The sequence below is a fragment of the Chitinimonas prasina genome, from assembly GCF_030160395.1.
GTDB lineage: Bacteria > Pseudomonadota > Gammaproteobacteria > Burkholderiales > Chitinimonadaceae > Chitinimonas > Chitinimonas prasina.
In genome coordinates this window covers 341,146-396,448 of the sequence record NZ_BSOG01000003.1, presented here as the reverse complement: position 1 = coordinate 396,448, position 55,303 = coordinate 341,146, and the positions used below count along the sequence as shown (strand labels likewise).

The 55,303-nt window shown below is 61.7% G+C and carries 57 protein-coding genes; 28 read left to right on the top strand and 29 right to left on the bottom strand.

Annotated features, from left to right (window positions below; translation table 11 throughout):
- The 6 genes from QQK16_RS15060 to QQK16_RS15035 form a co-directional block, all read left to right on the top strand.
- On the top strand, positions 1-293 hold a 293-nt coding region (locus tag QQK16_RS15060), incomplete at its 5' end, for a hypothetical protein (protein ID WP_284197295.1).
- An 82-nt stretch (positions 294-375) separates the two neighbouring features.
- Positions 376-633 (top strand): glutaredoxin 3, encoded by a 258-nt coding sequence (grxC, locus tag QQK16_RS15055; RefSeq protein WP_284197294.1) that lies wholly within the window; start codon positions 376-378, stop codon positions 631-633.
- A gap of 82 nt (positions 634-715) precedes the next feature.
- The gene (secB, locus tag QQK16_RS15050) at positions 716-1,177 is read left to right on the top strand and encodes a protein-export chaperone SecB (RefSeq protein ID WP_284197293.1); all 462 of its coding nucleotides are present in this window, start codon (positions 716-718) and stop codon (positions 1,175-1,177) included.
- The gene (locus tag QQK16_RS15045; protein ID WP_284197292.1) at positions 1,155-1,607 is read left to right on the top strand and encodes an SH3 domain-containing protein; all 453 of its coding nucleotides are present in this window, start codon (positions 1,155-1,157) and stop codon (positions 1,605-1,607) included. Before secB ends, QQK16_RS15045 begins: the two co-directional genes overlap by 23 nt.
- Entirely contained in the window at positions 1,604-2,593 is a 990-nt protein-coding gene (locus QQK16_RS15040) for an NAD(P)H-dependent glycerol-3-phosphate dehydrogenase (protein ID WP_284197291.1), read from the top strand. The genes QQK16_RS15045 and QQK16_RS15040 overlap by 4 nt, the downstream gene beginning before the upstream one ends.
- Positions 2,594-2,712: 119 nt before the next feature.
- Positions 2,713-3,075 (top strand): GFA family protein, encoded by a 363-nt coding sequence (locus QQK16_RS15035; RefSeq protein ID WP_308447048.1) that lies wholly within the window; start codon positions 2,713-2,715, stop codon positions 3,073-3,075.
- A gap of 96 nt (positions 3,076-3,171) precedes the next feature.
- On the opposite strand, the gene bioH is transcribed toward QQK16_RS15035, so the two are convergent.
- Positions 3,172-3,936, bottom strand: coding sequence for a pimeloyl-ACP methyl ester esterase BioH (gene bioH / locus QQK16_RS15030; RefSeq protein WP_284197289.1), 765 nt, complete (start codon positions 3,934-3,936; stop codon positions 3,172-3,174).
- A 2-nt stretch (positions 3,937-3,938) separates the two neighbouring features.
- Positions 3,939-5,102 (bottom strand): 8-amino-7-oxononanoate synthase, encoded by a 1,164-nt coding sequence (bioF, locus tag QQK16_RS15025; protein WP_284197288.1) that lies wholly within the window; start codon positions 5,100-5,102, stop codon positions 3,939-3,941.
- Positions 5,103-5,196: 94 nt separating this feature from the next.
- Here bioF and QQK16_RS15020 point away from each other — a divergent pair, with 94 nt between their 5' ends.
- Complete coding sequence (locus QQK16_RS15020) at positions 5,197-5,703, top strand: RDD family protein (RefSeq protein ID WP_284197287.1); 507 nt, start codon at positions 5,197-5,199, stop codon at positions 5,701-5,703.
- 21 nt (positions 5,704-5,724) lie between these two features.
- Positions 5,725-6,270, top strand: a complete 546-nt coding sequence (gene rfbC / locus QQK16_RS15015; protein WP_284197286.1) for a dTDP-4-dehydrorhamnose 3,5-epimerase — start codon at positions 5,725-5,727, stop codon at positions 6,268-6,270.
- Positions 6,271-6,513: 243 nt separating this feature from the next.
- Here the strand turns inward: rfbC and QQK16_RS15010 are convergent, their stop codons facing one another.
- From QQK16_RS15010 to QQK16_RS15000, 3 genes are all read right to left on the bottom strand, one after another.
- Entirely contained in the window at positions 6,514-6,924 is a 411-nt protein-coding gene (locus QQK16_RS15010; protein ID WP_284197285.1) for an MAPEG family protein, read from the bottom strand.
- 28 nt (positions 6,925-6,952) lie between these two features.
- The gene (locus tag QQK16_RS15005) at positions 6,953-9,658 is read right to left on the bottom strand and encodes a bifunctional acetate--CoA ligase family protein/GNAT family N-acetyltransferase (RefSeq protein WP_284197284.1); all 2,706 of its coding nucleotides are present in this window, start codon (positions 9,656-9,658) and stop codon (positions 6,953-6,955) included.
- Between the two features lie 154 nt (positions 9,659-9,812).
- Positions 9,813-10,019 carry a heavy-metal-associated domain-containing protein gene (locus QQK16_RS15000; RefSeq protein WP_284197283.1) on the bottom strand — a complete coding sequence of 69 codons (207 nt, stop codon included), beginning with the start codon at positions 10,017-10,019 and terminating at the stop codon, positions 9,813-9,815.
- Positions 10,020-10,195: 176 nt separating this feature from the next.
- Here QQK16_RS15000 and ppa point away from each other — a divergent pair, with 176 nt between their 5' ends.
- The 3 genes from ppa (at position 10,196) to QQK16_RS14985 (ending at position 14,215) form a co-directional block, all read left to right on the top strand.
- Positions 10,196-10,720: an inorganic diphosphatase gene (ppa, locus tag QQK16_RS14995; protein WP_284197282.1), complete on the top strand. Its 525-nt coding sequence runs from the start codon at positions 10,196-10,198 to the stop codon at positions 10,718-10,720.
- Between the two features lie 322 nt (positions 10,721-11,042).
- Positions 11,043-13,052, top strand: a complete 2,010-nt coding sequence (locus QQK16_RS14990; protein ID WP_284197281.1) for a M13 family metallopeptidase — start codon at positions 11,043-11,045, stop codon at positions 13,050-13,052.
- A 128-nt stretch (positions 13,053-13,180) separates the two neighbouring features.
- Positions 13,181-14,215 (top strand): NADP(H)-dependent aldo-keto reductase, encoded by a 1,035-nt coding sequence (locus QQK16_RS14985; protein WP_284197280.1) that lies wholly within the window; start codon positions 13,181-13,183, stop codon positions 14,213-14,215.
- A gap of 509 nt (positions 14,216-14,724) precedes the next feature.
- Here the strand turns inward: QQK16_RS14985 and QQK16_RS14980 are convergent.
- From QQK16_RS14980 to coaD, 9 genes are all read right to left on the bottom strand, one after another.
- Entirely contained in the window at positions 14,725-15,450 is a 726-nt protein-coding gene (locus QQK16_RS14980; protein ID WP_284197279.1) for a substrate-binding periplasmic protein, read from the bottom strand.
- A complete protein-coding gene (locus QQK16_RS14975; protein WP_284197278.1) occupies positions 15,447-16,112 on the bottom strand; it encodes a TonB family protein in 666 nt (221 codons plus the stop codon). The genes QQK16_RS14980 and QQK16_RS14975 overlap by 4 nt, the downstream gene beginning before the upstream one ends.
- Before the next feature lie 17 nt (positions 16,113-16,129).
- Positions 16,130-16,867 (bottom strand): DsbC family protein, encoded by a 738-nt coding sequence (locus QQK16_RS14970; RefSeq protein WP_284197277.1) that lies wholly within the window; start codon positions 16,865-16,867, stop codon positions 16,130-16,132.
- Positions 16,868-16,896: 29 nt separating this feature from the next.
- The gene (locus tag QQK16_RS14965) at positions 16,897-18,051 is read right to left on the bottom strand and encodes a UbiH/UbiF family hydroxylase (RefSeq protein WP_284197276.1); all 1,155 of its coding nucleotides are present in this window, start codon (positions 18,049-18,051) and stop codon (positions 16,897-16,899) included.
- Positions 18,048-19,211, bottom strand: coding sequence for an FAD-dependent monooxygenase (locus QQK16_RS14960; RefSeq protein WP_284197275.1), 1,164 nt, complete (start codon positions 19,209-19,211; stop codon positions 18,048-18,050). Before QQK16_RS14960 ends, QQK16_RS14965 begins: the two co-directional genes overlap by 4 nt.
- The gene (gene nudK, locus QQK16_RS14955; protein ID WP_284197274.1) at positions 19,211-19,798 is read right to left on the bottom strand and encodes a GDP-mannose pyrophosphatase NudK; all 588 of its coding nucleotides are present in this window, start codon (positions 19,796-19,798) and stop codon (positions 19,211-19,213) included. Before nudK ends, QQK16_RS14960 begins: the two co-directional genes overlap by 1 nt.
- Before the next feature lie 7 nt (positions 19,799-19,805).
- A complete protein-coding gene (locus tag QQK16_RS14950; protein ID WP_284197273.1) occupies positions 19,806-21,143 on the bottom strand; it encodes an aminopeptidase P N-terminal domain-containing protein in 1,338 nt (445 codons plus the stop codon).
- 449 nt (positions 21,144-21,592) lie between these two features.
- Positions 21,593-22,528 carry a class I SAM-dependent methyltransferase gene (locus QQK16_RS14945; RefSeq protein ID WP_284197272.1) on the bottom strand — a complete coding sequence of 312 codons (936 nt, stop codon included), beginning with the start codon at positions 22,526-22,528 and terminating at the stop codon, positions 21,593-21,595.
- Between the two features lie 171 nt (positions 22,529-22,699).
- Entirely contained in the window at positions 22,700-23,194 is a 495-nt protein-coding gene (coaD, locus tag QQK16_RS14940) for a pantetheine-phosphate adenylyltransferase (RefSeq protein WP_284197271.1), read from the bottom strand.
- Positions 23,195-23,569: 375 nt separating this feature from the next.
- Between coaD and QQK16_RS14935 the strand changes: the two genes are divergently transcribed.
- On the top strand, positions 23,570-24,697 hold the full coding sequence (locus tag QQK16_RS14935; protein WP_284197270.1) for an ABC transporter substrate-binding protein: 1,128 nt from the start codon (positions 23,570-23,572) through the stop codon (positions 24,695-24,697).
- A 220-nt stretch (positions 24,698-24,917) separates the two neighbouring features.
- Here the strand turns inward: QQK16_RS14935 and QQK16_RS14930 are convergent, their stop codons facing one another.
- The 6 genes from QQK16_RS14930 to murB all read right to left on the bottom strand — a co-directional run bounded on the left by QQK16_RS14930 (position 24,918) and on the right by murB (position 30,475).
- Entirely contained in the window at positions 24,918-25,919 is a 1,002-nt protein-coding gene (locus tag QQK16_RS14930; protein WP_284197269.1) for a peptide ABC transporter ATP-binding protein, read from the bottom strand.
- Positions 25,912-26,883, bottom strand: a complete 972-nt coding sequence (locus QQK16_RS14925; RefSeq protein WP_284197268.1) for an ABC transporter ATP-binding protein — start codon at positions 26,881-26,883, stop codon at positions 25,912-25,914. The genes QQK16_RS14930 and QQK16_RS14925 overlap by 8 nt, the downstream gene beginning before the upstream one ends.
- Before the next feature lie 9 nt (positions 26,884-26,892).
- Positions 26,893-27,798 (bottom strand): ABC transporter permease subunit, encoded by a 906-nt coding sequence (locus QQK16_RS14920; RefSeq protein ID WP_284197267.1) that lies wholly within the window; start codon positions 27,796-27,798, stop codon positions 26,893-26,895.
- 10 nt (positions 27,799-27,808) lie between these two features.
- Positions 27,809-28,819, bottom strand: a complete 1,011-nt coding sequence (locus QQK16_RS14915; RefSeq protein WP_284197266.1) for an ABC transporter permease subunit — start codon at positions 28,817-28,819, stop codon at positions 27,809-27,811.
- Between the two features lie 88 nt (positions 28,820-28,907).
- Complete coding sequence (locus QQK16_RS14910) at positions 28,908-29,474, bottom strand: toxin (RefSeq protein ID WP_284197265.1); 567 nt, start codon at positions 29,472-29,474, stop codon at positions 28,908-28,910.
- A 2-nt stretch (positions 29,475-29,476) separates the two neighbouring features.
- Positions 29,477-30,475 (bottom strand): UDP-N-acetylmuramate dehydrogenase, encoded by a 999-nt coding sequence (gene murB / locus QQK16_RS14905; RefSeq protein ID WP_284197264.1) that lies wholly within the window; start codon positions 30,473-30,475, stop codon positions 29,477-29,479.
- A gap of 269 nt (positions 30,476-30,744) precedes the next feature.
- On the opposite strand from murB, the gene QQK16_RS14900 reads away from it, so the two are divergent.
- The 6 genes from QQK16_RS14900 to QQK16_RS14875 all read left to right on the top strand — a co-directional run bounded on the left by QQK16_RS14900 (position 30,745) and on the right by QQK16_RS14875 (position 35,179).
- Positions 30,745-31,479 carry a substrate-binding periplasmic protein gene (locus QQK16_RS14900; protein ID WP_284197263.1) on the top strand — a complete coding sequence of 245 codons (735 nt, stop codon included), beginning with the start codon at positions 30,745-30,747 and terminating at the stop codon, positions 31,477-31,479.
- Entirely contained in the window at positions 31,476-32,471 is a 996-nt protein-coding gene (locus QQK16_RS14895) for a 2-hydroxyacid dehydrogenase (protein WP_284197262.1), read from the top strand. The genes QQK16_RS14900 and QQK16_RS14895 overlap by 4 nt, the downstream gene beginning before the upstream one ends.
- Positions 32,472-32,758: 287 nt before the next feature.
- A complete protein-coding gene (locus tag QQK16_RS14890) occupies positions 32,759-33,031 on the top strand; it encodes a BufA1 family periplasmic bufferin-type metallophore (protein WP_284197261.1) in 273 nt (90 codons plus the stop codon).
- Positions 33,032-33,111: 80 nt separating this feature from the next.
- Complete coding sequence (gene bufB, locus QQK16_RS14885) at positions 33,112-33,942, top strand: MNIO family bufferin maturase (RefSeq protein WP_284197260.1); 831 nt, start codon at positions 33,112-33,114, stop codon at positions 33,940-33,942.
- Complete coding sequence (locus QQK16_RS14880) at positions 33,939-34,697, top strand: HvfC/BufC N-terminal domain-containing protein (protein WP_284197259.1); 759 nt, start codon at positions 33,939-33,941, stop codon at positions 34,695-34,697. The genes bufB and QQK16_RS14880 overlap by 4 nt, the downstream gene beginning before the upstream one ends.
- Entirely contained in the window at positions 34,694-35,179 is a 486-nt protein-coding gene (locus QQK16_RS14875) for a DoxX family protein (RefSeq protein WP_284197258.1), read from the top strand. Before QQK16_RS14880 ends, QQK16_RS14875 begins: the two co-directional genes overlap by 4 nt.
- Positions 35,180-35,229: 50 nt before the next feature.
- On the opposite strand, the gene QQK16_RS14870 is transcribed toward QQK16_RS14875, so the two are convergent.
- The 4 genes from QQK16_RS14870 to QQK16_RS14855 form a co-directional block, all read right to left on the bottom strand.
- The gene (locus QQK16_RS14870; RefSeq protein WP_284197257.1) at positions 35,230-35,829 is read right to left on the bottom strand and encodes a hypothetical protein; all 600 of its coding nucleotides are present in this window, start codon (positions 35,827-35,829) and stop codon (positions 35,230-35,232) included.
- Positions 35,774-38,533, bottom strand: coding sequence for a phosphoenolpyruvate carboxylase (ppc, locus tag QQK16_RS14865; RefSeq protein WP_284197256.1), 2,760 nt, complete (start codon positions 38,531-38,533; stop codon positions 35,774-35,776). The genes QQK16_RS14870 and ppc overlap by 56 nt, the downstream gene beginning before the upstream one ends.
- Before the next feature lie 229 nt (positions 38,534-38,762).
- Positions 38,763-38,900 (bottom strand): hypothetical protein, encoded by a 138-nt coding sequence (locus QQK16_RS14860; protein ID WP_284197255.1) that lies wholly within the window; start codon positions 38,898-38,900, stop codon positions 38,763-38,765.
- Positions 38,901-38,926: 26 nt separating this feature from the next.
- A protein-coding gene (locus QQK16_RS14855; RefSeq protein ID WP_284197254.1) for an IS3 family transposase occupies positions 38,927-40,035 on the bottom strand; the annotation gives its coding sequence in 2 pieces (ribosomal slippage) (positions 38,927-39,786 and positions 39,786-40,035; 1,110 coding nt in all).
- A 332-nt stretch (positions 40,036-40,367) separates the two neighbouring features.
- Between QQK16_RS14855 and rfaQ the strand changes: the two genes are divergently transcribed.
- The 4 genes from rfaQ to QQK16_RS14835 all read left to right on the top strand — a co-directional run bounded on the left by rfaQ (position 40,368) and on the right by QQK16_RS14835 (position 44,866).
- On the top strand, positions 40,368-41,537 hold the full coding sequence (gene rfaQ, locus QQK16_RS14850; protein ID WP_439954238.1) for a putative lipopolysaccharide heptosyltransferase III: 1,170 nt from the start codon (positions 40,368-40,370) through the stop codon (positions 41,535-41,537).
- A gap of 327 nt (positions 41,538-41,864) precedes the next feature.
- Positions 41,865-43,052: an O-antigen ligase family protein gene (locus QQK16_RS14845; protein WP_284197252.1), complete on the top strand. Its 1,188-nt coding sequence runs from the start codon at positions 41,865-41,867 to the stop codon at positions 43,050-43,052.
- 6 nt (positions 43,053-43,058) lie between these two features.
- Positions 43,059-43,868 (top strand): glycosyltransferase family 2 protein, encoded by an 810-nt coding sequence (locus QQK16_RS14840; protein WP_284197251.1) that lies wholly within the window; start codon positions 43,059-43,061, stop codon positions 43,866-43,868.
- Complete coding sequence (locus tag QQK16_RS14835; protein WP_284197250.1) at positions 43,868-44,866, top strand: glycosyltransferase family 2 protein; 999 nt, start codon at positions 43,868-43,870, stop codon at positions 44,864-44,866. Before QQK16_RS14840 ends, QQK16_RS14835 begins: the two co-directional genes overlap by 1 nt.
- Positions 44,867-45,022: 156 nt before the next feature.
- On the opposite strand, the gene QQK16_RS14830 is transcribed toward QQK16_RS14835, so the two are convergent.
- The 3 genes from QQK16_RS14830 to QQK16_RS14820 all read right to left on the bottom strand — a co-directional run bounded on the left by QQK16_RS14830 (position 45,023) and on the right by QQK16_RS14820 (position 47,089).
- Entirely contained in the window at positions 45,023-45,364 is a 342-nt protein-coding gene (locus QQK16_RS14830) for a hypothetical protein (RefSeq protein WP_284197249.1), read from the bottom strand.
- Between the two features lie 184 nt (positions 45,365-45,548).
- Positions 45,549-45,938 carry a DUF2170 family protein gene (locus tag QQK16_RS14825; protein WP_284197248.1) on the bottom strand — a complete coding sequence of 130 codons (390 nt, stop codon included), beginning with the start codon at positions 45,936-45,938 and terminating at the stop codon, positions 45,549-45,551.
- Positions 45,939-46,132: 194 nt separating this feature from the next.
- Positions 46,133-47,089, bottom strand: a complete 957-nt coding sequence (locus QQK16_RS14820) for a GGDEF domain-containing protein (protein ID WP_284197247.1) — start codon at positions 47,087-47,089, stop codon at positions 46,133-46,135.
- 69 nt (positions 47,090-47,158) lie between these two features.
- On the opposite strand from QQK16_RS14820, the gene mpl reads away from it, so the two are divergent.
- From mpl to QQK16_RS14800, 4 genes are all read left to right on the top strand, one after another.
- Complete coding sequence (gene mpl / locus QQK16_RS14815; RefSeq protein ID WP_284197246.1) at positions 47,159-48,547, top strand: UDP-N-acetylmuramate:L-alanyl-gamma-D-glutamyl-meso-diaminopimelate ligase; 1,389 nt, start codon at positions 47,159-47,161, stop codon at positions 48,545-48,547.
- 2 nt (positions 48,548-48,549) lie between these two features.
- Positions 48,550-49,062: a Crp/Fnr family transcriptional regulator gene (locus QQK16_RS14810; RefSeq protein WP_284197245.1), complete on the top strand. Its 513-nt coding sequence runs from the start codon at positions 48,550-48,552 to the stop codon at positions 49,060-49,062.
- A 46-nt stretch (positions 49,063-49,108) separates the two neighbouring features.
- On the top strand, positions 49,109-49,648 hold the full coding sequence (locus QQK16_RS14805; protein ID WP_284197244.1) for a DUF1697 domain-containing protein: 540 nt from the start codon (positions 49,109-49,111) through the stop codon (positions 49,646-49,648).
- Positions 49,649-49,974: 326 nt separating this feature from the next.
- Positions 49,975-51,702, top strand: coding sequence for an ABC-F family ATP-binding cassette domain-containing protein (locus QQK16_RS14800; RefSeq protein ID WP_284197243.1), 1,728 nt, complete (start codon positions 49,975-49,977; stop codon positions 51,700-51,702).
- A gap of 198 nt (positions 51,703-51,900) precedes the next feature.
- Here QQK16_RS14800 and QQK16_RS14795 read toward each other — a convergent pair whose 3' ends face one another.
- Both QQK16_RS14795 and QQK16_RS14790 read right to left on the bottom strand, forming a co-directional pair.
- Complete coding sequence (locus tag QQK16_RS14795; protein WP_284197242.1) at positions 51,901-52,344, bottom strand: hypothetical protein; 444 nt, start codon at positions 52,342-52,344, stop codon at positions 51,901-51,903.
- A 725-nt stretch (positions 52,345-53,069) separates the two neighbouring features.
- Positions 53,070-54,137: an MBL fold metallo-hydrolase gene (locus QQK16_RS14790; RefSeq protein ID WP_284197241.1), complete on the bottom strand. Its 1,068-nt coding sequence runs from the start codon at positions 54,135-54,137 to the stop codon at positions 53,070-53,072.
- Positions 54,138-54,263: 126 nt separating this feature from the next.
- Here QQK16_RS14790 and QQK16_RS14785 point away from each other — a divergent pair, with 126 nt between their 5' ends.
- Both QQK16_RS14785 and QQK16_RS14780 read left to right on the top strand, forming a co-directional pair.
- On the top strand, positions 54,264-54,890 hold the full coding sequence (locus tag QQK16_RS14785; protein ID WP_284197240.1) for a TetR/AcrR family transcriptional regulator: 627 nt from the start codon (positions 54,264-54,266) through the stop codon (positions 54,888-54,890).
- 3 nt (positions 54,891-54,893) lie between these two features.
- Positions 54,894-55,226, top strand: coding sequence for a DMT family transporter (locus QQK16_RS14780; RefSeq protein WP_284197239.1), 333 nt, complete (start codon positions 54,894-54,896; stop codon positions 55,224-55,226).
- Positions 55,227-55,303 lie beyond the last annotated feature (77 nt).

The following is a 55,303-nucleotide window of genomic DNA, read 5'->3' as shown; positions in this document are numbered from 1 at the left end:
AACTATACGCACCCTCCCCGAACACGTCAACACCTCCTCCGCAAAATTCCGCTACTTTCCGCACCAACACGCCTAAGTCGCTGATCTGTAATATCTCCGCAACACCCTCTTTTTATCGCTTCACAGCCAAAACCCGCGCTAACTCGTACGCAGCGGAACATCACGCCCTGCAGAAAAACCGAGAAAACCCAAAAAACCATGCAAAACGCCCCGCAAGCGGGGCGTTCGGGGGTGTGGTGATCGAAATTTACTATATAAGCTTAGTGAACGCGCGAATAGCATGGGCCACTTGAAAATCACAAGCCCCGCCCACAACTTAAGCAGCAGAGAGGCTGCAACTGCGCAGCCAACCCGAACATACCGTCAGGAAAACGTATGCCTACCATCACCATGTACAGCACAGGCGTCTGCCCCTATTGCATACGTGCCGAACAGCTACTCAAGAGCAAGGGCGTTGCCATCGACGAGAAGGTACGTGTGGACCTCGATCCCGCCCGCCGCGATGAAATGATGTTACGCACCGGTCGCCGCACCGTGCCACAGATCTATATCGACGACTTCCACGTAGGGGGCTACGACGACTTAGCCGCACTGGATCACGCCGGCAAGCTCGACACCCTGCTTGGTCGCTAAACATGGCATATGCTGTCTGAATCTGCGATGATTCGCCCGCCATTTCTTATCAACAGTTCAATCGTTTTCAGCAGGAGTCGCCATGAGCGATCAGCAAGCACAACCCGTTTTCTCCATCGAAAAACTCTTCGTCAAAGACCTGTCGCTGGAAGTCCCCCACGCACCGCAGATTTACCTCGAAGCCAATCAGCCTGAAATCGAAATGCAGCTGCATACCGAGAGCAAGGCTATCGACGAAGGCTATTACGAGAACATGCTCACCGTCACCGTGACGGCTCGCGTGGGCGAGAAGACGGTATTCCTGGCCGAAGTGGCCCAAGGCGGTATCTTCCAGGTGCGCAACATCCCCAATGAAGATCTCGAGCCCATCCTCGGTATCGCCTGCCCTAACATCCTTTTCCCGTATGTGCGCGAAGTGGTGTCGGATCTGATCAACCGTGCCGGCTTCCCGCCCGTCATCCTGGCACCCATCAATTTCGAACAGCTGTACAGCCAGCGTCAAGCTCAGGCAGCCAGCCAAGATGCGCCCGCAACTGTTCAGTAAGTATCTGGCAGCCAGCCTTGCTGGCCTGGCCGCCCTCTCCGCCACCGCGCTGGAGTTCCGCTCGGTGGCGGAACACGGCGCGGTTTTTTATGATGCCCCCTCGCTCCAGGCCAAGAAGCTGTTCGTCGCCAGCAAAGGCTTGCCGGTGGAAGTGCTGGTCGACAATAAGGACTGGCTAAGGGTGCGCGATCAGTCGGGTACGCTGGCCTGGGTGGCCAAAGCCACGCTCAGCGCCAAGCGCAATGTCGTCATCGCGGTAAACCGGGCCGAGATACATGGTGCCGCCGACCTCAAGTCTCCCCTGTTGTTCGTCGCCGACAAGAGCGTCATTTTCGAACTGCTCGAGACCGGCAAGACGGGCTGGGTCAAGGTCAGGCATCGCGACGGCGCGCAAGGCTATATCCGTATAGAAGAGGTCTGGGGCCTATGAAACTTACCGTATTGGGCGCTGGTGCCTGGGGTACCGCGCTGGCCATGAGCTTTGCCGAGCGGCATCAGGTCACCCTATGGGCCCGCAATGCCGAGCAAATTGCACAGATGCAGCAGGCCGGCGAGAACAGCCGCTACCTGCCCGGCCAACGCTTCCCCGCCGGCCTGGCCCTGGAATCAGACCTGCCGCGTGCGCTGGCAGGCACCGAGCTGGTCTTGATCGTCACCCCGACCGCCGGCCTGCGGCCCTCGCTGCGCGCCCTCACGGCACTGGGCAACCAGGCGCCCGTACTATGGGCCTGCAAAGGTCTGGAGGCCGACACCCAGCAACCGGCCCATGAAGTCGCCGATGCCGAACTGCCACCCTCGGTGCCGCGCGGCATACTCACCGGCCCGAGCTTCGCCCAGGAAGTGGCCGCCGGCCTGCCCGCCGCGCTGACCCTGGCCTCGGAGGACGAAGTCTTCGCCGGCAGCATGGCGGCCTCCCTCAATTCCAGCAAGCTGCGCATCTATTCCAGCACCGATATCATCGGCGCCGAGATAGGCGGCGCGGTCAAGAACATTATGGCCATTGCAGCCGGGGTCAGCGATGGCCTGAAGCTGGGCCACAACGCCCGGGCTGCCTTGCTGACGCGCGGCCTGGCCGAAATCACCCGCTTTGGCGTGGCACTGGGCGCCCGTCCGGAAACCTTTACCGGCCTGTCCGGCCTGGGCGACTTGATACTCACCTGTACCGGCGACCTATCGCGCAACCGCAAAGTGGGCCTGTTGCTGGCCGAAGGCAAACCACTGGCCGAGATCATCCAGAACCTGGGGCATGTGGCCGAAGGCGTCAATACCGCCCAGGCGGTGCAGCAGCAAGCCTTGCGCCAGCAGGTCGAGATGCCAATTACCGCGGCTGTCTGCCGCATGCTGTTCGACGGCCTACCCGCCGCAGAAGCCATTGCCGGCCTCATGGGCCGTGGCGTCAAAAAGGAAGCTGCCTGAGCATGCCCTGACCGCGTCAGCCAAGCAGCATCCCGCGTGCCATCAAGCGTACAACAGCAGCGCTAAGGCTGACGCGGCAGCCTGCCGCAGCAATTTCCAGCTCAGAAAGCCCACTAGACATGCCATCCCACCTGCTTCAAACTTACCGTGGCGCATGCCACTGTGGCGCAGTCCAATTCGAAGTCGAGACAGACTTCCCTGAACTGACGATGTGCGACTGCTCCATTTGCAAGAAGAAGAACGCACTCATGGTCAAGGTGCACGAGCGCAGCTTCAAACTCCTTGCCGGCGACGACTCGCTCACCGAGTATCAGTTCCACACCAAGACAGCACGACACTTCTTCTGCAAGGTCTGCGGTATCTATCCCTTCCACCGCAAGCGCGTCACCCCCGACCATCTTGGCATCAACGTTCACTGCCTTGAGGGCTTCAACCCTGAGGGCATACCCGTTCGCCAGGCAGTCGGCGCCGCCATGTCATAAGCAGCCCAAGCATCCTGAGGCGTCCATCCGCCACCCGGTGTCACTCCCCCGGGCAATCTGCTAGCGCAGCCGCCGATGACGCCCTCAACGGGTACTTTATAAGGCCGCCAGAAACCGCCGCTGCGCCGCCACGAATTCGCCTTCGTGCGAAATAAAGGGCGCGTGCCCGGCTCCCTGATGCAGCACCAGCTCCCCCTGCATTGCCTGCGCCAACCAACGGCCAGCCTCTGGCGGCGTCATGCGGTCACGCTCACCAAACTGCAGCAGAACCGGGCACTGCACCTCGGCCATGCGTGGGCGCAGATCAGCCTGCTGCAATATGCCCAAGCCGGCCATCAGCGCCGCCCGCTGCGGTGCCGGCCGCGCCGCCAGGCTGGCTTGCAGGGCCCGCAGCACACTGCGGCCATCCTGGCTGCCCATCACCTGCAGCGCCAGGAACATATCCAGGGTAGCCGCATAGTCGCGCGCCAGACTGTCGGCAAACGCCGTCAATGTCTCGGCGGGCGTTGCACTGGTCCAGTCCGGCCGCTGCATGAAACAGGGCGAGGAGGCGCACAGCGTCAACGAGCGTACCTTGTGGGGCGAGCGCAGCGCCCATTCCGTCCCGACGGCGCCCCCCAGCGACCAGCCCAGCACATGCACCGGCAAGGGGAAGGCCTCATCCAGCGCCGACGCCAGGGCCGGCAAGTCGTAGGGATGCACCATGTCGCTGGCGCCACAGCCGGGCAGATCGACGATATGCACGCAGAAATCCGCCGCCAGTTGCTCGGCAGTCCGCTGCCACACCGCACCATGTATGCCCCAGCCGTGTATCAAAACCAGATCCGCCCCCTGGCCCAGGGTTTCCATATACAAAGACATGCCTAATTACCATCCAGTTCAAGCAAGGCGGCAAGCAGGGCCGCCACATCCGTCGTCTCATGCGCAGCAGATAGCGTCACCCGCAGCCGGGCGGTTGCCACCGTAGGCGGGCGTATCGCCGCCACCCAGATACCGCGCTCCCATAGCTGCTGCGATAGCCGCAATGCCTGCTCGCTGTTCGACACCACGATGGGCTGTATGGCGCTTTCCGACGGCAGCAACGCATAGCGGCTAGTTCGCAGACCCTCGCGCAGTTGGGCGATATGCGCTTGCAGGCGCTCACGCCGCCAACCCTCTGCCGCCATGACCGACAGCGAGGCACAGGCGGCCTGTGCAATGGCCGCCGGTGCAGCCGTCGTATAGATCGCCGTATGGGCCTTATTGATCAGCCACTCGATGACCGCCGTCTCGGCGGCCACCAAGGCCCCGGCCACGCCCGCCGCCTTGCCCAGGGTGGCCAGATAGATAAGCCGCGGGGAGCGCAGCCCCCAGTGCGCCAAGCTGCCACGGCCCCCACCCAGCACACCAAAGCCATGGGCGTCATCTACATACAGCCAGGCGTCGTAGCGCTCTGCCAGCGCTAGCAAGGCAGGCAAGGGCGCCATATCGCCATCCATGCTGTAGACCGCATCCACGGCGATCAGCTTGCGCCGCGCCGTGCTTGCCGCCAGCAAGTGCTCCAATGCCGCCAGGTCGTTGTGGGCAAAACGGCGAAAATCTGCCCTGCTCAATACACAGGCGTCGTTGAGCGAGGCGTGGTTGAGCTTGTCGGCAAACACCGCATCACCCCGACCCATCAGCGCCGTGATCACCCCAAGATTGGCCATATAGCCTGTCGCAAACCCGAGTGCCACCGGCAAACCCAGCCAGGCCGCAAACCGCTGTTCCAGCTGCTCATGCGGCAGCTGGTGGCCGCAAACCAGGTGCGATGCGCCGCTGCCTACGCCATAGGCCTCCACCCCCGCCTGCACGGCCACCCGCAAGCGCACATCATTGGCGAGGCCCAGATAGTCGTTGCCACAGAAATTGAGCAGGTGCTTGCCGTCCACCTCCAGGCGGGCTGCCTGCGGCGAGCTCACCACACGGCGACGGCGACGCAGATGGCCCGCGTCCAGCGCAAGCAATCCCGCCTCCAGCTCATCCAGCATAGTGAATCGATCAGTCATGGCTGGCATTTTATACCGCCGTTGCCACACACCACGGCAGCTCTGTTATCTTTCTGCCTCATCAAAAAGACTTGCCCATCTTCAGGAGGCACACATGTCCGACCCAAACATCAATCCCTACGCCAGCCAGACCGTCAACCTGGACGACGATCCCCGTACCGGTGAACTCGCCAGTCGCTGGACACGGTTATGGGCTGCACTGATTGATGCGCTGATCAATATGGCCTATGCCATCCCCCTGGCTTTTGCCTTTGGCACCATGCAGCTGGCCATGAAGGGGCAAACACCCTCGTTCGGCACCACCTTGATGCTGGCAGGCCTGGGCTTTCTGTGTTTTGTCGCCATCCATGGCTACCTGCTGCATACCAAAGGCCAGACAGTGGGCAAGAGCCTGCTGGGCATACGTATCGTCAGCACCAGCGACCAGCCTGTGCCCCTGGCCCAGCTGCTGCTGCGCCGCTACCTGCCCATCTCGGTTGTGGCCATCATTCCGGTAGTGGGCGGCATTCTCACGGTCATCGACGTGCTGTTCATCTTCCGCGATGACAAGCGCTGCATACACGACATGATTGCCGACACCAAGGTTGTCAACGCCGCCTAAACCAATATATCGAGCACCCGCATGCAAGCCATACGCACAGCCCTACCTGATGTCGTCATCCTGGAGCCCAAGGTCTTCGGCGATGAACGCGGTTTCTTCTACGAGAGCTTCAACGCCCGGCTGTTCCGCGAGCTGACCGGCAGCGATGTCGAGTTCGTGCAGGACAATCACTCGAAATCAGTCCGAGGTGTGTTGCGCGGCCTGCATTACCAGTTGCAGCAAGCCCAGGGCAAACTGGTTCGGGTTGCGTCTGGCGAAGTACTGGATGTCGCAGTGGACATACGCAAGTCCTCCCCTACCTTCGGGCAGTGGGTGGGCGTGCGCCTGTCGGCCGAAAACAAGCGCCAACTCTGGGTGCCTGCAGGCTTTGCCCACGGTTTCGTGGTCTTGAGCGAGACCGCCGAGTTTCTCTACAAAACCACCGACTACTACGCCCCTGCGCATGAGCGCTGCATCGCCTGGAACGACCCGGCACTGGCCATAGACTGGGAGTTCGACGGCGAGCCGCAATTGTCCGGCAAGGATCAGCAGGGCAAACTCCTGGCCGACGCCGACCTGTTCGACTAAGCGCCATTGAGCACGACAAGCCCAGCCCGCCCCAGGCGAGCTGGGCGCCGTCGTCACCACCCCTGCTCATCACTGCAATGGCCAAACGGAGCGCCACAGTCCACGCTAAGTACCGCTTCAGCGCCTGCGATGAACCTGCATCGCTGAAAAGCTGAAGCCCACTCAAAAAGACGGCGCGCGCCAGAGGCTACCAGGCGCAAGCTCAGGCATCCCACAGCATTGCCGTGGGTCCATGGCAGATGCTCAGAGTTTCATCAGCAACTGCAGCAGCCACATCGCCAGTATGGCCAGCTGCCCCAGGAAACAACCCAGCCTAAGCCACACTTGCCAGGCCCGCGTACCACTCAGGTGTACCAGCGACTGGCTCACCCGCAGCCCCAGCAGCAGAGGCGCCGCCGCATCAGTGACGGCAGTCTGGCCGGTGGCAATGGCATACAGCAGCACGGTGGCCACCAAGGGCAGGTTCTCGATGCAGTTGCCATGCACCCGCACGATACGCTCGGCCAGATCCCCCAGGCCCTTGTTGTCGGCAGTAAAGCCGTTCACCGCCCGCTCTCCCCGCAGCAGGAACAAGGCCCGGTGATTGATCAACAACAGCACCATCAGCACACACCAGCCGGCGTAGCCCAGCAAGGCCACCGCAGTGGGATTCATACCTACTCCTTCATCTATTGCGTCACGGTTAAAGCGCCTTCACCACCCATTTGAGGGTTGCGTCATCGGGGTGGGGGCGTATATCAAAACCCAGTTTCTTCATCAAACCCAGCATGGCCGTGTTGGACCCCAGGATATCGCCCTCTATCGACGACAAACCAGTATCACGGGCTGCCTTGAATAGCGCCTCCATCAATTGAACGCCCAGGCCCTTGCCCTGCCAACGATCGGCAATGGACACCGCAAACTCGCAACTGGCGGCATCGGGGTTGGCGGTATAGCGGGCCACACCGGCGATGCGCTCACTGCCATCCTCCGTTACGGTGGCCGCCACTGCCATCTCGCGCGCGTAATCGAGCTGGGTAAAACGCACCAGCATGCCGGGCGACAATTGCTTCAGCGTGCTCATGAAACGGTTGAAGCGGCTCTCATCCGATAGTTCCACCCTTACAAAATACTGCAGCTCATCCGCATCTTCCGGCCGCACTGGGCGGAGCACACAGGCCATGCCGTCCTTCAACTGGCCGTGGGTGATCAGATGTGCCGGGTAGGGGTGCACCGCCATATGGCTATAACGGCGGAAGCCCGGCGGCAATGCCGCCACGACTATGCTGGCATCCACGGCAACCGCCCCGTGTTCATCCACCACGACCGGGTTCAGATCCAGCTCCACCATCTCCGGCAGCTCACACACCATCTCGGACAAACGCAGCAGTATCTGCTTGACCGATTCGACATCGGCCGCCGGATGGTTGCGGAACGGCCCCAACGCCCTGGCCACCTTGGTGCGCTTGATCAGGTTGCCGGCAATCATGTCATTGAGCGGTGGCAAGGTCACCGCCACATCCTCGAATACATCCACCGTCAGGCCGCCAGAGCCAAAGGCAATGATGGGCCCGAACACCGCATCACGCGCCACCCCCAGCATCAACTCCCGGCCATGGCGCTTGCCATGCATCTTCTGCACCACCAGCCCATGCACGCTGTCCGCCGGCAAGCGCTGCCGGGCGTAGGCCAGCATGGCCTCGGCATTATCGGCCACCTGCTCCAGCGAATTGAGATTGAGCAGCACGCCGTCGATATCGCTTTTATGTATCAGGTTGTCGGCATCGATCTTCAAGGCCACCGGCAAGCCGATACGGGCAGCAGCCGCCACCGCCTCCTCCGGCGTCGCCGCTGGCAGGGTGGGGGGATGGGGAATATGGAATGCATCGAGCACCACCAGCGACTCCGCCGTGGTCAACAGGCTGCGTCCAGCCGCCAGGGCACCCGCTATTACCTGCCTGGCCTGGGCCACATGGGGCTCGCTACGGCTGCTGAGCGGGCCGGGGGTCTGCAGGCTCAGCTCCTGTATGTAATTCCAGGCCGCCAGGCTGGCAAACGCCTCCACCGCATGCTCGGGCGAGAAGAAATACGCCATATGGGCCCGATCCAGCAACTTGCGGGACAAGGCGATCTTCTTGTCCCCCAGCCAGACCAGCATCAATAGCTTGTCGGTCTTGCGCCGCAGCGCGATCATCCGCTCCGCCGTGGCAAGATGATCCGTCCCCGCCTGCGGGGTCAGCACCACGAGTACGCCATCCACATTCGGGTCAGCCAGACAGGCCTCGGCAGCCACCAGAAAGCGCTCTGGCGGCGCATCGCCCAGAATATCCACCGGGTTATCGTGATTGCCTATGGGCGGCAGCGTTTGATCCAGGTAGGCCACCGTGGCTGCATCCAGCCTGGGCATCTCCACCCCCAGCTCGCGCGCTCTGTCCACCGCCATACGACCGGCGCCATAGCCATTGGAAATCACCGCCAGCCGGCGGCCGCGCGTGCGGTAGTTGGCCGCCAGCATGCGGATGGCGATGCTCATGTGCACCATGGTGGGCACCCGCAACACGCCTACCCGGCGCAATGCGGCATCAAACGCATCGTCCCGCCCTATCAGCCGGTAAGAATGCGTACGGGCGGCATGGTCTGTTGGGTTGGGGTCACGTCCCACCTTGAGGCAGACCACCGGCTTCTGTCGTGCAGCGGCACGCAGCGCGCTCATAAAGCCACGGGCCTCGCCTACATCCTCCAGGTACAGCAAAATGCCCCGTGTCTGGGAGTCCTGCGACAGAAAGTCCAGTATCTCGCCAAAGTTCACATCCGCCGCCGCCCCCATGGAGACCACGGCCGAGAAGCCCACCTCATGGGCTTCGGCCCAATCCAGAATGGCACTGGCCACCGAGCTGGACTGCGACACCAGGGCCAGATTGCCCGGCTTCACATGCCCCTGGTAGTTGGCAGCAATCAGCCCCTGCGATGGCCGCATCATGCCCAGCAGGTTGGGGCCCAAGAGGCGCACACCGTATTGCCGCGCCATGGCCACCGCCTCTTCCAGCAGGGCGCGATTGCTGGAATCCACCGCCACAAAATCGCGCGACAGCACCAGCGCCATCTTCACCCCACGCTCGCCGCACTCCCGCATCAACCCCGGCAGGGTGCGGGCCGACGTGGTGATGACAGCCAGGTCTATCTCATCGACCGGCACCGCCGCGATGCGGTCGTACACCCGCTCGCCAAACACCGCGCCATGCCGCAGGTTCACACCAAACAGAGCGCCCTTGAAGGGTGCATCGAGCAGGTTGCGGAACACGCGGGCACCAACCGAATCCGTGGTTTCGGATGCACCGATCACCACGATATTGTTCGGCTGGAACAGCGGGCTGAGGTAATGCGCCTTCATTGCGGTCCAGCGCTCCATGGAGCCATCCCATCTCGTGTGGTTGTAGCGGGCAATTACAGTGTAGCCGCTGCCCAGGCAAGGCTAGTGACGCTATCGCCGCCCAGCATGTAGCCCAGGCATACCGCAAAGGCCCTGAACCTGCCTGCAGCCCCGTCCTCGCTACAGACGGGCATCAGGCCGGCACATCAAAGCCCGCAGCCTCTATGGCAGCGCGTATTGCAGCCACCGTGGCCTGCTGTGGCTCGAATACTACGGTCGCTTCTGCCTCCGCCAGGCGCACCTGTACGGCACTCACGCCAGCCACCGCCTTGACGGCGCGTTCCACCGCCGCCACGCAACCACCGCAGCTCATGCCTTCCACCTTGAATACCTGTTCCATCACTTGCTCCTTTGCCTATCGCTACGGACTTGACCTGAGTACCAAGCCTATCACCACGCCGTCCCCTGCCATAGTGCAGCAATCTTCCGCGCACGTTGTGGTCAACAGAGCCGATACCGGGCGGGTATAATCCTTCCGCTAATTAAATCTCTCCTGCATTGAACCAAGGACAAACCATGAATCTCGACCGCGTATCTGCTGGCAAGGACGTACCGAACGACTTCAACGTCGTCATCGAAATCCCCGCCAACGCTGCCCCCATCAAGTACGAACTGGACAAGGAAACCGGCGCCATGTTCGTAGACCGTTTCATGGGCACCGCCATGTTCTACCCATGCAACTATGGCTACGTACCGCAGACCCTCAGCGAGGATGGCGACCCGGTTGATGTCCTGGTTGTCACCCCCTTCCCCCTCAGCCTGGGCGTGGTGGTGCGCTGCCGTCCGCTGGGCGTGCTGAAGATGGAAGACGAGGCCGGTATCGATGCCAAGCTGATCGCCGTACCGGTGGACAAGCTCTGCCCCATGTACAAGGAGATCAAGTCCACCAGCGACCTGCCCCCGCTGCTGCTGGAACAGATCCGCCACTTCTTCGAGCACTACAAGGACCTCGAAAAGGGCAAGTGGGTCAAGGTGACCGGCTGGGACGGCATCGAAGCCGCCCAGAAGGAACTGGTCGACGGCGTAGCGCGCTACAAATAAGCCTGCTCAGTCACTTCCCGTAACGGCCGCCACAAGCGGCCGTTTTTCATTTCCATTCATCCCCTTGATCGACAGCTCGTCGCATCGCGCTGGCCCCCGCCCTTTCCTCTCTGGCATAACAGCCCGCGAAGAACCCAAGTCACTGATGGGCTGAACGGAACAGGCGTCAAGGAAACCCAGGCGCGGGACGTCAGTAAAGCCTGTGCCAACAGGCTCTCCCTGGCTGAACTCATACTCCGCCCTCCCGCTACGCTGGCGCTGGGTAGCCCACGAGCTGGCTTCGGCTTTTCAACAACAAAAAGCTCACCATAGGGGACAACACATGCAACTGACCCGCCTCACCTGCGCACTCGCGCTGGCACTGCCACTCAGCGCCCTAGGTGCACCCAAATCCGGCATAGACCTGAGCAACTTCGATACCAGCATACGCATACAGGACAATCTCTATGCTGCGGTCAATGGCGGCTGGGAGAAAAAGACCGAGATCCCGGCCGACCGCACCAGCTGGGGCGCCTTCCAGCAGTTGCGTGATCAGTCCGAGCAGCAAGTACGCGGCATCATCGAAGCCGCCGCCAAACAGGATGATGCCAACGCACGCCAGATCGCCGCGCTGTATGGCAGCTTCATGGATCAAGCCATGGTAGAGCAGTTGGGCAACAAGCCACTCAAGCCACTGCTTGAGCAGATAGCCGCCATCAACGACCAGGCTGGCCTGTTGACCGCGCTGGGACTATGGCAAAGCCGGGGCGTACGCCTGCCGCTGCGTATCAGCGTCGATCAAGACAGCAAGGACGCCACCCGCTACCTGCTGGATATCCGCCAGGGCGGGCTAGGCCTGCCCGATCGCGACTATTACAGCGAGCCAGATGCGCGTATGGCCGCAGCGCGTGCCGCCTACAAGACCTACCTGCAGACCCTGCTCATGCTGGATGGCGAAACAGCCCAGGACGCCAGCGCCAAGGCCGACGCAGTGATTGCCCTGGAGGGCAGGCTGGCACAAGCCCAGTGGAGCAAGGTCGACAATCGCGATCCCGAGAAAACCTACAACAAGCTTGACCGTGCCGGGCTCAAAGCCCTGGCGCCGCAGCTGGATTGGGACGCCTTCCTGGCCGCAGCGGGAGCGGCTCAGGCCACCGAAGCCAACATCAGCCAGCCGGGCTACATCAGCACCCTGGCCAAGCAGCTGCACAACGAGCCGCTGCCACTATGGCGGGACTACCTGCGTATACGGGTGCTGGATGGCTACGCCCCCTATCTGTCCAGCCCGTTTGCCGACGCCAGCTTCAACTACCACGACCACGCGATAGCCGGCGCCAAACAGCCACGACCACGCTGGAGACGTGGCGTAGAAATAGTGGAAAAGAATCTGGGGGAAGCCGTGGGCCAGCTCTATGTGGCGCAATACTTTCCGCCCCAGGCCAAGCAAAAGATGCAAACCCTGGTGGACAACCTGCTCAAGGCCTATGGCCAGAGCATAGACAAGCTGGAATGGATGAGCCCCGCCACCAAGCAGGCGGCCCAGGCCAAGCTAGCCAACTACACGGTCAAGATCGGCTACCCCAAGCGCTGGCGCGACTACAGCGGCCTGACCATCAAGCACGATGACCTGCTGGGCAATGTGCTGCGTGGCCACCAGTTTGACTATGCCCGCGAACTCGCCCACCTGGGCCAGCCCATAGACCGCGAGGAATGGGGCATGACGCCCCAGACGGTAAACGCCTATTACAACGCCTCCCTCAATGAAATCGTGTTCCCGGCGGCCATCCTGCAGGCCCCGTTCTTTGACGCCGAGGCTGACGATGCCGTCAACTACGGCGGCATAGGCGCGGTCATTGGCCATGAGATCAGTCACGGTTTTGACGATGAAGGCAGCATGTTCAACGGCCAAGGCAACCTGCAGAACTGGTGGCAGGCCAGCGACAAGGCCGCCTTTGGCAAGCTGGCAGAGCGCATGGTGGCGCAATACAGCCAGTACCAGCCCATAGCCGGCCGCTACGTCAACGGCAAACTGACGCTGGGCGAGAACATCGCCGATCTCTCCGGCCTGCAGATTGCCCACAAGGCCTATCTGCTCAGCCTGGACGGCAAGCCGGCACCTACGCTGGACGGCTATACCGGCGAGCAGCGCTTCTTTATCGGTTTTGCCCAGGTCTGGCGTAGCAAGACCCGCGAAGCCCGACTCCTGCAACAACTGACAACAGGCCCGCATTCGCCCGCCACGCTGCGCCCCATCGGCGCCGCCGTCAACAGCGATGCCTTTATGGAAGCCTTCAACGTCAAGCAGGGCGACGGCATGTTCAAACCCACCAGCGAGCGCATACGCATCTGGTAGGACACCAACGCTTCTTGGGGCCGCGCGAGCGGCCTTTTTTTGTTGGTCATGCCGCCTCCTTGTCCCACGCCCCACAAGCCGCTGCCCTTGCGCTATTCTGTGCTCCCCATCCGACACGGAAGACAGCCATGCGCTACCAGCCACTGGGCAGCAGCCAACTCCAGGTCAGTGCCCTCTGCCTGGGCACCATGACCTTTGGTGAACAGAACACCGAGGCCGAGGCGCACGCCCAGCTGGACCTGGCCTATGAGCGCGGCATCAATTTCATTGATGTGGCCGAGATGTACCCTGTCCCCGCCCGGGCAGAAACCCAGGGGCTGAGCGAACGCTACCTCGGCACCTGGCTGGCACGGCAACCGCGCGACAAGCTGATCATTGCCACCAAGGTGGCCGGCCCTGGCCGAGGGCTGCAATGGCTGCGCTCCCCCTTGCGTTGCGATGGCCCGCAGATTCAACAGGCCGTAGAGGCCAGTCTTCAGCGCCTGCGTACCGATTACATCGATCTTTACCAGTTGCACTGGCCTGCCCGTAGCGTCCCACTGTTTGGGGCCAGCCAGTACGAACCGGCCGATGAGCGCCACCAGCCCAGCCTGCACGAGCAACTGACTGCGCTGGGACGGCTGGTGGAGCAGGGCAAGGTACGCTATGTCGGCCTCTCCAACGAAACGCCTTGGGGTGTCTGCCAGTTCATCAAGCTGGCAGAGCAGCACGGCCTGCCCCGCGTCGCCAGCGTACAGAATGCTTTCAGCCTGGTGAACCGCAGCTTCGAGCAGGGCCTGGCCGAAGTCTGCCATCGCGAGCATGTGGGGCTGCTGGCCTATAGTGCGCTGGCCTTCGGCCACCTGAGCGGCAAATACCTGGATGACCCGCAGGCCGCCGGCCGTATCACCCGCTTTCCCGCTTTTGGCCAGCGCTATGGCAAGGAACAGCTCCCGCCTGCCATCGCCGCCTACGTCGCGCTGGCCCGAGAGCACGGTCTCAAGCCCGCCCAGATGGCCCTGGCCTGGGCGCAGCACCGCTGGTATGTCAGCAGCACCATCATAGGCGCGACCCAGTTGGGGCAGTTGGCCGAAAACCTCGACAGCACCGAACTGGTGTTGCCGCAGGCAGTGCTGGACGGAATAGAAGCTATCCACCGGCGCTACCCCAATCCAGCCCCTTAGAGCCTGTTCAAGATCATTGCGCCGTAAATTGCTGCGGCTCCTCGCGATACAGGGGGTTGGCCACTGTCACTGCCTGGAAATCCGGCGCCAGCAAGCTACGCGCCTGCTGGAATGCACTTACCGATTAGCGGCCCAGATCTGCCACATTACACAGAACAATGCAGCGCTCGGCCAGCGTGACCGCGAAACTGTGATACCGGATATATAGGCTGGGAGTAGAACGCCTTGACCCCGTTTTGCTCGCCCGTGTTGGTCAGAGCATCGATTCCGCCCTCCGCCAGCATCTGGTGCAGGCGCTCCTGCAGGGCAAAAATGGTTTGCACCGTCGAACCCGCCCCCCGCACCACTGCCACCACGATTTCAAACTCCAGGTCGGCATTGTCGATCTCGGAGATATATAGGAACTAAGCCCACCACCAGTGTCTCAGCACTGGCTGTGGGCCGACCCGGCAGCACCAAGCCGACAAGCAGCAGCAACAATCGCGTGATGGACTCCCCTCGCAGCCCCTTCAATAGTTGTCGTACTTTTTCTCAATGGCGAGGTATTCCCCGCTCTTGCGCAGCGCATCCAACCCCGCATCAAAGCGATCGCGCTGCTCGGCCAGCCTGAAGGCCACCTGGTAAGGCGTGGGGGGAAACAAAGTAAACCAGCTGACCGGTTGACGGGTATCCACCACGCCCGATACTTCGCGATTGAAGTATTGAATGATGCGTCTGTCACCCACTACCACATCGATGCGGCCCGAATACAGCAGGCGATTGCGGGCAATTTGTTGAGCTTCTTCCCGATACTGGGGATTGTTGGACGCCATGGCCTGGAACTCCGTGCCCAACAGGGTGCGAGCGCGCTGGAAGGCGCTGACCGAATAACCCCCAAGATCCGCAATGCTGCGCAGATTGAGCTTGCGTGAGGCCAGAGCAACCGCCACATTGTGGTATTCAATATACGGTTTAGAGTAATGGGCCGGCACGCCACTGCGGGTATTGGTCGTGGCAATGGCATCGATCTGGCTCATCTCCTGCATGCGATGCAGCCGTTCCATCGGTGCGAAGAAGGGTTCCACCTCGAAACCTGCCGCCATGGCAGCCTGCACCACGATATCGTATTCCAGCCCGCGTTTTTCCTGCTCAAAGATGTATGGTGGCTTATGGGTCCCAAAGCCTATGCGCAATTTCTCCGCCGCGCAGGTGCACGACAGTAGGAACAGGCTGACAAGTAGCAAATGACGGATCACGGCTTGGGCGGCTCTTTAACCTCAATCATTTCTTTATAGCGCAAGGGCGTGGCATCGCAGCGGCCAAAACAGACTTCAATCTGCTTCAGATTGCGCACCCGCCGCCCCTCCAGCATGGCGGGCCGCCATACCGCCCGACGAAATGCACCGATGGCCAGGTTGTTGAGTATCTCGTCCGCCGTGGATTCCACCACCTCGACACGGTCGGTCACACCAAACTCATCGACATAAACCGCCACCTTCACCCGCCCATCCAGTTTGGCGTGTCCCATGTCCAAGGGCGTATCGACCCGCACTTCCACCAACGATTCCGCCGCGACATCCACCTCCTCGCTGGTGTACCAGGTGGTATCGCTAGTGCCGCCAAACACCGCTATGGCGCTGGGCAAGGATGACACCAAGGCTACCTCGACCGGCTCGGCGGCAGGCGTGGGTGGCGCTACCGGCGCCGCAGGCTGTGGTTCAGCCATACCGGGCTGCGTCGGCAAGGGCGCCGGCGGGGCGGGCTGAGGCGCCACCCTGGCCGGCTTGGGCTGCAGTGTTACAACCAGTGCCCGGGCTTGGCGCCCCAGCCCTGTTACTGCTTCCGCCCCCAGCAGCGACAACAAGCTTGCATGCACCAGCGCTGAACCCGCCAAGGCATAGAGGAGTCGTCGCTGCATGGGCACGGCAATACGGCTTACTTGGTCTTCTTGGCCGACAGCTTGGCTTCAAACTCTTCCAGCGGGATGGCGCCCGATACCAGCTCGCCGCTCTCGAACACCATGGCAGGCGTACCATTGATGCCCAGCTTGTCCGCCAGCGCCACCGTGTCGGCCACCGGGTTAGGACAGCTATCGCTACCCTCGGGCAGCTTTCCTTCGAACATCCAGCCTTGCCAGGCCTTCTGCCGGTCTGCCGCACACCAGATCAGTGCCGACTTGCGGGCCGCATCGGGATGCAGCTGGGCCAAGGGGTAGAGGAAGGTGTAGACCGTCACATTGTCCAGCTTGGCAATGGTTTCGCGCTCTATCTTCTTGCAGAAAGGGCAGTCGGGGTCGGAGAACACCGCCACCTTGCGCGCACCCGTACCGCGTACCAGCTTGAGCGCCTTATCCAACGGCAGGCTGGCAAAATCCACCCGCGTCAGCTCCTTCATGCGGCTTTCGGTCAGGCTGACCTTGTTCTTCACGTCCACCAGGTCGCCGACCAGGATGAAGTCGCCACGGTTGTCGGTGTAGATGATCTGGCGACCTTCCATCACCACTTCGTAAATACCCTTGAGCGGCGTGGTGCGCACACTCTCAATCGGCCGATTGGGGAATTTCTTCTGGATGTCGGCCTTGAGGTTAGCAGGCGCATCGCCAGCTGCATTGGCACACGCTGCCAGCGACAAACCCACCAGCGCTGCGAATAACCGTTTGTTGAAAGCAATCATGTGATGTCCTGCGTTGGGTGTAAAAAAGATTAACGAAAAGCCTGCCGCATCAGGGTCCGCTTGAGCGGCCCCAATGCATCGGTCAGTTGCAGGCCCATATTGCGCACACAGCCCAGAACAGGGTCTGTGCTGGCAAACAGCTTTTGCAGGCCGTCACAAACTGTCTGCATCAGTAGCACTTCTTCGGCACGGCTGCGGGCGTAGCTCTGTAGCAGCATGGCATCGCCAGGGTCACGCCCCGGCTTGGCGTTGAGCAGATCCGCCAACACCCTGGCATCGCCAAACCCCAAATTAACGCCCTGCCCAGCCAGGGGATGCACCGTATGGGCAGCATCCCCCACCAAGGCCAGTCGTCTACCTATGCTGCGCTCGGCACGGCCCAGGCTGAGGGGAAACCCCGCCGCAGGGCACAAGGGCGCCAATACGCCCAGACCATGCCCACCAGCAGCCGCAACCCGGGCGGCCAGCAGTTCAGGCGCCATGCCCAGCAACTCGGTCGCGTGCTGATTGCCGGTGGACCAAACCATGGAGATACGGTTGCCCGGCAAGGGCAGCCAAGCCAGTATCCCATCATGACCGAACCATTGCCGGGCAATATCACCATGTGGTCGCTGGCAGCTGAAATTGGCCACCACACCTTGTTGCTCATAGGGCTGGCGGGCAAAGGCGATACCTGCCTGCTCGCGCAGCCAAGAATAAGCGCCGTCGGCTGCCACGGCCAGACGAGCCTGAATGCTGGCCCCATCCGCCAAGGTCAGGCTGACGTGGTCCGCATCAAATTGCACAGCATGGAGGCTGGCCGGCGCCAATAGTTCCACTCGGCCTTGCAAGGCCTGCCATAGCAGTGCTTGCAGACCCCGATTCTCTACTGTTGCAGCCAGCTGTTCGCTGGCCAGCTCCAGCGCATCGAAATGAATACTCCCCCCTGCATCGCCCCGCACGTCCATTTCGCGTATGCAGCCGGCGCGCAAGGGCGGCCAGGCGCCAAGACCCGCCAGAAATGCCTGGCTGCCGGGGCTGATGGCAAAGATGCGATTGTCCCAATCCTGCGGCAAGGCAGCTGGCAGCGGCGGCAGGGCTCTCTCCAGCAAGGCCACTCGCCACTGTCCAGCCAGTGCCAGGGCCAAACTGGCGCCGACCAGGCCGCCGCCCACGATCACGATATCGAATTCGCCCTGATTCATGCTGTACCAAACACCATGCGTTGCGCAAAGCCACGCCGCAGCGGCTGAAGATTGTCCAGCGCCAGCAGGCCTGCAGCCCGTAGATGCCGCACCGGCAACGATTCCAGGCCAAACAGCCGTATCAGCCCGTCGGTAAAGCCCACGGTCGCCAGGCTGTCGCGCTGCCGCAGGGCAGCAAAGCGGGCCAGCATGTCCGCATCCCCCAGCGCGGGCTGCGGCGTCGCCGCGATCACCCTGGCCAGGGTGATCGCGTCACGCAAGCCCAGGTTGAAGCCCTGGCCCGCTACCGGGTGCAGGGTCTGAGCCGCATTGCCCACCACAGCGATACGCCGGCCATGGTGCGCATCCGCCCACTTCAGCCGCAGCGGAAACGCAGCCCGTGTCCCCACGCGCGTCAGCAGGCCGGCCCGATCGCCCATGCGGTCCTGCAAGGCAGCCAGAAACGCGGCATCAGGCAATCCCAGCACTGCCAAGGGGTCGTGAGCGGGCCGCGTCCAGACCAAGGCGTAATGATCCTGCTTGGGCAGCATGGCAATCGGGCCGTCCAGCGCAAAACGCTCGAACGCCTGGCCACGGTGCGGTGTATCGGACCAGACATCAGCCACCACAGCCTGCTGCTGGTAATCATGTTCGGACTGGCCTATGCCGCTGCCAGCCAGCAACTTCCCACCTTCGGCCAGCACGGCCAGGCGGGTTGTTAGCAGACGCTCCTGCCCGCCCTGGCTGACGGTGACCACGGCATAGCCATCCAGCGACTTCAGGCCACTCACCTGCGCGCCCGTCAGGTAATGCACACCACCGGCCTGTTCGGCCAGCCTGACGTGTATAGCCATGGCCAGGTCAGCATAGGGCAGCACATAGCCCAGCGCCGGTAAGCCCAGGTCTGCATCGCTGAGCTTGACCCGACCAAAAGCCTGCTGCTGCGAGACATGCACGGTATGTATTGGCGTTGCGGCCGCCTGGGGCCAGACACCCAGGCCCGCCAGGGTCTGCCGGCTGGCATGGGCCACCGCCAGGGCGCGGCTGTCCTGCGCGGGCTGCTGGCGTGCCTCCAGCACACCGATCTGCCAGCCACGGTGGGCCAGCAACAGCGCCAAGGCGCCCCCCACCGGCCCGCCGCCAACGATGATCAGATCCAGATGATCGGGGAAATCGCGCATCAGCGCCCCACCCCCAATAAATCATGCAACTGGGCATACTGCAGCAGCATGATGGTTTTGCCATCACGTATGGCACCGCTGGCCACGGCGGCGACAGCCTCGGTAAACGACCACTCCAACACTTCGATATCCTCGCCTTCCTGCTCCAGCCCGCCACCTTCAGCCTGCCTGTCGGCCGGCTGATACTCGGCTACAAAAAAGTGCAGTATCTCGGTCACCGAGCCTGGCGACATATAGGCCTCGAACACCTTTTGCACCTGCCCCACCCGGTAGCCGGTTTCCTCGGCCACCTCGCGGCGTATGCAATCGGCCGGGCTATCGGCATCCAGCAAGCCGGCGCAGGCCTCCACCAGCATGCCGTCAGTGTTGCCGTTGACCCAGGTTGGCAAGCGGAACTGTCGGGTCAACACCACGGTGCCCTGAGCCCGGTTATAGAGCAGGATGACCGCACCATTGCCACGGTCGTATACCTCGCGGCTCTGCTCCTGCACCTCGCCATCACGGCGCGTCAGCCTGTAGCGGTAACGATGCAGCAGATACCAGTTGTCCGACAACAACTGCTTCTCAATGATCTCTACCCGGCTCACGGCAGGCTTACCCGGCTTGACGAGCCATGGTGGCTTCGATGTCCGCCACGGTCTTGGGCGTCAGCGCCGTCAGGTTCTCATGGCCATCGCGGGTCACCACCAGGTCGTCCTCAATGCGCACACCGATATGCAGAAACGCCTCGGGTACCTCGACATAGTGGGACGGCGAATCCGGCAGCAAGGGGCGGAAGTACAGGCCAGGCTCCACCGTCAGCGCCATACCGGCCTCCAGCGAACGCCAGTGCCCGTCGATCTTGTACTCGCCGACATCATGCACATCCAGCCCCAGCCAATGGCCGGTGCCATGCATATAGAACTGTTTGTAGGCTTCGCTCTCTATCAGGCCGTCCACCGTACCCTTGAAAATACCCAGATCCAGCAGGCCCTGCGTCAGAGTGCGGACCGATGCATCATGGTAGGCAATGCGGCTAGCACCAGGGCGCACCTGCTCGAAGCTGGCTTCCATGGCGGCCAGCACCAGTTGGTAGATGTCCTTTTGCGGCCCGCTGAACCTGCCGCTGACCGGGAAGGTGCGGGTAATGTCGGCGGCGTAGCCATGCAGCTCGCAGCCGGCGTCTATCAGCAGCAAATCGCCGTCATGCATGCGGCGGTTGTTCTCGTGGTAGTGCAAGCAGGTGGCATTGGCACCGCTGGCCACGATGCTGCCATAGGCCGGATAGCGCGAGCCGTTCTTGTAGAAGTGGTACAGCAACTCGGCCTCCACTTCGTATTCGAACTGGCCGGCGCGGGTAGTCTGCATGGCCCGTATATGTGCCTCGGACGAAATGCGTCCGGCCTCACGCATGATGGCCACTTCGCTATCGTCCTTGAACAGCCGCATCTCGGCCACGGCGGCACGTACATCTACAAACTCAATCGGTGCCGGCTTGCCGTTGCGGGCCCGCGCCTGCACCTGCTGAACCAGCCCCATGATCCGGCGATCCCACTGCTCGTCAAAGCCGATGGGGAAGTACAGCCGTGGCTGGCCGGCGATCAACTCGATCAGCTTGGCATCGAGCTGATCGATGGCATAGGCCTCATCAAAGCCAAACTGCTCACGGGCCGCTGCCGGGCCATAAAGAAAACCCTCCCAGATTTCGCGCAGCTCGTTCTTGGGCTGGCAGAACAGGGTGGATTTCGCTTGCTCGCCCAGCTGCATCACCAGCACGGCTTCCGGCTCATGAAAGCCGGTCAGATAATAGAAGCTGCTGTCGTAGCGGAAGTGGTAGTCGGTATCGTTGCTGCGATTGCGCACGCGCGCCGTCGGCAGTATCACCAGCCCCTCGGGCAGGCGCTCGCTCAGGCTGGCACGACGACCACGATGACGTTCAACATTGATCTGCATGGTATGCATTCCGGATGGGTGCCTCTCTCATCATGGGAGAGGGGCTGGATAGACGCACGATTATAGCCGCATCCGCCTGGGCTACGCCCCGGTGCGATGGGTGTAAGAGCCTGTTCAATGTCTTTTCGTCGTGTCGCTGAGCTGGAAAATGGCCAAGCACAAGGCGTGGCGCGCAGGCAATAACAAGTTATTGCCAAGCGGCACAACGCAGTGAGTGGCCGTTTTTCCAGATCAGCCCTTCGGGTTCGCAGCCTTGCCGGCGAACGGCAGCGTTGCAAGCCGCTGACGGTACCCGTACCGCTGCGCGTCTTGCGCCTTGCCCTTCATCCGGCAAGGCTGCGAGCCCAGCGGGCCGCGACACGGCGAAAAGACATTGAACAGGCTCTTAGATCTGACCAGACGGATGGCTATCGGTTGCGACAGGTGGCAGATCTTTCAAGCCGCCAGCGCTATGCATCGAAGCGAAAGCATTGGTGGATCTTGCGATTGCGAAAATCCTCAGGCACCGACTGCGCCGAGATATCGCGGCATAGCGGCTGCAGCCCAGCATCCAGCTCGAACCCGCGCAGATTGTTGGAGAAGTACAGCACGCCACCGGGCATCAGCAGCTTGCGGCACTGCTGCACCAGCTTCACATGGTCGCGCTGCACATCCAGGATATCCAGCATCTTGGCAGAATTGGAGAAACTGGGCGGATCCATCACGATCAGGTCGAATAGTTGCCCCTCATCCATGGCGTCTTCCAGATAGCGGAACACATCCGCACGCACCAACTTGTGCCGGACAGGATCCAACCCGTTCAATTCGAAGTTGCGGCGGGCCCACTCCAGATAGGTATTGGACAAATCCACCGTCACCGAGTCAGTGGCGCCGCCCGTGGCCGCATAGACGGTAAAGCTGCCGGTATAGGCAAACAGGTTCAAAAAGCGCTTGCCTGCCGCCTCCTCCCCCACCCGCTTGCGCGTGGGCCGGTGATCCAGAAACAGTCCTGTATCCTGGTACTCGTCCAGGTTCACCCAGAAGCGCCGACCCTGCTCGCTGACCACGAAATCCTCACTGTGGTGGCCGGTGCGGCTGTACTGGAACTCCCCCTTCTGCCGCCGGCGCAGCTTGAAGGCCACGGTCCTGGTTTCCATGCCCAGCACCTGGGCCACGCAGGCCTTGACCTCAGCCACCCAGGCCGCATGCTCCTCATCGGTCTGCTGCCAGCCGGTATCGTACTCAGCAATATGGGCGCGACTGCCATAGATATCGACGGCGACCGGGTACTGGGGAATATCCCGGTCATAGATGCGGTAGGCCTCGGTATGCTGGCGCTTGGCCCACTTGGCAAAGTGCTTGTGGCTCTTGGCAAGGCGGTTCTGGAAATCCTGCAGGGCAGACATGGCTAGACTCGAATAAAGAAGTGACAAGCCGGCGAATCAGCACTCGCCGGCTCTAAGAGCCTGTTTACGATTTTCACACCAAGGGCGAAAAAATCGTAAACAGGCTCTTAATAAGTATGAAGATGAAATATATGCAGCGCCCGCCAGGGGCGCTTGCACCCAGGCAACTGGCTAGCCCTTGAGCGTCATCTCAATAAAACGCCTATGCACCGGCGCAGGCACATACTGCCTGAGCACCGACTCCCAGCCCACCGGTCCCACCAGGCCCTTGATCATGGTGGAACTGACTTCGGCAATCTCACGGGGTGGCATCAGGAACACGGTGTCGATATCCGGCACCAGATCACTGTTCACATAGCGCATGGTGCGCTCGAACTCGTAATCGCTGGCAGTGCGTATGCCACGCAGGATGAAATTGGCGCCAACCGACTGGGCGTAGTTCACCAGAAACTGGTTCTCGAAGCTGACCACCCTGAGCTTGGGCAGGTGAGTGGTGCATTCGCGCAGCATGGCTTCGCGCTCTTCCACCGTAAAGGTGCTGCGCTTGTCCGGGTTCACCCCGATGGCCACGATCATCTCATCGAACAGCTCGTAGCCCTGCTCTATCATCCACAAGTGCCCGTTGGTCACCGGGTCGAAGCTGCCTGCGTAGACCGCGCGTTTCATCGTAAGGGCATTCCTGTTCACTGGGCCGATCATTCTAGAGCCTGCGCCGAACTATTTCACCTGCCCATTTGAGGCATTGCCAGCCGCTATTATTCCAATGCGGCCAACAGGCCAAACAACATATGACATCCGGCAAAAAACCGCCCCACGCCAAGGCACCGGAACATGTCGCGCGCATAGCCTTTTGCTGCGTTTCTTGCCACACCGCCTAGCAGACCACTTTCCTGTTACAACAAGTGCTTACGCCATCCTCCACGGCAATTTTCCAACAGCGCTAATACCATTAGCGCATCACGATACGACCATATTGAACGCACAGGGGAATCAGGCGCAAACTCAGCCCGGCATTGACCAAGATAAAAGGGAGAAAACCTTATGCGCGCAGTAACACAGGGTATCCTGCTGGCCCTTTGCCTGATAGGTAGCGCGGCACAAGCCGCCATTGTCGTCGGCCAGAGCGCACCGCTCACCGGTGTAGCAGGCGAATATGGCCGCCACCTTTCCGAGGGTGCGAAAGCCTACTTTCTTTCCCTGAACAGGCAATCCGGTGGCATCAACGGCGAGCAGGTCAAGCATATCGTCTATGACGACGGCTTTGACGCCAAGCGCACGCTGGACAATACGCGCAAACTGATAGATCAGGACAAGGCCGTAGCGCTTATGGGTTACTTCGGCGCCGATGGGACCTATGAGTTGCTGCGACGCAGCTGGCTGGACCAGGCCGGCATCCCGCTGGTGGGTCTCACCAGCGGCGCAAGCTCGGTACGCGATGCCGCCTCGCCCTATATCTTCAACACCCGTGCAGGTCAGCAGGACGAGGTCATAAAGCTGGTCACCCAGATGAAGCGCCTGGGCATAGACCGCTTTGGTGTGCTTTACCAGGACGATGCCTTTGGCCGCGATGGCCTCAAGGTCGCCCAGGCCGAGGCCAAGAAGGCCGGATTAAGCATCGTAGCCACCGGCAGCTACAAGGCCAACACCCTGACGGTGGAGAGCGCTGCCAAGAAGCTGGCCGAGGCCAACCCGCCCGCCATCCTGATGATCTCCATCACCAAGCCCACCGGCGCCTTTATCAAGGCTTTCCGTGGCTTGGGCGGCGGCGCCATCCTTTATCACACCTCCACCGTCGATTTCGACGAACTGGTACGTGAAGTCGGCGCCGAGCTGGCTCACGGCCTGGCCATCGCCCAGGTCTATCCCTATCCTTGGGACAACCAGAACAAGCTGATACGCGAGTACCGCACCGCCATGGCCGAATACGCCTCAGCCAAAACCCCCATCAGCTATGCCTCGCTGGAAGGCTTCATCATGGCCAAGCTGGTAGCAGAAGCCATAGGCCGTGCCGGCCCAAGCCCCAGCCGCAGCCGGGTGTTCCAGGCACTGTCCAACCTGGGCGAGGTCAACTATGGCGGCTTCCGCATAGGCTACAGCCCGACCGACCGTGCCGGATCGCGCTTTGTCGAGCTGACCATCATCAACCAGAAGGGTGAGTTGTCGCGGTAGTTATGCCGCCAGCCAAATAGTGGTAGCCCCGCGCATAGCCATACACGCACCACAAGCAAACGGCCACCCTTGGGTGGCCGTTTGCTTGTGGTGCGACTATCTGGCTTGGCGCCTGCAATGGACTTAAAGCGTTGAAAAACCAAAGCCCATTCACAACCGTAACGAACGCCAGGATTACCCTGGCACCTGTCCAGCCATGTCTTGAGTTCCCAACAGGCTCTTAAGCGGCAATCTCTTCAATCCGGTGGCAAGCCACCAGGCGATCATCGATAGGCCGCAACAAGGGCACTTCCTGCTGGCAGCGCTCGACCGCGTACGGGCAGCGCTTGTGGAAAGCACAACCCGACGGCGGATTCAGCGGGCTGGGCAACTCACCGGTGATCTTGATCTTGAGCCGTCGGTCTTCCTCGCGTATGGCTGGAGTCGCACTCATCAGTGCCTGGGTATAGGGATGCAAGGGCCGGGCGTAGATGGTGTTCTTGCTGCCATATTCCACAGCAGCGCCCAGATACATCACCATCAGGTCGTCGGCCACGTGCTCCACCACGCTGAGGTTGTGCGAGATAAACACATAACCGGCGCCGAATTCCTCCTGCAGATCCATGAACAGGTTCAGTATCTGCGCCTGTATGGAGACATCGAGTGCCGATACCGGCTCATCCGCCACCACGATGCGCGGATTCAGGATCATGGCGCGGGCAATGGCGATACGCTGGCGCTGGCCACCCGAGAACATATGCGGATAGCGACGTACATGCTCGGGACGCAGGCCGACCTTCTGCACGATGGCGTCTATCTTCTCCTTGCGCTCGGCCGAGCTCAGGCTGGTGTTGATATACAGCGGCTCATCCAGCGTGGCGGCAATGGTCTTGCGGGGGTTCAGCGAGGCATAGGGGTTCTGGAACACCATCTGCACCTTGGCACGCATGGCTTTCACCGTAGCGTGGTTGGCCTGGGCCACATTGACCCCCTCAATGCTGAGCACGCCCGAGGTAGCCGGTTCGATCATGGTGAGCTGGCGCGCCAGTGTGGACTTGCCACAGCCCGACTCACCCACCACAGCCAGCGTCTTGCGCGGCTGCAGGGTAAACGACACGCCATTGAGCGCCTTGACCGTGGCCTGGCCCTTCATGAAACCACGGCTGACCTGGTAGTGCCGGGTCAGGTCCTGTGCCACCAGCAGATCGCTCTGGTTCGGCGGGAGATTGTCCAGATTAGCCATGAGTCGATTCCCCTTCGGCATTCAGCGAGTAGTAGCAGCGCACGCCATCCAGCAAGGCGGGCCGCTCCTGGCTGCATTTATCCTGTGCATAGCGGCAGCGCGGCGACAGCAGGCAGCCCTTAGGCCGGTCATAGTGACCAGGCACGATGCCGGGCAGGGCCGACAAGCGGCGGGCGCCCTTGGAGTGTTCGGGTATGGCTTCCAGCAGGGCCTGGGTGTAGGGATGCCGGGGGGCGCGGAACAAATCCGCCACCGGCGCCTGCTCCACCACCTGGCCGGCATACATCACGCAGATGCGCTTGGCCATCTCGGCAATCACGGCCAGATCATGGGTAATCATGATCAGCCCCATATTGTGTTCCTTCTGCAGCCGCTCCAGCAGATCCATGATCTGCGCCTGGATGGTGACATCCAGAGCAGTGGTCGGCTCATCGGCAATCAGTAGCTTGGGATTGCAGGCAATCGCCACGGCGATCATCACGCGCTGGTTCATGCCGCCGGAAAGCTGGTGCGGATAGGCACCCAGGCGGCTCTTGGCGGCTGGTATCTCCACCAGCTCCAGCAACTCCAGCGCCCGCTTCTCCAGCGCAGCACCACGCAACCCCATATGCACCTTGAGCGATTCCTTGATCTGGAAACCCACGGTATACGATGGATTGAGGCTGGTCAGCGCATCCTGGAAGATCATGGAGATGTCCTTGCCCACGATCTTGCGGCGCTGAGCCGGCTTGAGCTTGAGCAGGTCATGGCCATCAAACACCAGTTCGTCTGCCGTCACCCGGCCAGGCGCATCGATCAGGCCCATCAGGGCCATCATGGTGACCGATTTGCCAGAGCCTGACTCCCCGACGATGCCAACCAGCTCACCACGGTCAATATCAAAGTCCAGGCCGTCCACGGCCGGAAACGGATGCGCCAGCGAGCCGAACTCCACGCGCAGGTTGCGGATTTTTAGCAAGCTCATGACCGCTCCTTAGGCTGCACGCTTGAGTTTGGGGTCCAGCGCATCGCGCAGGCCGTCACCCATCAGGTTGATCGACAGCACGGTCACCAGTATGGTCACGCCAGGCATGGTCACCACCCAGGGTGCCCGCTCGATATAATCACGCGCGGCAGACAGCATGGTGCCCCACTCCGGTGTGGGTGGTTGCACGCCCAGGCCCAGAAAGCCCAGCGCAGCGGTTTCCAGGATGGCAGACGAAAAGCCCAGGGTGGCATTGACGATGATGGGCGCCATGCAGTTGGGCAGCACCGTCAGGAACATCAGACGCAGCGCGCCGGCACCCGCCACACGGCTGGCTGTCACGTATTCCTTGTTGATCTCGGCCATGGCGGCCGCCCGCGTCAATCGGGTATAGCTGGGCAGGGTGCCGATGGCGATGGCGATCATGGTATTGATCAGGCCAGGCCCCAGGATGGTGATGATGCAGATGGCCAGCAGGATGCCGGGCAAGGCCAGCATCACATCCATCACGCGCATGATGACCGTACCAGCCCCCTTGGGGAAGAACGCCGCCAGCAAGCCCAGCACCATGCCGGGTATCAATGACATCAGCACCGACATGAAGGCAATGAACAGCGAAATGCGGGCACCGTGGATCAGGCGGGAAAGAATGTCACGGCCCAGCTCATCCGTACCCAGCAGAAAGGTAGACATCCCACCTTCGGCCCAGGACGGCGGCGTCAGCATATGGTCGCGGTATTGCTCGACCGGGTCATGCGGCGCAATCCAGCCAGCAAATACACCGCAGAAAATCACGCAGAGGAAGATGAACAAGGCCACCACGGCGCCCTTGTTGTGCGAGAAGCTCTGCCAGAACTCCTTCAGCGGGGACGGGTAGCTGGGTACCACATCGGCGATTTGGACTTGAGTCGTCATGTTCGCTCCCTTACTTGGCCGAACGGATACGCGGGTTGACCACGCCGTAGAGGATGTCCACGAACAGGTTGACCACGATAAAGATGGTGGCCGAAACCAGGATGCCTGCCTGTACCACCGGGTAGTCACGGCGGGAGATGGAATCCACCAGCCATTTGCCTATGCCGGGCCAGGAGTAGATGGTCTCGGTCAGTACCGCACCGCCCAGCAGGGAACCCACCTGCAGGCCGATCACGGTAATCACCGGTATCAGGGCATTACGCAGCGCATGCACCACCACCACGCGGGTGGGTGCCAGGCCCTTGGCGCGGGCAGTACGGATATAGTCCTCACGCAGCACTTCCAGCATGGAGGAGCGGGTCATACGGGCTATCACCGCCAGCGGGATGGTGCCCAGCACGATGGTAGGCAGTATCAGATGCATGGCGGCTGACTTGAATGCCCCCTCCTCGCCCGACAACCAGCTGTCTATCAGCAGGAAGCCAGTGCGCTGAGCAATGTCGAACTCGATGTCTATGCGGCCTGAAACCGGCGTCCAGCCCAGGGTTACCGAGAAGTACATGATCAGGATCAAGCCCCACCAGAAGATGGGCATGGAGAATCCCGTCATGGACACCCCCATCACCCCATGGTCGAACACCGACCCGCGCTTGAGACCCGCGATCATGCCAGCAGGCAAGCCCACCAGCACGGCAAACAGCAGGGCGCAGATAGCCAACTCGACGGTAGCGGGAAAGAGCGTCAGGAATTCCTTGGTGACCGGCTCGCGGGTCACCAGCGAAATGCCCAGGTCGCCCTGGGCCAGATCCTTGATATAGCGGAAGTACTGGATGTGCAGGGGCTGATCCAGCCCCAGGCGCTGCATGGCCGCCGCGTGCATGACCGGATCGAGCTTGCGCTCGCCCACCATGACCTCGATCGGGTCGCCTGGAATCATGCGTATCAAGGCAAAGGCAACCAGGGTAATACCGATAAAGGTCGGTATGACAGTTGCCAGTTTCCTGAGGATGAAGGAAAACATGTACTTACCTCCGAGACACCAGGGTGGATAACCCTGATCGGGGGGTGGAAAAGCGCGCGATGTTACGCGCGACTAACGCCAGCGGCAATTACCGCTCCTGCATGCCTACGCTGCATGGTGTTTGCGCCACAGCTACGGAAAACCCGTCTAGCCAAATCTGCAATTGCCGAGGTGAATCAAAGCGCTGTATCTGCACACCCTGCTTAGCCAACCCGGCCAGTACTAGTGGTAGTTCGCGGCGGCGGCGCCAGTAGGTCTGCAGAAACCACAACAAGATGGAATCCCGGCTCAAGGTCTTGCCCAGCAGCTCCTGGTTGCCCGCCCATAAACGCTCCCGGCGGCTTACCCTGCGCAAAGTGCGTCCCAGCAATTGCCACAGATTGCGGAAAAAGCCGTAGTCCAGCCAGATCACCAGTTGCAGATGTGGCGCGTACAGATCACGCACGGCCGAATAATTGCCATCCACCACCCAGGCCGGCGCCGCCACTGCTGCAGCGACCCGCTCGCGGAACACCGTCGGTGCGGCCGGCTGCCAGTCGGCCTCCCAGTGCAGCGCATCGAGTTCGATATGCTGTAGCCCCAAGCGCGCGCAAAGCTGGTGCGCCAGCGTGGTCTTGCCCGCACCCGTCGTCGCCGTCACCCAGATGCGTTGCACGGCTACCACCACACCGGCTCGGGCTGCAGCTGCACACCAAAGCGTTCCGCCACATCGGCCTGCACCTGCTGCATCAGCCGCCGCACATCATCTGCCGTGGCGCCGCCATGGTTGACCAGCACCAGGGCCTGCTTCTCGTACATGCCCACCGCCCCCAACTGCCGGCCCTTCCAGCCTGCCTGTTCGATCAGCCAGCCCGCCGCCAGCTTGGACCTGCCCTCGGCATGGGGATACACCGGCAGGCCTGGGTAGGCTGCCCGCAAGGCATCGGCCTGCGCTGCAGGCACGATGGGGTTGTGGAAGAAACTCCCAGCATTACCTATCACAGCCGGGTCGGGCAGTTTGCTCTGGCGGGCAGCCATCACAGCCGCCGCCACTGCCTGCGGGGTAATGGCCTCGCCGGCCAGTCTGCTGCGCAAATCCCCGTAGTCCAGCCGTGGCTGCCACTGCTTGGGCAGCTTGAACAATACGTCGGTAATTAGCCAGCGACCGGCCTCGGCCTGCTTGAACACGCTGTCACGGTAACCAAAGGCACACTGCTCAGGGGTAAACACCGTGGTAGCGCCATCTGCCAGGCTCAACGCGGTCAGGGCATGGAAATGGTCTTTCAACTCCACCCCATAGGCCCCGATATTCTGTATGGGGGCTGCCCCCACCGTACCCGGTATCAGGGACAGATTCTCCAGCCCCGGCCAACCCTGAGCCAGGGTCCACTGGACAAAGTCATGCCAATTCTCGCCCGCCGCTGCGGCCACATACCAGGCCGTTTCATCCTCACCCAGCAACTGCCGGCCCTGCAGCTCGACCTTGATTACCGTGCCATCCACCATGGTTCCAGGCACCAGATTGCTGCCGCCGCCCAGCACCCGCACCGGCGCCACGGCGCCAGCCAGCAGCGGCGCCAGCTGTGCCGCCTCGGTCAAGCGGCTCAGCCGCTCCGCCCGTGCAAGCAAGCCCAAGGTGTGCAGCGGCTGCAGATCAGCCGCCTCGGTCGTTGTCATGTTGTTCCTTGTGTACCGGGGCTAAGAATACGAAATGCGGCGATTATAAGGGGAGCGGCTGGAAACCTCGGCTCCCAAGCGTCGCTTATGGGCTTAAATGGTGAAAAAACTGAAACCCGCTCCATAGGTCATTTCAGGCAGGGACAAGCAACGGCGAGAGTCGGAGGTGTAAAGGCAGTCAGGGAGGCACCACCGCCCTACTCGACGAAAGTGGGCTTGCTGGAACTGCCCTATACTGAGCAAATCCATCGAACACAGCACGTATGACCATGCTCGCCCGTTCCCTGCTGTTGCTGTTGTGCGGCCTGATGGCCTGCGCGGAACCCGTGCGAGCCTATACCGAGGACTTCCCGCCTTTCAACACCCTCAACGAGCATGGCCAGCCAAGCGGCTATGCGGTGGAGTTGCTGGTTCTGCTGATGAAGGAGGCCCAGCAGGAATACCGGCTGGAGCTGGTTCCCTGGGCCCGCGCCCTCAGCAATGCGCGCCAGCAACCAGGCAGCCTTATATTCACCATCGCCCGCACGCCGGAGCGAGAGCCGCACTTTCACTGGATAGGCCCGATTGCCGCCCGTAGCACCGCCATGATGCGGCTACGCGACGGACACGCCCGTGCCAGTAGCCTGCAGGAGGCAAAAGCCTACAAAGTCGGCGTCATCAATGGTGATGCCGGCATGGAGTTGTTGCTGTCCCAGGGCTTTGTCCGAGGCGTCAATCTGATCCCGCTGGACAAGCGCAACGATCTGGTGCGGCTGCTGCAATTGGGTTCGCTGGATTTCATCGTCGCCAGCCCCACCCTCATCCAGTACGTCGCCAGCCGCGCCGGCTTACGACCAGACCAGTTGGAGATCAGCTTGACCCTGCTACGCCAGCCCGAGGGCTTTTACTTTGCCCTCAACAAGCAATCGGACCCCGCCCTGCTACAACGATTACAAGCGGCGTTCGAGCGACTGCAGGCGCGGGAGGCGGTAGACCAGCTCAAGCGAAAGCACGCCATAGAATGAAGCTAGCCGTATTTGACACCCATAGCTACGACCAGCAGGCCCTCAGCGTGGCCAATGTGCGCCATGGGCATGAGATCGTGTTCTTCGAACCCCGCCTGCATGCGGCCACCGCAGCACTGGCTGCTGGCTTTGCCGCCGTCTGCCCCTTTGTGAACTGCCGCCTGGATGCAGCCACCTTGCAGCAACTGTCCCAAGGCGGCACCCGTCTGGTGGCATTACGGGCTGCTGGCTACAACGGCATAGACCTGGCCGCCGCCAAGGCACTGGGCATCACCGTGGTGAGGGTGCCGGCCTACTCTCCCCACGCCGTGGCCGAACACGCCTTCGCCCTGCTGCTAACCCTGGTGCGCAAGACCCACCGCGCCTATAACCGGGTGCGCGAGGCCGATTTCTCGCTGGATGGGCTGGTGGGTTTCGATCTGCACGGCAAAACCCTGGGCATCATCGGTACTGGCCGCATAGGCCGGGTAGCCGCCCGTATCGCCACCGGTTTCGGCTGCCGGGTGCTGCTATGCGACCCCCAGTCCGACCCTGCTTTTGCCCGGCAACTGGATGCCAGCTACTGCGAGCTGCCGCAGTTGCTGGCCCAGTCCGACATCATCTCGCTACACCTGCCCTTGACGCCCGACAGCCACCACCTGATCAATGCCGAGTCGCTGGCGCGCTGCAAGCCCGGTGCCATCCTGGTCAATACCAGCCGTGGCGGGCTAATCGACACACCCGCCCTGATCGCTGCGCTCAAACGGGGGCAACTGGGCGGGGTGGCGCTGGATGTGTACGAACTGGAAGAAGGCGTATTCTTTCAGGATTGGTCGGGCACGGGCCTGGCCGATGATCAACTGGCCAGGCTGACCACCTTCCCCAATGTGCTGATCAGTTCGCACCAGGGATTCCTCACCCGAGAGGCGCTGGCCAATATCGCCGAGACCACGCTGGAGAATGTCCGAGCCTTTGCCGCAGGCGAAACGCTGACCAATGCCATATCATGTTGAACATGGGTAGTTTTGACACCGACCTTGCCTGGATAGCGTCACGCCCCAAACCCGGTGTAGTGGTTCTGGCTAGGCGCGCAGCAGACAGAACAGGGGTCGACAAGCGGGTACCACAGCGTCCGCAGTTTTTTTGTCGGCGGCTCTGCGTGCATTCAGCAAGTGTTCACCCTGCCATGGCAGAATGGCCACACGCAAAGGATGGGGTGTAAGAAAAACCGGCTCATGCTCGACCAAGGTTCACCGGATCTTCCCCGTAAACACCGTTACACCAAACAGGAGTTACTCAAATGGACAAGAAGCAAGCTCTGATCGCCGGCGCCCTGACCAGCCTGATCGCCCTCGGCCTCTCCTCCGGCGCCATGGCCGACGACAAGGCCGCCAAGGAAAAGTGCTATGGCGTAGCCAAGGCAGGCAAGAATGACTGCGCCGCAGCCAACGGCTCCCACAGCTGCGCCGGCCAATCCAAGGTCGACAACGACAGCAACGAGTGGAAGTACGTCGCCAAGGGTACTTGCGAAAAAATGGGTGGCAGCACCAAGCCGGGCGAAAAGAAGTCCTAATCCCAGGCCAACTGTAATACGCAACGGGCGGTCATACCGCCCGTTTTGCATTACCCCTACCAATAGCCCACACCGCCAACATGCATACCTCCCTTCCCCTAGCCGCCGGTCTGGGACTACGGCTACCCCATATCCGCGAAGTGATAGACAGCCAACCCGCTGTTGCTTGGTTCGAGGTGCATCCCGAGAATTATTTTGGTGGCGGTGCCAACCTGGCCGCCCTGCACCGGGTAAGGGCAGACTACCCGCTCAGCTTGCATGGTGTAGGCATGGGCCTGGGGTCGGCGGTGGGGCTGGATTCCGATCACCTGACCCGTTTTCGAAGCCTGATCGACGCGCTGGAGCCCGCCAGCATCTCTGAGCACTTGTGTTGGAACCGCACTGGCGAGGAATGCTACAACGACCTGCTGCCGTTGCCCTATAGCGCCGCGGCGCTGGACTTTATGGTGGAGCAGCTTGGCCGGGCGCAGGACGTGCTGGGCCGCCCGCTGTTGATCGAGAACCTGTCGTCCTATGTCAGCCTGGTCGACGATGCCATCCCCGAGGGAGAATTCCTGGCTGAATTGAGCCGCCGCAGCGGTTGCGGCCTGCTGCTGGACCTCAACAACCTCCATGTCAATGAGCACAATCTCGGACGAAGCGCCCACGCCGCCCTGGCGGCACTGCCGCTGCAGGCCGTGGGCGAAATCCATATCGCCGGCTTCGAAGAGCGCGACGACGGCCTGTGGCTGGACACCCATGGCACCCCCGTGCGCGAAGCGGTCTGGGATCTGCTTGATGCCGCACTGGCCCGGTTTGGCCCACTGCCCGTGCTGCTGGAACGTGACACCAAGCTGCCGCCACTGGCCGAACTGTTGCGGGAAACCAGCCGCGCCCAAGCCGCGCTGGACAGACTGAAAGTACGCCCATGAAACTGGATGTACTGCAGCGACGTTTTGCCCAGGCCCTGCACGATGAAGCAGCCGCCCAGGCACTGTTTGGCGCCAGCGCCCATGGGGCCAGCGCCTATGCCAACAACACCCTGTTCAACCGCGCCGATGCCCTGGCCGAAGCCTACCCCATCGTACGCCAGCTGGTAGGCGATGACTTCTTTGGCGGCATGGCCCGCGCCCATGCCCGCACCACCCCGTCCCGCTCAGGTGATCTGAATCGCTACGGCGATGGTTTTGCCGAGTTCATCCGCGACTTCCCCCCCGCCCAGGACATACCTTTCCTGGCCGATGCCGCCCGGCTGGACTGGCTGTGCCATCTGGCCTACTACGCAGAGGACAGCCCACCCTTTGATCTGGAGCGCCTGGCCAGCGTGCCGGCGGAACAGCATGGGAGCCTGTATTTTCAACTAGCCCCATCCGTCAGCCTGCTGCGCTCACCCTGGCCCGTCGCCAGCCTGTGGCTGGCGCACCAGCCCGAGGGGGGCGATTTTCCCTCGCCCGACCAGGGCGGTGAAATGGCGCTGGCCTGGCGCAATCCGCGTAACCGGGTACAGGTACGCCGGCTTATGCCTGCCGATCACGCCTTCCTGGCTGCCTGCGGGCGCCAGCTCCCATTGGCCGAAGCGCTGGAGTGCGCCATGGATGAAGACATGGAATTTGATTTCGGACTGTCATTGCAGCAGTGGTTGCACGACCAAGTCATCGTCAATTTCAATGAAAGCCCTGCTCCATGAACACCCTGCTCGCCCGTAGTCTGCAACTGGGCCATTGCGCCATCCATCTGACAGACCGCTGGTTCGCCCCGGTGGCCGATCTGGCCGCCCGCCTGTATATCGCCCAGGTATTCTTTTCCGCCGGCCTGACCAAGCTGAATGACTGGGACACCACCCTCTTTCTATTCACCGAGGAATACCGTGTCCCCCTGCTCCCCCCCAACCTGGCCGCCCTGGGGGGCACCTTCGGCGAGCTGTTCTTCCCCGTGCTGTTGGCGCTAGGCCTGGTCGGCAGGCTGGGCGCGCTGGGCCTGTTCGGCGTCAACCTCATGGCCGTCGTCTCCTACTGGCATGTGCTGGGTACGCCCGAACAAGCTGCCGGCCTGACCCACCACATCGTCTGGGGTCTGCTGCTGGCCGGCCTGATGGCCCATGGCCCGGGCAAGCTGTCGCTCGATGCCCTGATACGGCATCGCTGGCCAGATCTCGGCAAGGCCGCCTGAGACCCTGGCTGCAAACGCCCGCTCATGGCACCGCAACCTGGGTCAACGGCTCAGTATTGCGGTGCCAGCGGCTGTACCCGCTCACGGTTGCCCAGGTTCCATTTGGCACAGTACCACTTGGTTTGTTGATTGGTGGTGCCCACCAGGACCGACAAGGTATCGCTGACATAGCGCAGTCCATCCACCGTCTGCACCGGCTTGAATGCCACCTTGAGGTTTTGCTCCAGCGTGCGCTTGACCTCCTCCACCGGCTGGGCAATCAGCACACCCAGCATCAGCGCACGGCTGGTATCCACATTGGCGAAGACTTCCACCGTGCTGGCCCCGCCCAGCTGCGCCCCCTGCGAATTCCACCAGCGTGCCTCGCCCCAATCGCGGATGCTGGTCTGCAGGTGCTTGTCGAAATAGCTTTGCCAGAACGCCGTGCTCCAGTCCGAGCGGCACAGCAGGGCCGACTCGACCTTGTCGTTGAAATCAGTAGGTAGTGCCCATGCCGGCGCAGCGGCCAACACCGTCAACGCCCCAAGGGCCGTCAGCCTGGCAATGATAAGACGGTGGCGCGGGCTGCGCCCCAGCCGCCGGCATACAGCTGGCTCAGCCGCTGTTGCGCAGACCGGCTGCAATGCCGTTGATGGTGAGATGTATCGCATACAGCACATCCTCGCTCTCGTCGCCCTCACGGAACCGCTTGATCAGGTCTACCTGTATATGGTTCAGCGGGTCCAGATAGGGTAGCCGGTTCTTCAGGCTGCGCGCCAGCAGTGGGTTATCGCCCAGCAACTCCTTGTGGCCGGTGATGGCCAGCACGGCATCGACTGAACGCCGCCATTCAGCCTTGATGCGGCCAAAGATGCGCGCCGCAATATCGGCGTCCTTCACCAGCGTGGCATAGCGGCTGGCAATCTGGATATCGCTCTTGGCCAACACCATCTCCATATTGCTGATGGTGGCGCGGAAGAAGGGCCAGTCACGGTACAAGGCAGCCAGCTCCTCAATGGCCGCCTCACCACGTTCACGGCGGTAGTCCTCGATGGCCGTACCAAAACCGTACCAGCCGGGCAGCATCAAACGGCTTTGCGCCCAGGAGAACACCCAGGGTATGGCGCGCAGGTCGGCAATGCTGTTGGTCGCCTTGCGTGCCGCCGGACGGCTGCCGATATTGAGCTTGGCAATCTCCGAAATCGGCGTCGCTTCGCGGAAATAGGTAATGAACTCCGGTGTGGCATAGACCAGGTCGCGGTACTCACGGTAGGCCATGCCCGACAGCCGCTCCAGCAGTTCCAGCCGCTCCGGCGTATCGGCTTGCAATGCCTGTTCAGGCGGAAAGCTGGCGCTGAGGGTGGCCGCCAGCAGGGTTTCCAGGTTGCGGCGGCCCACCTCGGCATCGGAGTACTTGGCGGCAATGATTTCGCCCTGCTCGGTAATCCGTATCTGACCCGCCACCGAACCTGCCGGCTGCGCCAGGATGGCCTCGTAGCTGGGGCCACCACCACGGCCCACCGAACCACCCCGGCCATGGAACAGCCGCATCTGTATACCTGCCTGGCGGAACACCTCCACCAGTTTGACTTCCGCCTTGTACAGCTCCCAGTTGGAGGTCAGGTAGCCGCCATCCTTGTTGCTGTCAGAGTAGCCGAGCATGATCTCCTGCACATTGCCACGGCTGGCCAGCAACTGGCGCCAGGCAGGCAGGCCGAACAGCTCGCGGACGATGCTGTCGCTGCCACGCAGGTCGGGTATGGTCTCGAACAGCGGAATGATGTTGACGGCGGCAAAGGGCTGGGGCGACAGCGCCACCAGACCGACCTCCTTCAACAGCACGGCCACCTCCAGCAGATCGGACACGCTGGTGGCATTGGAGATGATGTAGTTGGGCAAAGCCGCCGCGCCATATTTGGCATGCACCTGAGCAGCCGTACGGGCAATGGCCAGTTCCTTGGCCGTTTCCTCGCTGTATTGCACATAGGGCGTCACCAGTAGACGGGCACTGGCCAGCTCGCGCAGCAACACAGTACGCCGCGCAGCCTCATCCAGTGCCAGGTAGTCTTCCAACCCCGCCTTCTGGAACAGTTCGGCCACCAAGCGCTCATGCACGCCGCTGTGCTGGCGCATGTCCAGGGGTGCGAGGTGAAAACCAAACACCGTTACCGCCCGTATCAACCGGCGCAGACGGCCACTGGCCAGCAGGGCAGAACCATGGCTGGCCAACGACGTGGCAATGGCCTGCAGATCGGCAACCAGGTCAGCGGCGCAGGCATAGGGGGCCGCCCCTTCGAACGGCAGTATCTCGCCTCGGAACTTGCCCAGCAGGTGGGCCGTCGCCAGGATGCGCTGGCGTATCGCCGCCATGGCCTGCCGGTAGGGCTCTTCTGCCCGGCTGATGGGCTGGTCGGGCGAACCCGCCGCAATCAGGCGCACCGCCTCGCTTACCGTCACTAGGCGGGACGACAGGCTCAGTTCGCCCTCCAGCTTGGTGGCTTCCTCGAAATAGAAGTCAAACGCCACGGCCGCCTGGCGGGCCGCCGCATGCAAGGTCACCTCCGGGGTCACAAAAGGGTTGCCGTCTCGGTCGCCGCCTATCCAGCAACCCACATGCATAAAGGTCGGCAAGGTCACCGGCGCACCCGTCAGCGTGGACAGCCTGTCCTCCAGCTCGATATAGATGCGCGGCAGCTGCTTCAGGAAGGTCGAGCGGAAATAGCTCAGCCCATTCTCGATCTCGTCCTTGACCGACAGCTTGAACGCCCGGATTTCGCGGGTCTGCCATAGCGTCAGCACCACCCGCTGCAGCGCGATCTGATTCTCTTCCAGCTCTTCCGGCGTCAACGCCTGGCGATCCCGCATGGTCAGGGTGCGGGCAATGGTGCGCTCGCAATCAAGCTGGGTCTTGCGCTGCACTTCGGTGGGGTGCGCCGTCAGCACCGGCGCAATCAGGGTGGCCGCCACCATATTCTTGATGGCCTCGGCCGAGATGCCACGCGCCACCAGCGCATCCAGCGAATGCGCCAGGCTGCCGCGCTGCGGCTGGCTGCCCTGCATGCGGTGGTAACGGCGGCGGCGATTGTGATGCAGGTCTTCTGCAATATTGGAAAGATGCGAGAAATAGCTGAATGCCCGCGCCAGTGCCACGGTGTTGTCATGCGACAGGGTAGCCAGGGTAGAGGCCAGCTCGTCAGCCGCCGTGGAATCTGCCTCCCAGACAAAGCGCACAGCCAGCTCGCGCACAGCCTCGATCTGTTTCAAGGTGTCCTCGCCGGTCTCGGTCCGTATGGTATCGGCCAACAGGCGGGCAAGCAGATCAAGATCCTGCTCCAGCGGCAGGTCTTTGGCGGCGGCATTGTCGTAAAGGGCCATGGCGAGTCTCGTGTCGGTGGGGATGCTGCGGTGCGTTAGCGAGAGTAAAGGACTCACACCGTGTAGGGAATTGTAGTTGAACTACATAGCCATGCATGCCTGCTGCAAGCCTCGTAAATACAACAAAGCCCGCATCACTGCGAGCTTTGTTGTATCAGGGCTAGGCTCCGCCTACGTAAGCGTGCCTACACACATATGCCATCGCCCTTGGCGATCATCAGTACCCCGGCTATTTCGCCTGCTTCAGATTCTGCTCCAGGAACTTCTCTACCCTGCTCCAGAAATCCAGCCGGTTCTTCTCCAGGTACCAACCATGGCCCTCTTCGCTGTAAACCACCATTTCCACATTGGGATTGTTGCGCTTCACTGACCTTCCCCCACTGGGTCTACCACTCATAAATTAGCAATCTGAGCTGTTGGGGGTTGATGCCTTTCCCGGTATTCCGCCGGGGTCAAATAGCCCAGCGCACTATGTGGCCGGGCCGCGTTGTAATCGAGACGCCACGCCTCGATCTTCTGTTGTGCATCATGCAGGCTACGGAAGGTATGCTGGTTCAAGCACTCCTCCCGGAACCGACCGTTGAAGCTTTCTATGTGCGCGTTATCTACCGGCTTGCCAGGCCGAATGAACTGCAACCGCACACCGTGCTCGTAAGCCCATTGATCCAGTGCCTTGCTGGTGAACTCCGGACCATTGTCCACCTGGATCTGGCTGGGTAACTTCCCCAGGCTTCTCAGTCCGTCCAGCACTCGGGCTACACGCCTGCCCGATAACGAGTGATCTACTTCAATCCAGACCACCTCCCGGTTCCAGGTGTCGATCACCGTCAGCGTCCTGATCCGTCGTCCATGCCACAGCGTATCCGCCACGAAGTCCATGGACCAGCGCTGGTTCGGCCCACTCGGCGGCGGTTGCACCACGCGCAGATGGCTGGGCCGCTTACGTCGACGCCGTAGCCGCAGGGATAGCCCCGCTTCCTTGTAAACCCGTTCGACCCGCTTGTGGTTAATCCGCCAGCCTTCACGCTGCAGTAGTACATGCAGCCGTGGCGAGCGAAAACGACGGCGTTGCTCAGCCAGTTCGCACAGGCGTTGCCGCAGCGCTGCATCCTTGTCTGGTGCAGGCGCCCGCCGGTAAGTCTTGCGTGTCACGACCACAAGCCCACAGGCCCGCCGCTCGGAGATGCCGTGCCGTTCGATCAACTGTCTTGCTGCGGCACACCGCGCTGCGGGCCGAGTCAGTTTTTTCCCAGGACTTCCTTGAGCGTGTCGATATCCAACGCCTGGTTGGCAACCAAGCGTTTGAGCCGGGCATTCTCTTCCTCAAGCTGCTTGAACCGCTTGGCTTCAGAAACGTCCATGCCGCCGAACTTGTTTCGCCAGTTGTAGAACGTCGCATCCGAGATGCCATGCTTGCGGCAGAGTTCTGCGGCAGCCACCCCGGCTTCTGCTTCCTTCGGGATGGCGATGATCTGGGATTCGGTGAATCGGGACTTCCTCATGAGGGGCTCCTTTGCCCTTCATGCTAACTAATTCCTGGTAGACCTGCGTGGGGGAAGGTCACACGGAATCTATCAGAGGTGCAGCTGACATGGGTCTTGTTCTTGGCAGACTCCGCCGGTTGGATGGCGCTTCTTCGCTGGCCTGAACCGCCGTAGAACTGCATTACCCAGTCATGTTCCAGAATCAGTTGGGCCTTCCCTTCGGACACTCTACCAAGGCGCTGGCGACTAAATTGGCGGCGACCCGCTTTTCAGACTTGGATCAGTTCTGCCAAAATGCGCATCGGCGCCATGTCGTGGCGCCTCCAACGGCGAACCTGAAGCTGTCGGGCTTGGCAATACACCCGCCACCCGGCCCTGTCCTATCCAGCGAGACCTCCCTCTTGACCGCCCCTCCTTACCGCCGCGCCCTTGTCATCAAGCTTCAGCATCATGGTGATGTGCTACTGACCAGTCCGGTGATCAGCACCCTGGCTGCGGCGGGCGTGGAGGTGGATGCCTTGGTCTTCGAAGAAACCAAACCCATGCTGGCCGGACATCCGGCGCTGTCCCAGCTATTTGGCATTACCCGTAATGGACACAAGGCCTATGGGCTTTGGGGTTGGCTGCGGGCGGAATGGCAGCTGCTACGGGCGCTACGGGCTCGCGAGTATGATTTGGTGGTACACCTGACCAAACGCAGGCGTGGTGCCTGGCTTGTGCGATTGCTGCGGCCACGCGTGTCGGTGGCGCCCGATGCACTGCCCGACCGCTTCTGGCGCAAAAGCTTCACCCACCGCTATTTCGAATTGCAAGGCGAGCGGCATATGATTGAGGTGCACCTCGATGCCGTGCGCCACATTGGGGTACAGCCCACCACGGCCAGCCGCCGGCTGACTTTGACGCTGGAGCCTGAAACAGTTGCGAGCGTCCGCGCCATATTGGCGGAAGCCAATATGGCGCCGGGCGCATATATCCACGTCCACCCCACCTCGCGCTGGATGTTCAAGGCCTGGTCGGCCGAGAAGATGGCCACGGTGATCGATACCCTCACTGCTGCCGGAGAGCAGGTAGTACTCAGCGCCAGCCCCAGCGCGGACGAAATGGCGATGATCCACGCGATCAAGGCCCGCTTGCAGCGCCCTGTTTTGGATTTGAGTGGAAAGCTCACGCTCAAGCAGCTTGGTGCGCTGATCGCCGATGCCAAGCTATGGTTCGGGCTGGATTCTGCCCCCATGCATATGGCGGCAGCACTGGGCACACCGACCGTTGCCATCTTCGGCCCAACCGGTGAATGCAAATGGCGTCCTTGGTATGTGCCGCATCGGATAGTGGCCTCACCCGAGCACTTGTGCCGACCCTGCTTCCGCGCCGGCTGTGGTGATGGCCTCGTCAGCGACTGCCTGGAAAGCCTGCCAGTGGAAGCTGCCCTGCGCGCCATCCGCGAATTGAGCGAAGAAGTGGGGCGGCCTATCGCCCTGGCTCCGGCCGTGATACGGCTAATGCCTCGTAGTGACCAATGATCCGGACATTTGAAGTTCAAATGCGAGCCGTCACACCTGCCTTGTCGACATATTCAATACGGACTCCGACCACCCCAATCAATCCATAAAAATCAAATGCTTAACTACAAAACCAAGACTGCCGCATGAAATAAACAGGCAAAAGACATGCCCCGCAGGTCGATGGTAGACTGCACGCCAATCCGTGTCTTAGAGTCTGTTCACTGGCACACATCGCGGTCCGCCACCCGGTGGCGCGTATTCCTTGCGATTCCATCCCGCCTCATGCCTATAACGGAACACCCAGTTAAACCGGTGCAGCCCCTATTTGCGCGCGCGTCATCCCGATTGCACGCCTTATCCTCTCGAGCGCTTGCCTGCACGGCTGCGCTGGCGCTGTTCGGCTTTATCGCAGCCATGCCGCTCAGCGCCAATAGCCGGGTGGGACTCATCTTGCTTGTCTGTATCGCCCTGGGGCTATGCCTTGCACAACCCCGATGCATGCTGGGCTTGCTCGATCCGCTCGACCACGCCCCCATGCTGGCGGCCGGCGCCCTCGCCGGCTGGTACATGGTGCTGGCGGTCAACTGGCATGCCAGTGCTCCGGCTATGGATGCGCTGCGCTTGCTGCTCAGCTGCGCCTTGCTGCTCCTTGTTCGGCGGCTAAGGATCAGTTCCGACACCTTGTGGCTGGCCTGCTGCGTGGCCGCCATCATCCTTGGTGCTCAAAGCGCTTGGCAGTCCTTGGTGCAAGGCTTACCAAGGGCTCAGGGCGTGTATTTTCACAATCTCGTCGGTGCGCTGGGTGCCATCTTTGGTCTCCTGCCCTGGCTGGCAAGACCGCCACACTGGCAGCGTGGCTGGCGGCGTGCACTGTTGTGGCTTGGGCTCGTCGGCGGCATCGTCGCTGCCCTGTTTTCATCGTCGCGCATGGCCTGGATCACCATCGTTGTGCTGTTACTGGCCTCCTTGCGGCGCGAGCAGCGCGTACGTGGAATCGTGCTGGGCGGGTTATCGCTGGCCCTGGTCACCGCCTTTTCCCCCCTGGTGCAGGATCGTTGGCAAAGCCTGTTGAACGACCTGGCCCGCTACCATAACGGCGACGTGGTCACCTCAATGGGCATGCGCTTTGAAATGTGGCGGGCCAGCGCCGAGAGCATTTTTGCCCATCCATGGCTGGGCGTAGGCCCGGATGGTTTCGTCGTGCTGATGCGCACCGGGGTCGAGCTAGGTCGCTGGCCGGCCGCCATGGCCCAACACACCCATGCCCACAATGAATTTCTGCATGCCTTGGTGACGGGGGGGCTACCCGGTATGCTGGGGCTGATGGCGCTCCTGTATTATGCATGGCGGGCCAGCCGCCGGCTCGAAGCCGCCAATCCGGCGCAAGCCGCTGCCGCCCGGGGGGCACGGGCCATCATCCTGTTGCTCGTACTGCTGGGGCTGAGCGAGACCACGCTCATCTATGGCGGCATTTTCAACCTGTACCTGGTCTGCCTGTTCCTTTGCCTGGGCTGGGCCGGTCGCGATTGCTGAGCGTCTATGCACTACCAAATCGTTATTCCCGTCCTCAACCAGCTGCAATACACCCAGCAATGCGTGGACACGCTCCTGGCTCAAGGGGTAGCCCCAGGCGCACTGCTGATTATCGACAACGGCAGCAGCGACGGCACGCCGGCCTGGCTGGACAGCCGTCCAGACCTGCCCAGCCTGCGTAATCCGGTCAACCTGGGCTGCGGCGGGGCCTGGACTCAGGGTGCCTTGGTGGGCGACAGTGAATGGGTGGTGTTGCTGAACAACGATGTGGTGTTTGGCCACGACGCCATCGGGCGCAGCCTGGCTGCTGCCGAACGCCTGGGACTGGACGTAGTGAGTCCGGCTTTGGTCGAGGGCGAGCTGGATTATGACCTGACCGCCTTCAGTGAGCGCTTTGGCCACGAGATGACTGGCCAGCAACGCGAAAACTTCTTCCATGGCGTCTGCTTTGCCGTGCGACGCCAAGTGTTCCACCGCCTGGGCTTTTTCGATACCGACCGTGATCTGGGCGGTCGCGAGGATACCGAGTTTCTGTTTCGCTGCCGCCGCCATGGCGTGGCTATGGCCATGGTGGGCGATGCCGTGCTGCACCATTATGGCTCCATCACCCAGAAGGCCATGAAACTGGAGCAAGGCGTGCGTGAGTTTGGCGATCACCGCTATCTGTATGGCAAGCTGGGACTCGGCTGGTTGGGCCGCCAACGGTTCAAACGTGAGCGCCGCCGGCAAGAGCGGCAATGGCGGAATGCCGAACTGGCTGCACACGGCATGACCCTGCATATGGATCGCCGGGGTGGCGACTGGGTCTACCGTTGATGGTGGACGGTGCACCTCGCCTCTCGCTGCTGCTGATTGCCTACAATCAGGCCGGCACCATTGCCGATGCGATCGCTGGCGCTTTGTCCCAGGACTACGCGAATCTGGAAATCATCCTGTCGGATGACGCCTCCAGCGACGAGACTTGGCAGCTCATACAGCAGGCGGTGAGTGACTACCGTGGCCCGCACCGCATCGTACTGAACCGCAACCCCAGCAATCTGGGCATTGGCGCGCATCTGGATCGAGTGGCGCGACTCAGTAGCGGTGAACTCCTGCTGGTGGCAGCCGGCGACGATGTGTCGCTGCCGCAGCGGGCCAGTCTTTGTGCTGCCGCCTGGGTGGCGGCAGAGTGCCGGCCCGATCTGATCGCCGGCAGTCTGATTGCCATGGATGCGGACGGCAGCAGACAGGAAAGCATCAGCCCCGATCAGTTGGCCACTTACCGCAATGCCGCCGACTGGCTAGCGCGGCCGCCCTTGGTCATCGGCGCTGCCCAGGCTTGGACCCGGCGCTTGTTCGACCGTCATGGCGGGCTACCCAGTGGGGTGGTCTACGAAGATCTGGTGATGGTGTTCCGTGCCATCGTCGGCGGTGGTGCCATCACGCTTGAACAGCCGCTGGTGCGTTACCGGCGGGGCGGCTATTCAGCCAAGCAAGCCAGCCTCAGCGCTGCTGACGTGGCCCGTCGTCTGCTGCGCGGCGCACGTGGCGCCTTGGTCGAGATTCCCCTCTTGTTGCAAGCAGCGCAACTGGCTGGGCAGGAAGCGGCTGTGGCTAGCGCCTTTGCTGCCAAGCTGCGCCGAGAAGGCTTTATCTACGACATGCTTACCGCCAGCAGCCAGGCTCAGCGCCTGCGCCTGTTTATCTCCGCGCCAGGCGTGCCACTGGCAGTGCGGCTGCGCCTATTGGCTTACGCAGCATTTCCCTGGGTTCTGGCGCCTTGGTTTGCCGCCAAGCGTTGGCGGGCACGGCGCAAAGCCGCCAAAGTCCATTGAGACGGGCAGATGCAGTTTGAAGCTGGCCGGACTTGCGTTCGACGCACCGACTGGCTCAAGTTAACTGCGCCCAGCCAGCGGCGCTGGACTCACATTAGTTGCAACCGGGCTTGCATTTCATCGCTCCCACTCACGTTTCTGCAAATGACACCGGTGTCAGATATCCGCTAGCAGGGCGTCGCTGTCCACCACCTCGTAGCAGCCACTGCCTTCGTCGTAGCTGATGATGGTGGCCACCGAGCCCTTGACCAGACTATTGGGAGCAGCAGCCCTGACCCGGATGGCGATGGCCGTGCCTTCGGTTTCCACATTGGCCTGGCCAAAGCGCTCATCCACCTTCAGCGTGGTGATCTGGCAGCTCAGCCCCACCAGGCTGGCATTACCCCGGGCGTTGTGTTCCACAAACAGGCCACGCATGGGGCGCAGTGCGCGCGCGGTAACAAATACGGCAGCCGCCAGTGCCTCGATCAGCACCACCGTACCGGCCAGCAGCGTCATCTAGCCCGGCATCCAGAACAGCAGGTAGCGGCCTGCCTGGGTCAGGGCTTGGCGGGCGTCGGTGATTTCCTGCTCGTAGATGCGGGTTCCTGGCATCCACCACCGCCTCGCCCAACTCACGCACACTGCCGCGTACTGCCCTAACGATCTTGGTGAAGATAGACATGATGACGCTCCTTCTCGCTTACTTCAGATACTCGGCAAACGCATCCAGCGCATCCACCGCGTTTTCGCTGAGGGTAGCCAGCTCCTCTGCACGGGATTGACGCGACAGCGCGCCATACACCACGAACCAGCCCTCCACCCGCGCAAACGACGACAGCGGCATGGGGATGTTCAAGTCCAGCAGCGCCACCCGGCGCTCTGCCAGCACCTCTTTGTCGTGCCAGAAATAGCAGATGCAGATGATCTGTTCGCCGCTATGGGTCAAGTAGATGGGCAGCTCCTCACGCCCGGCCAGTGTGGCCTGCACCACCTCCACCTCGCCCGGTATCGGCTGCCACTCCACGGTCAGCCCATAGACCGCCTCGGCAATGCGCGCGGCTGTTTCCATCCTGCTTTGAAACTCGGTCATTTCCCACCTCTTCTACCTGCGGCCATCGGTGCGCGCCTGTCGCGTCCTACTGCTTGCCGTGTGCGTTGAAGTTAGGATTTTCGACATAAAATGACACTCACCCACAGTGGCCCTTGCTAGACCGCCGGCGGCCGCCCAGAAAACAAAACGGGCCGGTGTTTGCACCGGCCCGAGGCTAGACTGTGATGGCGCTGCTAGTCGGCAAAGATCACCTGATCACGGCCACTGTTCTTGGCCTGGTACATGGCTTCATCGGCCCGTATCAGCATGGAATGGCCGTTTTCGTCCTGCTTTAGCTGCGCCACGCCGGTCGAGAACCGGATGTCGATATGCTGGCTGTGATGGAAGAAGGGCGTCTTGGCGTTGACCTGGCGCAGGCGGTCCACCAGAAAGCGTGCGCCGTTCAGGTCAGTTTCGGGCAGCAGCACCAGGAACTCCTCGCCACCGTAACGCACCAGTACATCGCTCTCGCGCAGCACTGCCTTGGCTATGCTGGAGAAATGCATCAGCACCTTGTCGCCCACCAGATGGCCGAATCTATCGTTCACCAGCTTGAACTCGTCCAGATCCAGTATGCCTACCGTCAGCGGCAGATTGGCCCGGCGGGCGCGCTTCACTTCACGGGTCAGCAGATGCTCCAGGCCCTGCCGGTTTAGCGCCCCGGTCAACGGGTCCTGCTCCAGCGTCTTGCGATTGATGGCGAGATCGGACTGTATCTTGTCCATGGTCGCCTTCAGCTCCTGCAGGTCGCGATGCGACGCATTCACGGTCTGGCGTACTGAACCGGTGGATTCGATCAAGGTGCTCAACACCTGCTCCAGCGTATCGGCATCGTGGCTGCTGCGCAGGGCATCCAGCGACTGATCCATGACCTCGCTGCCACGCAACAGGTCTTCCAGCAGCACTTCCGAGGTCTCGCTCATGCCGTCGAGCACGTCTGAAACACGGAACAGCACCTGATACGCACTCTTCAATTCCTCGTCGCTTTTATCCGTGGGGGACTTTATTGCGGCAATGGCGTTGTAGAATTTCGTATAGTTTTCCGGTGTCGGCGGCAAACCCAGCTCCGCAAGGCGCTTGAGCGCGATGCGGGCGATATCCGACGGCGTCAGAGTGGGTGACTGGGAAGGCGTCATCGAGCGTTCGTTCATTTATCGTCAACCACTTATATTACCAGAGCTTCGCGCAACTGAGCCGGGGCGATCGCACAACAGGACTCTATGCACATCCATATTCTTGGCATCTGTGGCACCTTCATGGGCGGTATCGCCCAGCTTGCTCGCTCCACCGGCCACACCGTGACAGGCTGCGATGCCAATGTCTACCCACCCATGAGCACCCAGCTCGAAGCAGCTGGTATACAACTCATTGAAGGCTACTCGCCCGAACAGATCAATCTCAAGGCTGATATTTACGTTATCGGCAATGTGGTGACGCGCGGTAATCCGCTGATGGAAGCCATACTGGACGCCGGCCTGCCCTATGTTTCCGGCCCGCAATGGCTGGCCGAGCATGTGTTGCGCAATCCGGCGCAACCCCTATGGGTACTGGCCGTGGCCGGCACTCACGGCAAGACCACCACCACCTCCATGCTGGCCTGGATACTGGAATACGCCGGGCTGGCGCCAGGCTTCCTGGTGGGCGGCGTGCCCGAGAACTTCGGCGTATCGGCCCGCCTGCCCGGCGAACCACGGCAGGAGCCCGGCGGCCGCTCACCTTTCTTCGTGATAGAGGCCGACGAATACGACACCGCATTCTTCGACAAACGGTCCAAGTTCGTCCACTACCGGCCCCGTACCGCCATCCTCAACAACCTGGAATTCGACCACGCCGACATCTTTGCCGACCTGGCCGCCATCGAGACTCAGTTCCACCACCTGGTCCGCACCATCCCCAGCCAGGGCCTGATCGTGGCCAATGGCCGCGAGGACAGCCTGGAGCGGGTGCTCAAGCGCGGTTGCTGGTCGCCGGTGGCGCGATTTGGCGGTGCCGACGGCTGGCAGGTCGGCGCGGTTCACGACGATGGTTTCGACATCATCCTCGACGGCGCCCCGCAAGGACGCCTGCGCTGGGACCTGATGGGCGAGCACAACCAGCTCAACGCCCTGGCCGCCCTGGCCGCTGCCCGCCATGTGGGTGTCACGCCCGAGGTCGGCATCGCAGCTCTGGCCGGATTCCGCAACGTCAAGCGCCGCATGGAAGTACGCGGTACCGTCCACGGCGTGACCGTCTACGACGATTTTGCCCATCACCCCACCGCCATCGCCACCACCGTGGCCGGCCTGCGGCAGAAGATAGGCCGGTCACGCATCCTGGCGGTACTGGAGCCACGTTCCAACACCATGAAGCTGGGCACCATGAAGCAAGCGCTGCCCGCCAGCCTGGCCGAGGCCGACCGGGTGTACTGCTACGGTGCCAATCTGGGCTGGGATGCCGCCGAGGCGCTGGCACCCATGGGTGAAATCGCCCAGGCCCACGATGATTTGACTAAGCTGGTAGCAGCGGTCGCGGCCGAAGCCCGGCCTGGCGATCACATATTGGTCATGAGCAATGGCGGTTTCGGTGGCATACACCAGAAGCTGCTGGCCGCCTTAGCACCTCGAGGATAACCATGCAGAACAACGATGCCCTGGTACAGCGACTGGTTCAATCGGTGCGCTTGTTTGGCGGTTTTACCGCCGATGAAGCCCGCCAGTATCTCGCCGCCTGCCAGTTCGAGCAGCACCCGGCCGGCAAGCGCCTGCTGAACGAAGGCGAAGACGGTAGCGAGCTCTACGTACTGCTGTCGGGTACGGTAGCCGTCAACCGCTTCGCCGGCATCACCGAGCACGAGCTGACCCGGCTGGGGCCGGGTGAGACTTTTGGCGAGCTCGCCCTGATCGATTTCGGCTGGCGCTCTGCCAGCGTGGTGGCCATAGACGACGTGCGGGTGCTGGTATTCAAGCGTGCCAGCATGCCGCGCCTGGCTGGGCTGGAAACCAAGCTCTACCGCAATCTGGCCATCATGATGGCAGGCCGCTTGCGCGAAACCGACGCCAGGCTGGCCGAGATGGCCGAGCAGAGCCAGGAGAAGCAAGCCTTCGAAAAGCTGGCCAGCGAAACCCAGCGCTACTTTGTTGGCTAGGGTCTTGCTAGCATGTCGGCCCAGCCACCTCCTGCCAGCCACCACCATGCCACGCCAGATCGCCTTTCTTCGCGCTATCAATGTCGGTGGCCACAATGTCAGGATGGAAGACCTGCGCCGGCACCTGTTGGCCTTGGGCCTGACGGGTGTGGAGACCTTTATCGCCAGCGGCAACGTCATCTTTGATCGCGACGAGCGCCCGGCTGCCGAACTCGAACAGGCCATCGCGCACCATCTGCAGCAGACGCTAGGCTACGAAGTAGCCACCTTTGTCCGCAGCGATGCCGAAGTGGCCGCCATCGCCAGCCATCCGGCTTTCGAGGTGGAGAAGACAGGCAGCGGCCCACTGGCAGTCTGCCTGCTGGCCCAGCCCATGAGCCCTGCGCAACAGGCCACTCTGCTGGGCATGCGCAACGAACACGACGATTTCCATATACATGGCCGCGAGGTGTACTGGCTGCGGCGACAGCAAGCCAGCGAGTCGGTATTCAGCAATATGCTGTTCGAGAAGACCCTCAAGCTCAAGACCACCCTGCGTGGCATCAATACGCTGCAGAAGCTGGCGGCAAAATACCCAGCCGCTTGATCACCATCGCTACTGCCGGCTAAAGTGGCGATATCTGGGTGTAGCAAGCGCCTCGCCGCGCTTGTTGGCGCCCCCCTTGGTACACCTCATTGCAAAGAAAGGAGGTCAATATGGTTATGTCTTCGTGCACCGTCTGGTTCGCACGGCTTTATGGCATGTACGCCCGCTCCTGCCCCATTTCTGTCGCGTTGCGATAGTGGGTCGGAGCAAAGCCCTCATTCCTGCCGAAAAGCCCTTCTTCCGCTTTTCCTGAGTCCTTTCCCGACTCCTGTCGTCAGCGCTTGTGTTGATGTGGATGCCTGCATCCCAAAAATATGGCAAGAGCGATGACTACACTGATTTCCGCACTCTCCCTGCAACTGGATACCGCCGACGGCGCTTTGTTCCAGGATCTGTCCTTTACCCTCAACCTGGGCGACCGTGTAGGTCTGCTGGGCCACAACGGCTGCGGCAAGAGCACGCTACTGGGCTTGCTGACCGGCACCCGCGAGGCCACCGCCGGCACGGTGCACCACGCCCGCGCCTGTCGCCTGCAACATGTGGAGCAGCATCTGCCTGCCGAGCTGGCCGGCTTGACCCTGCACGCCGCCCTCTGCGCAGCCGTGGACAACCATCCTGATGCACGCTGGCGCTCGGATGCCATGCTGCAGGAGCTGGGGTTCGAGCCCCATCACGCCCAGGTGCCCGTCTCCGGACTGAGTGGCGGCCAGCACACCCGCCTGCTGCTGGGCCGTGCCCTGCTGCAGGAACCCAATATGTTGCTGCTGGACGAGCCCAGCAACCACCTGGACCTGCCCTCCCTGCTCTGGCTGGAGCAATTCCTGCAGCGCTGGACGGGTGGCTTTATCCTGGTCTCGCACGATGCCAGGCTGCTCGACAACGTTACCCGGCAGAGCTGGATATTGCGCGACAAGCGCTTGTACTGCTTTGACCTGCCCTGCAGCACGGCGCGGGCAGCACTGGACGAGATGGACCAGGCCGCCAGCCAGCGCCATGCCGCCGAACAGAAGGAAATAGACCGGCTCACCAGCAGCAGCCAGCGTCTGGCCGTCTGGGGCCGTACCTACGACAATGAGGACCTGTCACGCAAGGCCAAGGTCATACAGAAGCGGGCTGACCGGCTGCGCGAGGAGCAGACCTTCGTCACCCAAGGCCCGCCATGGCGCCTGGCCCTGCAAGGTCAGGCCCTGGCGGCCGACCGCCTGCTGGCGCTGAGCGCACTGCCGGTAAGGCCCGCCGCAGGCTTGCCGCCGCTGTTTACGGTGGAGGATTGCAGCCTCAAGGCTGGCGACCGGGTTGCCCTGCTGGGCGCCAACGGCCTGGGCAAGTCCTCGCTGCTGCGGCAATGCTGGCAGGCCTTGCAGCACGAAGCCCAGACTGCCGGCATCCAGTTCCACAGCCAGGCTGCCGTTGGGTACTACGACCAGTCACAGCAGCAGTTGCGCGACGACGATGACCTGATGAGCGCGCTGGCGCCCTTTGCCCGCCTGTCCGGCCGCACCGCCGAGATGGACAGGCGCAGGGCCCTGATCAGCGCCGGCTTTGCCTACCCCCGGCATGGCCAGAAGGTGGCGACACTCAGTGGCGGCGAGCGCTCGCGCCTGCTGTTCCTGGGGCTATCGCTGGCCAGCTACCATCTCCTGCTGCTGGACGAGCCAACCAACCACCTGGATATGGATGGCAAGGCCGAGCTGGCGCAAGCCCTGCTCGGCTACGCCGGCGGCGTGTTGCTGGTATCACATGACCGCGAGCTGATAGAGCGCGCCTGCAACCGCTACTGGCTGATACGCGATGGCCGGATAGAACAATGGCAGGATGCCGCACAAGCCTATGCCCGCATGCAGGAGGTGGCGCCCGCCACCCTCAGCCGGCCAGCCTCAGCACCGGTCGCGCCAGCTGCGGTGAGCGATACCGACCAGATGCTGGCTCGCTTGTGCGAGCTGGAAGCACGCCTGGCCGACGACCTTGGCCGCAAGCCGCGCCAGCAAAGACCGCAGGCTCAGCAGCAATGGCGCCAGGAGATCGCCAGCCTGAGTCAGGTCTTGGGTTTGTAGCCGCAAAAAGTAGGAAAGCGACGCCCAAGGCCCAGCTTTATACCGCAACAGCAAGTTTGAATTTTTCTGAGACTAGATATCCAACACAAGCGAATGAGGTAGCGCCTGCACGGACAGTTGCCCTGTCACCTGGCCACCGGAATAGCTCAACAACTCATGAACGCTGACCACAGGTCGGCGTTTTTTTTCGAGTCGCCCTCAACCTATCGGTCGGTCCCAAGTACCGCCAAGTATGTAGTTGATTCGATCTCGATCAAACGCGACCCAGGATGTCTTTCCTTGAAGTAGTGCACCAAAGAACGAGCTATCGAGCTTGGCGACCATCTGCAGAAACGCGGTCCAGTCCATGCCGACATAGCCATTCTGGACAATCGGTGAGTCCTCGCTCGTCGCGCTGGGAATGAGAAACTGACCATTTGGCCCGATCACATACTGCATTTTGAGGCAATCATTCGCTGTTGTAACGTACTGCTCCCCGGCTGCGGCGGCGGCCGGAATTGAGCCTCTGTCGATGGGAACGAAGACCTGCTTACCTCGCATGATTGCGTAGAGCTCGCGAAAATCCTTGTCTGCCTGATGCTCTGCGACATCAAAGATAAGCTGCTCCAAGTCTCGCTTGGAATGCGTAGGATTCTTTTGCATAAATGAGAGCATAGGCCCGGACACAGATTTGAATGACGATTATCTCGGCGGATGACGAGGCACCGAGACCTTATTCAAACACAACGTCATGCTCGCTAACTAGCAATTACCGCGACTCGGACGGCACTTCCTAGTCTGCACAAGAGCAGAATCCGGTGTCACGACAATCGCGTCTGCTCGCTCGCAGGCATTTTGGGAGCAAACAACTAAGTGGTTATTCGTCCCCACATCTCCACCTGCCGCTATTGCTTCCTTCGCCCACTGGACGATGCCCTCTGCCTCCCACTGCTCCGACCTACTGTAACTTTTGAGAAGGTACCGAACCTTACCTTGATACATACGCCGGGCCAAATTGGGCGCTAATGAGTGTAACTCTGGGCCGTGCGCATCAAACAAGACGAAGTACTCAAACGCTATTTGCGGCGATTTCACTGTGCCGGGTAACACTTTCGGGTTCACACCGACCCACGTGATCTTTCCGGCGATTCCGTACTCCCTAGGTTCTGCACCAATACCTCCTACACCAATGACGGCATCGTATTCATAGGCTCGCACTCTGCCCATGCAATCGTTCACACCGAAAACACGGCGACCATCAGGGTCGCCGGTATGAGTACGCTTATACGTCAGAATTCGCATTGACATCGCCCTCCTGAAAAGTGACCTCAACCTATGTGCTTACTTATTGAGATGGCAATAGACTAGCTATTAGGCTGCTGCCTCACCTACTCACGCCACCAGGCATCCCCGGCCGGTGGTTGCAACATGTCGACCGGCTGCCCCATGCGCGGCGTGGTCAAGGCTACCTGCTGTGCTTGGGCCAGGGCGCTGATGCGCTCGAAAGGCTCGTGCCAGGCATGCAGCGACAGGTCGAACGTGCCGTTGTGTATGGGCAGCAGCCACTTGCCACGCAAATCCAGATGCGCCTGCAAGGATTGCTCCGGCAGCATGTGGATATCGGCCCATTGCTCGTTGTAGGCGCCCGTCTCCATCAGGGTCAGGTCAAACGGGCCGTACTTGTCGCCTATGTCTTTGAAGCCGGCGTGGTAGCCGGTGTCGCCGCTGAAGTAGAGCTTGAGCCCTGGCGCGGCAATCACCCAGGATGCCCACAGGGTGCTGTTGCGGTCACTCAGGCTGCGTCCGGAAAAATGCTGCGCCGGCGTCGCGGCCAGCATCACCCCGCCTACCCGTGTCTCCTGCCACCAGTCCAGCTGCTGCACCTTGGCTACTGGCACGCCCCAGGCCACCAGGCGGTCGCCCACACCCAACGGGGTATAGAAGCGCTCCACCTTGGGGATGAGCGCCTGTATGGCCGCATGGTCCAGGTGGTCATAATGGTCATGCGACAGTATCACCCCCTTGATGGGCGGCAACGCCTCCAGGCTGATGGGGGGCTGATGGAAGCGCTTGGGCCCCAGCCACTGCAGCGGCGACGCCCGCTCCGAGAATACCGGGTCAGTCAGCCAGAACGCGCCTTCCAGCTTCAGCAGCATGGTGGAGTGGCCCAGGCGGTAGAGCGTGTTGTCAGGCGCGGCCAACAGGTCGGCCTGGCTCAGCGCCAGCACCGGAATCGCCTTGCGGGGTGTGGTGTCCGGCGCCTTGTCCACCAGCATGCTCCAGGCGGCCCTTAGGGTCTGACCCAATCCGGGGCTGGGCGTGGTGGCGACATTGCGGAAACGACCTGCTTCAAACTGCGTGGAGCGCGGATAAGCAGGCACGGTGCTGCAGGCATTCAAGGCAAGGTAGGCCATGGCGACGGTTAATCCTATCAGGGTCAGGCGTAGGGGCTTCATCGGGTTCTCCGGAGCAGGTCCTCTGCCCCTCCAAAAGAAATTACACTACACAGTGTAGTTTTATGCAAGAAAAAAGTACACTGGTCAGTGTAAAATCAGATTCAACCCTCAGGTATCCACCCTCCCATGTCTGAACCACTACGCCTGACTGACCAGAAACGCGCCGCCATCCTGGCTGCGGCCATTGCCGAATTCCGTGCCAACGGCTTCCAGAGCACCAGCATGGACAAGATCGCCGCCAGCGCCGATGTCTCCAAGCGTACGGTCTACAATCACTTCCCCAGCAAGGAAGAACTGTTCGCCGAGATCCTGCTGCAGCTCTGGCAGCGCAGCCTGGCCCGGCGCGACCTGCCCTATCGCGCCGATCTCTCCCTGCGCGAACAATTGCTGGCCCTGGTAGCGCAGAAGCTGGACATGCTGGACGACGACAATTTTCTCGACTTGGCCCGCGTCGCCATCGCCGAGACCATACATACGCCCGAGCGGGCACAGGCCATGGTGGCCAAGATGGGCGAGCGGGAAGAAGGCTTGACCACCTGGCTCAGGGCCGCCCAGGCCGACGGCAGGCTCATGCCGCACGACCCGGCGTTCGCCACCCACCAGCTGTATGGCTTGCTCAAGGCGTTTGCCTTCTGGCCCCAGGTCACCATGGGCCAACCCCGCCCCTCGGCCGAGGCAAGGCAGCACATTATGACCACCACGGTTGACATGTTCCTGGGCTACTACGCCCAGCCCAGCCCCACTGGAACCTAGCCCATGCAAAATTGGCTCTTTCTCGCCATCGCCATCGTCGCCGAGGTCATTGCCACCTCGGCCCTCAAGTCCAGCGATGGCCTCACCCGGCTGTGGCCCTCCCTGCTCACCCTGGGCGGCTACAGCATTGCCTTCTATTTCCTGTCGCTCACCCTGCGCACCATCCCCATGGGCACCGCCTACGCCATCTGGTCAGGCGCAGGCATCGTCCTGATCGCCCTGATCGCCTGGCTGCTGCACGGCCAGAAGCTCGACGCGCCCGCCCTGCTGGGCATGGCCCTGATCATCGCCGGGGTAGTGGTCATCAATCTCTACTCCAAGGCGGCAGCGCATTGAGTGCCTAGCAGCAAGCCTCCCAGCTGCTAGGCTTGCGCCATCGTCGCTTAATGCCCATTTGCACACGAAGGTGACAA

Bases quoted from the DNA above. Each gene is read 5' to 3' on its own strand.
- QQK16_RS15045 (WP_284197292.1), top strand. From the start codon at position 1,155: ATGCGCCCGCAACTGTTCAGTAAGTATCTGGCAGCCAGCCTTGCTGGC.
- QQK16_RS14930 (WP_284197269.1), bottom strand. From the start codon at position 25,919: ATGGCTAATCTGGACAATCTCCCGCCGAACCAGAGCGATCTGCTGGTG.
- QQK16_RS14925 (WP_284197268.1), bottom strand. From the start codon at position 26,883: ATGAGCTTGCTAAAAATCCGCAACCTGCGCGTGGAGTTCGGCTCGCTG.
- QQK16_RS14830 (WP_284197249.1), bottom strand. From the start codon at position 45,364: ATGACGCTGCTGGCCGGTACGGTGGTGCTGATCGAGGCACTGGCGGCT.
- QQK16_RS14835 (WP_284197250.1), top strand. From the start codon at position 43,868: ATGGTGGACGGTGCACCTCGCCTCTCGCTGCTGCTGATTGCCTACAAT.
- QQK16_RS15040 (WP_284197291.1), top strand. From the start codon at position 1,604: ATGAAACTTACCGTATTGGGCGCTGGTGCCTGGGGTACCGCGCTGGCC.
- QQK16_RS14875 (WP_284197258.1), top strand. From the start codon at position 34,694: ATGAACACCCTGCTCGCCCGTAGTCTGCAACTGGGCCATTGCGCCATC.
- QQK16_RS14965 (WP_284197276.1), bottom strand. From the start codon at position 18,051: ATGAATCAGGGCGAATTCGATATCGTGATCGTGGGCGGCGGCCTGGTC.
- QQK16_RS15005 (WP_284197284.1), bottom strand. From the start codon at position 9,658: ATGGAGCGCTGGACCGCAATGAAGGCGCATTACCTCAGCCCGCTGTTC.
- QQK16_RS14800 (WP_284197243.1), top strand. From the start codon at position 49,975: ATGACTACACTGATTTCCGCACTCTCCCTGCAACTGGATACCGCCGAC.
- QQK16_RS15035 (WP_308447048.1), top strand. From the start codon at position 2,713: ATGCCATCCCACCTGCTTCAAACTTACCGTGGCGCATGCCACTGTGGC.
- ppc (WP_284197256.1), bottom strand. From the start codon at position 38,533: ATGGCCCTTTACGACAATGCCGCCGCCAAAGACCTGCCGCTGGAGCAG.
- QQK16_RS14870 (WP_284197257.1), bottom strand. From the start codon at position 35,829: ATGCGATACATCTCACCATCAACGGCATTGCAGCCGGTCTGCGCAACA.
- QQK16_RS15010 (WP_284197285.1), bottom strand. From the start codon at position 6,924: ATGAATCCCACTGCGGTGGCCTTGCTGGGCTACGCCGGCTGGTGTGTG.
- QQK16_RS14785 (WP_284197240.1), top strand. From the start codon at position 54,264: ATGTCTGAACCACTACGCCTGACTGACCAGAAACGCGCCGCCATCCTG.
- QQK16_RS14790 (WP_284197241.1), bottom strand. From the start codon at position 54,137: ATGAAGCCCCTACGCCTGACCCTGATAGGATTAACCGTCGCCATGGCC.
- QQK16_RS14840 (WP_284197251.1), top strand. From the start codon at position 43,059: ATGCACTACCAAATCGTTATTCCCGTCCTCAACCAGCTGCAATACACC.
- QQK16_RS14880 (WP_284197259.1), top strand. From the start codon at position 33,939: ATGAAACTGGATGTACTGCAGCGACGTTTTGCCCAGGCCCTGCACGAT.
- QQK16_RS14900 (WP_284197263.1), top strand. From the start codon at position 30,745: ATGCTCGCCCGTTCCCTGCTGTTGCTGTTGTGCGGCCTGATGGCCTGC.
- QQK16_RS14985 (WP_284197280.1), top strand. From the start codon at position 13,181: ATGCGCTACCAGCCACTGGGCAGCAGCCAACTCCAGGTCAGTGCCCTC.
- QQK16_RS14970 (WP_284197277.1), bottom strand. From the start codon at position 16,867: ATGATTGCTTTCAACAAACGGTTATTCGCAGCGCTGGTGGGTTTGTCG.
- QQK16_RS15000 (WP_284197283.1), bottom strand. From the start codon at position 10,019: ATGGAACAGGTATTCAAGGTGGAAGGCATGAGCTGCGGTGGTTGCGTG.
- QQK16_RS14935 (WP_284197270.1), top strand. From the start codon at position 23,570: ATGCGCGCAGTAACACAGGGTATCCTGCTGGCCCTTTGCCTGATAGGT.
- QQK16_RS14825 (WP_284197248.1), bottom strand. From the start codon at position 45,938: ATGACCGAGTTTCAAAGCAGGATGGAAACAGCCGCGCGCATTGCCGAG.
- QQK16_RS14920 (WP_284197267.1), bottom strand. From the start codon at position 27,798: ATGACGACTCAAGTCCAAATCGCCGATGTGGTACCCAGCTACCCGTCC.
- grxC (WP_284197294.1), top strand. From the start codon at position 376: ATGCCTACCATCACCATGTACAGCACAGGCGTCTGCCCCTATTGCATA.
- QQK16_RS14810 (WP_284197245.1), top strand. From the start codon at position 48,550: ATGCAGAACAACGATGCCCTGGTACAGCGACTGGTTCAATCGGTGCGC.
- bioF (WP_284197288.1), bottom strand. From the start codon at position 5,102: ATGACTGATCGATTCACTATGCTGGATGAGCTGGAGGCGGGATTGCTT.
- QQK16_RS14950 (WP_284197273.1), bottom strand. From the start codon at position 21,143: ATGCAGATCAATGTTGAACGTCATCGTGGTCGTCGTGCCAGCCTGAGC.
- QQK16_RS14960 (WP_284197275.1), bottom strand. From the start codon at position 19,211: ATGCGCGATTTCCCCGATCATCTGGATCTGATCATCGTTGGCGGCGGG.
- QQK16_RS14895 (WP_284197262.1), top strand. From the start codon at position 31,476: ATGAAGCTAGCCGTATTTGACACCCATAGCTACGACCAGCAGGCCCTC.
- QQK16_RS14820 (WP_284197247.1), bottom strand. From the start codon at position 47,089: ATGAACGAACGCTCGATGACGCCTTCCCAGTCACCCACTCTGACGCCG.
- murB (WP_284197264.1), bottom strand. From the start codon at position 30,475: ATGACAACGACCGAGGCGGCTGATCTGCAGCCGCTGCACACCTTGGGC.
- QQK16_RS14890 (WP_284197261.1), top strand. From the start codon at position 32,759: ATGGACAAGAAGCAAGCTCTGATCGCCGGCGCCCTGACCAGCCTGATC.
- ppa (WP_284197282.1), top strand. From the start codon at position 10,196: ATGAATCTCGACCGCGTATCTGCTGGCAAGGACGTACCGAACGACTTC.
- QQK16_RS14805 (WP_284197244.1), top strand. From the start codon at position 49,109: ATGCCACGCCAGATCGCCTTTCTTCGCGCTATCAATGTCGGTGGCCAC.
- bioH (WP_284197289.1), bottom strand. From the start codon at position 3,936: ATGTCTTTGTATATGGAAACCCTGGGCCAGGGGGCGGATCTGGTTTTG.
- QQK16_RS14945 (WP_284197272.1), bottom strand. From the start codon at position 22,528: ATGTCTGCCCTGCAGGATTTCCAGAACCGCCTTGCCAAGAGCCACAAG.
- mpl (WP_284197246.1), top strand. From the start codon at position 47,159: ATGCACATCCATATTCTTGGCATCTGTGGCACCTTCATGGGCGGTATC.
- QQK16_RS14795 (WP_284197242.1), bottom strand. From the start codon at position 52,344: ATGCAAAAGAATCCTACGCATTCCAAGCGAGACTTGGAGCAGCTTATC.
- QQK16_RS14975 (WP_284197278.1), bottom strand. From the start codon at position 16,112: ATGCAGCGACGACTCCTCTATGCCTTGGCGGGTTCAGCGCTGGTGCAT.
- secB (WP_284197293.1), top strand. From the start codon at position 716: ATGAGCGATCAGCAAGCACAACCCGTTTTCTCCATCGAAAAACTCTTC.
- coaD (WP_284197271.1), bottom strand. From the start codon at position 23,194: ATGAAACGCGCGGTCTACGCAGGCAGCTTCGACCCGGTGACCAACGGG.
- QQK16_RS14915 (WP_284197266.1), bottom strand. From the start codon at position 28,819: ATGTTTTCCTTCATCCTCAGGAAACTGGCAACTGTCATACCGACCTTT.
- QQK16_RS14780 (WP_284197239.1), top strand. From the start codon at position 54,894: ATGCAAAATTGGCTCTTTCTCGCCATCGCCATCGTCGCCGAGGTCATT.
- QQK16_RS14990 (WP_284197281.1), top strand. From the start codon at position 11,043: ATGCAACTGACCCGCCTCACCTGCGCACTCGCGCTGGCACTGCCACTC.
- QQK16_RS15020 (WP_284197287.1), top strand. From the start codon at position 5,197: ATGTCCGACCCAAACATCAATCCCTACGCCAGCCAGACCGTCAACCTG.
- bufB (WP_284197260.1), top strand. From the start codon at position 33,112: ATGCATACCTCCCTTCCCCTAGCCGCCGGTCTGGGACTACGGCTACCC.
- rfbC (WP_284197286.1), top strand. From the start codon at position 5,725: ATGCAAGCCATACGCACAGCCCTACCTGATGTCGTCATCCTGGAGCCC.